Origin of the sequence: Commensalibacter sp. M0355 (assembly GCF_016101365.1) — a bacterium.
Lineage (GTDB): Bacteria > Pseudomonadota > Alphaproteobacteria > Acetobacterales > Acetobacteraceae > Commensalibacter > Commensalibacter melissae.
On the sequence record NZ_JACFQQ010000004.1, the window covers coordinates 1 to 57,671 of the forward strand.

The window sequence follows — 57,671 nt, forward strand, 5'->3', positions numbered from 1 at the left end:
TAAACCATGTCTCCGGCACGGATCTCTTCTATGGCCTTCAATCCGTCTCTTGTCTCTATCATCGTGCCACAAAGGTAACAGGGTTCTTCCTGAGCATTATCCCTGTAATCCAAAATATATTTACTATTACTTGATATCGTCGGATTAATTAGTTTTCCGTTACCCGCGACATGGATTTGGGTTGTACCACTGGCTACGGTAAATTGTGTATTGTTTGGAGGGTTATAGCTTTTGTCATTATAAACAACATTATTATTGCCATCAATATATCGACATTCATTATTTGCGATATTTACGAGACCTTTTACGGTTCCAGAACTCTCAAAGAATTTGTCGTCCTGTGAAGTGCCCTCTATTCGATGGTCGCCCAGATTGTCCCATTCGGAATACCAGAATTCCGGTGAATAATAAGTATTGTTTATTGACTGTCCACCTTGTTCAATGCCTACATAACCATCATAAAATTTTGAATTTTTTATGGTTCCGCCATTTTGGACAAGGAGTCTCGGGATATTGTTTCCCAAAATTTGCGCGCCGTCAAGAACTGCACCTTTGGTGACAATAACCTTGTATACATTGTAAAAATTAATTTTTTTATTACCACGGTAGATTTCATGTCCGGCACTATCCCGATAGACATTTACTGTTTGGGGTACACCTGATGAATCCAAAACAGGTTTTCCATTTTGGTCCAGAACGTTTTCTGTGTATACATAGACACAATTGTTACTGCTACCGTTATTTGGGCCAATAATGTTCAGGCTGTCGTTTTGAATAACGGTACTGGCGAGGTATTTATCAAGTTCTGGACCAGTAGGCACCCCCTTTGTTTCAAATTGTGCTGTATTTACCACATTTATAGTCATGGTATTACTTGAGTTGTTCAATGGAACATTCGGTATATGGGGATTTCTGACAATACTCCTGTCATTTACGTTTACATCAGCAGATCCATTATCACTGGATAGAAAGGTGTTGTCATGTTTGGTATCAAGATAGCTTCTATTTGTATAACTGATTCCCTTTAAATCATAATATCCTGTTTTAGAAGAAAAATTGACGAAAGAATCCCCATCGGATACGGTAGTTCCACTTATGTTGACGGGGCAGGAAATAAAAGTGTTGTTGTTGGAATGACTATTGCCAGTAAAAATTACGTTTTGATTGAAAATATTGGAATCTTGCAGTGTTCCACCATTATTGTATAATGTTCTTGAATTGTCACTGGCAAGGAAATTCAATCCAGAGACAACAGCCCCATTTTCAATGTAAAAATCGGAATTTATGATATTAACAGGACCTGAATAGGCTTTATTGGGATCATTGGTTAGGTGATCCTTGTCGTGTAAACTGAAATAGGGGCCATTTGTGCCGGTTCCCCGTTGATAGACCGTTTTACCATTGTCAAGTTTAACGGCATGCCATGGAATGGTTCCATCCAGGATCGGGTTATTGTTACGGACGGTATAATTTGCAAAATCGACATTGTTATCGAATTTCAATGGATTTTTACTGGTATCAGCAGATAAGTCAGGATCCACACCCGGATAATTATAGTTTGGCGAATTGTTTGGATCATTATTTTCCCCCCCGCCAAAATAATCCAGATAATAACTATTGTAGCTTGATATACTTGGATCAATGAATTGCCCTCCATAACCGATATGCAGTTGCATAAATCCATTGACAACCGAAAAGCGTTGGCTTTTGGATGGATTTTTAGTGGGATCGTTTACGGTAAAACCATTTTGATCGAAATAGACATTGGCATTATCACTAATGTCTAAAAGATTCTGGTAAGAGTGTGCAGATTCATAGAATTTATCATTTTTGGAGATCCCTTCCATGCGGCTGGTGACATTATTTCTGCTGTACCAGAATTCGGGTGAGTAATAGGTGTTATTGAGTGATTGACCCCCATTCTGAATCCCGATGTAGCTATCGAAAATATTGGAATTTTGAAGAATGCCTCCGTTTTCAACCAGGATACTGGGAATTGCTCCGCCAAAAATTTGCGCATGATCCAGTACCGCGCCTTTTCTGACAATTATTCTTGAGACATTATAGATATTGACAGGACCGTTTCCCCGATAGAGTACATTATTTTTTGAATCCCGGTATGTTGTTGCTGTTTGTGTCACTCCATTGGCGTCTGTAAATGTCTCGTTGGTGACATATACAACGTTATAATCACTGAAACTTCCGTCACCGATAATGGATTTATAATTATTTTTGATTATTATGTTGTTCAAATATTCATCAATGTTGTTTGCGGAATAAAAATCCTGTTTTCCGAATCTTGCTCCTTGATCAACATTGATCACCGTACTTTTCGTGTCGGCTGGAACCTGCGTATCGGCGGTGACAGTGGGATTGGTGACTATGGTAGAGTCTTTTATATTGATTGTTGTTGTTCCACCCTGACTAAAGAAAAAATTTCCTGATGAGGGGGTCTGCTGGGAGGCTATACCCGTTAAAGTCCAGCTACCCACTGATAGGATATAGGCATTGGTAAATGAATCGTTGTCTGACTGAGTGTTGCCGGCCATTGTGGTGGGGCAGCTATAGTAATTGTTATTACTGGAAAAACCATTGTTGATGTAGACATTTTGATTGAAAATATTGGAATTTTGCAATTTACCATTTTGATCAACGGTAAGCGTATATTGATTCCCGTCAGTGGAAAAGTAATTGAGTCCTGATACTACGGCTCCATTCTCGATATGCAAATTGCTGTTGATAATGTTTACAGGGCCAGAATAGGCATAGTTTGGATCAGTGGTTGTGTGATCAGCCGTATACAGGCTAAAGTATGAATTTGTACCGCCCTGATTATATCCGCCCTTACTATATATAGTTTTTTCATTATAGTTAACGGCGTACCAATCACCGGTATTCAGGATGGGATTGTTATTGTGTATGGAATATCCTATCGAATCAAAAGTGCTTATTTGGTCTTCGGTGACGTTACTTTTATTCGCCAAATTAACAGGATAATAAATATAGTTTACAAAATGATTTGTTTTAAATCCATTTTCATCTGTTAAATCTTTGCGTTTGTCGTCTTTTACATGTTTAACCATAAGTAATCTCTTATTTTTATTTTATTTTTTCGTTCCTGAAATATTATTATTAGTATAATATAACATAATATACAAACATGTTATTTATTAATAAGTAATTTTTACGTATAAAAAATGATATTTATAGTAATAACCATTAAATTTATTTAATATTATTTAATGAATTATTGATTTTTATAATTTTTTAAATTTTGGTAAAGCAGTGAATGTTTTTGGTTACTTTAAAAGTTTTGCAAGGTTTGTTTTTTATTGGAATTAATTTTTTTTATTAAAAAACTCTAAAAAAAATTTAAATAAATACAAGTTAAATAAACGATGTATAAGTAACCAGTTTCATAATTTTTTGTATAAAATTTAATTATAATGTGAATATTATGTATTTTAAATGAAAAAATCTTTGAAAAACACTTGCAATTTTTTTAATTTTTTTTAAAAACAAGATTGTCTTTTGGTGGTGTTATCTGCTAAGAGGAAATAAGCAAGCGAGAGTGACGGAACGGTAGACGTAGTCGACTCAAAATCGACCGCCGCAAGGCGTGGGGGTTCAAATCCCCCCTTTCGCACCAATTCACGTTATCTATTAACGTGCAATGAATGGTTATTAACGCTTATGTCAAGATTGTCCATATCTCCCAAACCCCAAAAAAAACCTGAAAATCCATGTTTTTCATCTGGTCCTTGCGCAAAACGTCCCGGATGGAATATCAATGTTTTGCAAAATGCCCTGGTAGGACGGTCACATCGTTCCAAGGAAGGGCGGGCCAGGTTACATGATGTCATCCACCGCTCTGCTGAAATACTTGATGTTCCTAAAGGATGGAAATTGGGTATTGTTCCCGCTTCAGATACCGGGGCTGTTGAAATGGTTTTGTGGGCCTTGCTAGGGTCTCGTCCTGTTGATGTGCTTTCTTATGACAGTTTTTCTGCGGAATGGGTTACCGATGTTGTTGAACAGTTAAAACTGCCCAATACCAATATTATTCATGCAGAGTATGGTGAATTGCCAAATCTGGATGAAATTCAGTGGGATAATGATGTTGTAATGGTGTGGAATGGAACGACTTCGGGTGTTAAAATTCCAAATGGGGATTTCATTCCTGACCATCATGATGGATTGGTTATTTGTGATGCGACCTCGGCTGTTTTTTCGATGGATCTGCCATGGTCGAAACTTGATGTGGTAACGTGGTCCTGGCAAAAGGTTTTGGGTGGGGAAGCCGCGCATGGAATGCTTGCTCTATCACCACGTGCAGTGAAACGTCTTGAGGAAACGGAACAGTTAAGACCCTTGCCTAAAATATTCCGTGTATTGAAACAGGGAAAATTGAACGAAAAAATTTTTGAGGGAGATACAATCAATACCCCGTCAATGCTTTGCGTTGAAGACGCGCTGGATGGTTTGAGATGGGCTCAATCTGTCGGGGGATTGGCAGGATTAAAACGTCTTAGTGAAAATAATCTGAGGATTGTCAGTCAATGGGTTGCTAAAACGGCATGGATTGAATTTCTTGCAAAAGATGAGAAGTATCGCTCACATACCTCTATTTGTTTAAAAATTGTGGATCCTTGGTTTGTCGCGTTGGATAATAAAAGTCAGAAAACGGTTTTATCGAAACTGACTGGGCTTTTGGCTGAGGAACAGGTCGCTTATGATATTGCCAGTTATCGTGATGCTCCTCTGGGATTGAGGTTATGGGGTGGGGCAACGGTGACTGCTGCATCTATGGAGGCCCTGTTACCTTGGCTTGATTGGGCGTTTGCGATGGTAAAGGCGGATAGCTGAATCATACGGGAAGATGATTAAAGGTAAAAAGCAACTATACATATGATTGATGATCTGGAAATAAGTAACGCATTGCTCCCCGTTGGTTTTTGCGATGTCTTGCCCTCTGATGCTGAGACAGAAGCGCATGGCTTGCAAAAAATGATGAATATTTTTGCTAATTACGGTTATGATCGGGTCAATCCACCTTTATTGGAATTCGAACAGAGTCTTCTTGCGCATGCGGGCAAAGGAATTGCAGAGCAAACTTTTCGGATAATGGATCCAGAAACACGTTATATGATGGGCTTGCGCGCAGACATTACACCTCAGATTGCCAGAATTGCTGCGACACGATTAATCAATTCACCACGTCCTTTGCGGTTGTCGTATGCCGGTCTCTGTATCTGGGTTAAAGGGGCAAGACATTCAGCAGCCCGTCAAATTTTACAGACTGGCATTGAATTAATTGGCATCGATAATGCACAGGCTGATGCCGAGGTGATTCTGGTGACTGCACAGGCATTACAGGCGCTTGGGATTCAGGCCTTCAGTTTTGATTTAATGATGCCGCAGCTGGTACAGGCAATTATTTGCCCGGAAAATTTTACCTCTGCACAATTGGGTGCGTTAATGCGTGCATTGGATCGTAAAGATGTTGCCGCCGTAAAATATTATGGTGGGGATTATTCGGATATTTTGACAGCTATGTTGCAGGCGGCAGGACCTGCGGATCAGGCTATTGGCGCATTGCGAAAATTAGATTTCCCAGCAGAGGCCCAACGGTTGTTTGAACGGTTGTTGGCTTCTGTAAAAGCGGTACGAAATCAAGATCCGGATATTGAATTAACTATTGATCCTGTTGAATTTAGAGGCTGGGATTATCATACAGGATTATGTATTTCCGTTTATGCTGATGGTATTAGTGGTGAAGTTGGTCGGGGTGGAAGATATCTTTCCAATAATCAGGAACCTGCTTGTGGTTTAACCCTTCGTCCAGATATTTTGTTGCAAAGAGCGGAAAGACCTTTGAGCAAATCAAGAGTTTTTGTTCCCTATGGTTGTCATAGAATTGAGGAGTTGAGCAAACTGCATGAAGAGGGATATGTTACATTAATGAGTTGTGCGGTTGAAGGCGATCCTGAAGAAGAGGCTCATCATTTAAATTGTCAATATATATACAAAAAAGGAAAGTTGTTTCCTTTGTAATTGGTGTAAGCGCTTTAATCATTTAATATTTGTGTAATTTTATAAATAAGGTTGTTTAGATAAGGAAGTCTATATGTCCAGTGTTACCATTGTCGGTTCCCAATGGGGAGATGAGGGAAAAGGAAAGATTGTTGATTGGCTGGCCAGTCAGGCAGATGTTGTAGTAAGATTTCAGGGCGGACATAACGCTGGACATACCCTGGTTATTGATGGAAAAAGTTATAAATTATCATTATTGCCATCCGGTGTAGTCAGGCAAAAAATTAGTATTATTGGCAATGGGGTTGTTGTTGATCCACAGGCCCTGTTAAATGAGATTGCCAGGTTTAAAGATCAGAATATCGAAATTACTCCAGATATTTTAAAAGTAGCCGAGAATTGCCCTTTGATTTTGCCTTCTCATGTGGCCTTGGATCAGGCTCGTGAAAAAGCACGTGGAGAACATAAAATTGGAACAACCGGTCGAGGTATCGGACCCGCTTATGAAGATAAGGTGGCGCGTCGTGCCATTCGCTTGTGTGATTTGACAGAACCGGAAACGCTAGATTGGCGTTTGGATGAGTTATTGGCTCATCATAATGCCTTATTGGTATCATTGGGTGAAAAAACATTTTCAAAAGATGAAATTCTATCCTATCTCAATACTATTGCTGTAAAGGTTTTACCTTTTATGGCACCCGTTTCAGAATTAATGGCAAGTTATATTAAGGATAATAAATTTGTGCTATTTGAAGGGGCACAGGCCATAATGTTGGATGTAGATCATGGAACCTATCCTTTTGTAACCAGTTCAAATACTGTGCCTGCTCAAACGGGGATTGGTAGCGGTACAGGTTCACGGACAGGCGGATACATACTTGGAATTGCCAAGGCCTATACGACAAGAGTTGGTGCAGGGCCATTTCCAACCGAGCTATTTGATGAAACTGGAAAATATTTAGGTGAAAAAGGTTACGAGTTCGGTACGGTAACAGGACGGCCAAGACGCTGTGGATGGTTCGATGCTGTACTGGTACGTCGTGCAGTTCAAGTTGGTGGATTGGATGGTTTGGCCTTGATGAAACTAGATGTTCTGGACGGCTTAAAAGAGGTCAAAATTTGTGTCGGGTATCAATTGGACGGTCAGAATATAGAGCGTTTTCCATATACTTTGGAAGCGCAAAAAAGATTGAAACCCATTTATGAAACGATGTCAGGATGGAATGAAAAGACCTCTGGTATTCGGTCAAAGGAAGAATTGCCGGCAGCAGCAAGAAATTATATTGAACGTATTGAAGCATTGACAGGGGTTAAGGTTGCTGTCATTTCAACCAGTCCTGAACGTGAAGATACAATATTATCCGAGAATTTTTTGCCAAACTAATTTTAAGATAATTTATTGTCTTTTAGTGACCCCTGACAAGGGGTCTTTTATAATTCTCATTTTACGTTTCTTAATTCGTTCTATAAATATTTATTTGTGAATAAAAGATTTTTATTAAGAAAATTTTAATGAATTTTATTCAAAAAAAGATTTGAAAATTAATATTTATATGAAAAAGAAACAAAAACCACCTTTTAATATATGTTCAAGAAATGATTTAAGGATATATTATAGATAATTTTATTTTATTGCTTAAATATAATGATCGAAAAGATAGATTGTAACTAAGAATCATTTGAAACAAATTTATCTGATCGTAAAATTAATAACAGTATGTTTTAAATTTTTTTGTCTTTTGAAATTTGTTGTAGATTTAATATATTCCAAAAGAAAAATTTTTAAAAAAACTGTTTTATTAACAGCTTAATAGATAATTATCAAATATTATTTTGACCAATTCAATGTGATGCACATGGTTATCCAAATATTCAATAAAAAAAATAACGGGTTAACATCTGATTCCAATAAAGAAAAACGCGTAGGATCAAATATACGCAGGGAAATTCTGAGAGCTTTAAAGACAGCTTTTCCTTTAATGTTAAGTGTCATTCCTTTCGGTTTGTTATTGGGGGCGCAGGCAAAGATACATGGATTGTCAACGCTTGAGCTCTGGTTAATGTGCAGTTTAAATTTTGCTGGCGGATCTGAATTTGTCGCGATTAATTTATGGCAAAAAACACCGCCATTATTATTGATTGTTGCGATGACCTTACTGGTGAATTGCCGTCATATTTTAATGGGCGCCACCATGATACAGTTTTGCAAGCATTTTTCATTAAAAAGGATTTTACCATCTTTTTTCTTTTTATGTGATGAATGTTGGGCATTGTCATTGCAGGACTGTTATCACAGGTTAAAAAAAGTCATTAGTCCATCTTTTAGCTATATATTTTATATGACTGTAGGAGTTTCTTTGTATCTTGTCTGGGTTACAAGTGCCGTGATAGGAATTTTATTGGGGCCTTTATTTGGTAATCTTTTGCATTATGGATTTGATATGGCGTTTGCAGCCATATTCATTGTTTTACTTCGTGGTATGTGGCTGGGATGGCGAAAAGGCATTATCTGGGCAAGTAGCCTTATAACTGCCTGTATAGTGTATATGTTTGTGCCTGGGGAATGGTATATTATTGCGGGTACTTTAACCGGAATAATATTTGTCTTTTTGGTTCCCAATCACATGCTGCAGGCATCAAAAAATGTTTAGTACCTATATTAATGAACACGCTTTTCTGACGATTATATTCATGGGGATGGTAACATATCTGACACGAATTGGTGGATACCTTGTTTTTAGTAAATATGATCATCCCCGATTAAAGAACATATTGGAAATTGTTCCTGGATGCGTAATGATTTCCTTGATCGCACCTTATTTTGTTACAGGACGGATGGCAGATATGATTGCATTAATCTTTACGGTAACGGCGGCTATTCGATGCTCTTTTTTGGTTACACTGATTATCGCGATAGGATCAGCTGGATTATTACGATATCTTCTAGGTTAAATACGCCATAATCCAGCTTGTTGTGTTTTATATTTTTAGGCAATAGCTACCTGGTTTATCGAGTTTTTAAATCCAATATCTGAACCATGTGCTTTTTGAATAATTTCTTGCAATTTTTCAAAAGCACGGGTTTCAATCTGACGGATACGTTCTCTGGAAATTTTATAGACTTTTGAAAGTTCTTCCAAGGTTGCAGGTTTATCTTTTAACCTACGCTCCGTTAATATTTCACGTTCTCTGGGTTTTAAGCCTTCCATCGCTTTTTGTAGAATATTATGACGTTGGGATAGTTCTTCACGTTCGGCATAGCTCTCTTCCTGGTTAATGGCGTCATCAACCAGCATATTCTGCCATTCGTTATAATCACTGTCGTTTCCCATAGGGGTATTTAGGCTGTGATCTTGAGCGCTTAACCGTTGATTCATGCTTTGAATCTCGGATGTAGTTACCCCAAGTTTCTCCGAGATTGTTTCCAATTGTTCCGGGGTTAGGTCAGTGTCACTAAAGGCCTTAATCTGGCTTTTAACGCGACGTAAATTGAAAAAAAGCTTTTTTTGAGCAGCGGTTGTCCCTATTTTAACCAAAGACCAGTTGTGAAGAATATATTCCTGAATGGCCGCTTTAATCCACCAAATTGCATAGGTTGTAAACCGGAACCCACGGTCTGGATTAAAACGTTGGATGGCTTGAAGCATACCTATATTTCCTTCACTTATCAATTCATTCAGGGGCAAGGCATAGCGTTTGTATGTTGTGGCTATTTTAACGACTAATCTTAAATGTGCGTTGATCAATTTATGTGCAGCCTGTATATTTCCCTCCTCTTTCCACTGTTTCGCATAGGTGAATTCCTCTTCAGCTGTTAAGAGGGGAAATTTGCGGATATTCTGGATATATTGTGTAATGTTGTTTTCTGGCGTGATATCTAACATTGAAGGAACCATTGATTTGTACCTTTATGATGTTATGGTCTGCGTAAAACAGAACACATGTCTTGTTGATCTTTATTGTATTTTTAATTAATGCAGTTGACCCACATTTATATTTTATGAAGTTTGTTTTGTTTACGAACATTGTTATATCAGACTAATTTAGTCCTGTCAAAAAAAATAACATAAAAATAAAGTATATTTTCATCGATAAATTCGATTATATGTAATAAAAACTGAATTGGTTAATATTTATAGAGTTTGAAACATGTATTTTACAAAATTTTAATTTTTATAATTAATAATTTATTAATAAATTTTTAACAAGTTATTTTTTTCTTTGCAAGAGTGTTTATTTCGAATCGAAAAATAAGGATTTATTATATCTTTATTTTTCCGTAGTTATTTTCTTTATTAAACGTTCCATATCCAGGGGCAATGATGTTTCAAACTCATGATATTTATTGCTTATGGGATGATTAAATCCTAAAAGTGTCGCATGCAGGGCTTGTCTGGGAAAATCAAGAAGTTCATTTCTTTGATTTATGGGTAAGATTTTTGCAATGGCGGGAATCCGCTTAAGATATACGGGATCACCTATTAAGGGGTGACCTTGTTTCGATAAATGCACACGAATCTGATGAGTGCGTCCTGTATCAAGTTTACACTGAATAAAGCTTACAGCTGGATTTATTATTTTTTGAATTTTATAATTTGTTTTGGCATATTTCCCACCTTTTTTGACAATTGTCATTTTTTTACGATCATAGGGATCACGACCGATATTTCCCTCAACAGACCCTGGACTGGGGTTTGGTATTCCCCAACAGATGGCATGATATAACCGGTTTATGGTTCGATCTGCAAAATCAGCGGATAGTTTGCTTAAGGCTTGTTCAGATTTTGCGACAACCATTACTCCAGAAGTGTCTTTGTCCAGTCGATGGATGATTCCGGGACGTTTTTCTCCTCCTATTCCTGACAGGCTGTCTCCACAATGCGCCAAAAGAGCATTGACCAAGGTACCATTTTCATTTCCCGGGGCTGGATGTACAACCAATCCAGCCGGTTTATTGATTACGATAATATGATTGTCTTCAAATAGAATTTCTAGGGGAATGTCCTGAGGTATTAATGAATACTCTTTTACTTCAGGGATTTGCAATTCAATTTTATCATTTGTTTTAATGGGAGTTGATGGATTTTTAATAGGGACATGATTGCGTTTACAATGTCCTTGTTCAATGAGTGCTTTAATTCTTGATCGTGAATAATTTTGATAGGTTTTGCTTAAAAATCGATCAAGTCTTAAATTATTGTATTTTTCTTGAACTGAAGTTACAAGCAAAGTTGAGTCGATCGTGTTTGAACCATTCATACAGAAAGTACCTTAATGTCAATGAATATATCCCTTGAAAACAAAGATTCTTTATCACGAAAAAATAAAGGATTGTTAGCTTTAGTTGTATTTTTGGGAATTCTGATAATAATAGCCACAACGATACTGGTTTTCGCAATTATCAGTCGTATAGCTCATAAAAAAAACGATTCTGTCATGATTTATGAAAATTCACTAAAAATTACACGTCCAATCAGTGTATTGCAAGAACCTAAAGGGACACGGATAGAAAATGTCACACGTCAGTCTGACAGGATGGTATTGATAACATTGAGAGGTGGAGGGCCTGATCGTTTGATTTTCTGGGACATTGATCAACAAAAAAAGGTGGCGGAAGTTAAAATTATCGATTCGGAGATTGATGATAAATAGTTTGTTAATTGAAAAAGAATTTTTATGAAACACCTTGCATATATTCGGATTTATAATATGAATAGTTATTTCAATTATCAAATAAAAAAACAAGAAATAATATATGTATGGATTTTTATACTTTGTTTTACTTTATAAAAAATATAATATTTTGATATTTTAATGACAATTGAGAAAAATAGTATATAATTGAATTATAACAATCATTTAAAGGAGAATTGTTATGAGTAAACATGAAGTATCAAAAAAAGAAGCTCACAAAGCTGCCGAAACGCTAAGGGATCCTAAAGCTAGTAAATGTGATAAATCCGAAGCAGGTTCTGAATTATCAAAGAAAAAAAATCAAGGTAAAAAATAGATAACTAGATAATTAATCCAATTTATTTTGATTTTTATATGCTAAACTCAAATAACGATTGTAGGTCTTTGAAAATGGACTATTTAACAGTCGTTATTTTTTTGTGATTAATTTGGATTTTTTGGTGAGTTTTAGTTGCTTTTTAGGGCAGGATGACGTAGATAAAAGAAAAATATAGAAGGTTTCTGGTCCCGTTCGTCTAGAGGCCTAGGACACTGCCCTCTCACGGCAGCAACACGGGTTCAAATCCCGTACGGGACACCAAAAGAGAATATCAATCTGGCAATATGTTAAAATAATTATTGTTGTAAGATTATATAGATATTAAAAAAAGTACTAGAAGATTTGCTTCAAAAATAATTGAAAATATTTTTAATACGAAATTATCTGTTTTGTTTAAATAAAATCTTTTTTCGCATTATAATATAAAAACAGTTTTTTCATATTGTGAAATGGAAAAATATTAGATTACTGAAAATAATTTTTGTAATAGATCCATATAATATTTTGGTAAAATTATGCAAAAAAAAATTATAAAGCCTAAAAGACCTTTTATAATCAAAATGGGGAAAAAACTTCGTCCTTATTTTAATAAAGTGCTTTCCCGTTATTCAGAAATTCCGGATCAACCTGTATATGATATTTCGGTTCTACCGTGGATATCTGTAATCGAAGCTAATGCAGATATAATTCGTAAAGAATGGGAACAGCTTGTTCAGAAGTATCAAAATGAATCTGTTAACGCCCCCTCATTACGAGATATATCTCCTGACCATGCTAGAATTGCCGCGGATAAACGTTGGAAATCCTTTTTTTTGCAGGGTTACGGGTTACGGGTGATTGAAAACTGTAAGTTAATGCCTAAAACAGCAGCTTTGATAGATAAGATTCCGAATTTAAATTCAGCGTTTTTTTCTATTCTTGAACCGGGTGCCGTTATCCCCCCGCATTATGGTGTGACCAAAGGTTTGCTTACGTGTCATCTTGGGGTCGCTGTGCCGATAGATCAAAAAAATTGCTGGATTGATGTTGATACGCAACGTTTATACTGGATCCAGGATAAATGCATTCTTTTCGATGATACCTATAGACATAGTGTTGAAAATGATACAAATCAAACTCGGGTTGTTTTATTATTTCAGGTTCTAAGGCCGGAAAGAGGATTTGGTAAGGTTGTTCAAGATCTGTTTATGATGGCGATCCGTCGTTCTGCCTTTGTAAAAGAAGCCTATGATAATTTTATGAAAATCAATAAACAACAAATATTACATTAGTTATTGATTGAGGCATTTGTTTTTTTATTAATGTTCAAATGATTTAATCAATGAAATGGGGTTGCAGAAAGGATTATTGAATAATAAGTGAATTGTTATAATTTTTAATTAGGTTATAAATTATTACTGTAAATATTCTGGAGAAAGTGTAGATTTGTGAGAATCGGTTTTTTAGACTGTTTTGCTGGTATGAGTAGCAGCCGATTTATAGGGGCTTTGGCAAGTGCCGGTGTTCCTGAACAAATTTTACAAGATGCAGTTGATGCTCTTGATATAGGCGCACGTCTAGAATTAATGCATGTCAAGCGAAGCAATATTGCAACGATCAAAGCCTATATTAGTTTTGATACTTCAGAAAATGGCTTGAATTTTTCTCATGATTTCTTGCGTTCTTTTCAAGATGAAAAAGTCAATAATAAACAGTTGCTGGGAACAATTCAGGCCTTGATTTCCAATGCGTCCCTACCTGTAAAAGCGAAAAAGCTTATTTTGGAAACTTTTCAGAATTTGGCTGAAGCACAAGCCAAAATCTCAGGTCTGCCAATCGAAGAAATCAGTTTTCATGAGATTAAAGCGCTGAACACGATTGTTGGAGTAACAGTTTGTTGCGTTGCATGTGTCTGGCTGAAGATAGATCAATGGTATGTTTCCCCCTTGAATGTAGGATCGGGAATCAAAAAAGATTCCAAGGGATTTTTACCTATTCCAACCCCTGTAACGCTTGAGCTTTTGGGAAATGAGGTTCTTATTTATGCCTTGGGGCCACAAAAGGAATTGTTAACCCCAACTTGTGCCGCATTGTTGAAAGCGTTAAAGGCTAGTTATCAGCCTTGCCCTCCAATCTTGATTTCTCGTATAGGGTATGGAGGGGGAAGAATGGAATATGATAATCTTCCAAATTTTTTAAGACTATGTGTGGGAACCACAACAAAAGGAAAAAATACACAATCAGTTATTGGGGAAATTGTTATTGTAGAGGCAGAATTTGCCAAATCATCGCAAGATGCATTAATTGAATTACAAACCCATCTTTATGCGAATGGGGCAAAATTTGTCTATACTGTGCCAATTTATTCAGTCTTTAATCAAATGACCGATAAGGTTGTTATTTTCTGTCTCCCGGAACATGCCGATGAGATGCGTCGTTTCTTATTTCAAAGATTAAAAACGGCATATGTGCATTGGCGTATTGAGAAATATGAAAATTTGATTCATTATGATGAAAACGTTAATACCCCATGGGGAAAAATAAAAGTTATTGTGGGACAACTGTTAAATAATCAAATTGTTTCGGTTGTTCCTGATAAAACAACATGCCGCTCTATTGCCAAAGCACATGATTTATCAACAGTTGAAATTGAGGAAACGGTTAAACGGTTGTTTTTTTCCGGGAAAAGTTGATTGAAATTATGAATAAAGATTTAAAAAACGTATAAAAATCTGTATAAGAAAACCTATTATTATTGTAATATTTCCGTTTTATTGATGTACAAAAGGCAAAATGCGAATAGGAATAAATTCACAAGCTGCCTTAATAATCATTGGAGAGGCTACATGACGAAGAATTTAATTGCTTCATTCTCTTTTTCCCGTTCTTTGGTAATGGTCAGTGCTTTAAGTCTGGGGCTTGTAGCTTGTTCCAGTCATAAAAAAGAACGGGATCTGATTTTGCCCGAAAACCATCTTGTTGGTGTGGATCGTTCAGCCACAGGTGGGGATGATAGTCTGGCAGGTGGTGTTAACGCTTATTTATGGCGTGCGGCATTGGATACGTTGGCTTTTATGCCCATGCTTTCAGCTGATGCTGTGGGGGGAAGCATTATAACGGATTGGTATCAGCCTGTTCCATCCAATTCTGAAAGATTTCAAGTTGTTTGCACTGTACTTGACCGACGGTTGAGATCGGATTCGATCAGTGTTGTTGTTCATCGTCAGATAAAGGAAAACGGACAGTGGGTCGATGCGCCTGTAACCTCTCATACAGCTTCAGATCTTACCAGTAAAATTCAGGTGCGCGCACGTCAGTTGCGTGCTGATAAACTTAAGTAAATTTAATATATTTGATAGACTAACATGAATAATTCCACTCCATCATCGTATGATTTTCAACGTGTAGAATTTTATTGGCAACAGCAATGGGCAAAACGTCATTTGTTTGATGTACCCAATGTACCTAATTCTGAATTGCCAAAATATTATGTCTTGGAAATGTTTCCATATCCATCCGGACAGTTGCATATGGGGCATGTAAGAAATTATACATTGGGGGATGTTGTCGCTCGATACAAGCGGGCAAGGGGCTATAGCGTATTACATCCTATGGGATGGGATGCTTTTGGTCTTCCAGCTGAAAATGCTGCCAAAAGTCATGGTGTTTCTCCTGTTAAATGGACTATGGAAAATATTGCCGCCATGCGGGAAGAACTCAAAAGATTGGGCTTTTCCCTAAACTGGGACAGAGAATTTGCTACGTGTCAGCCCGAATATTATGGTCAGCAACAAAAATTGTTTTTAAGCTTGCTGGAAGAAGGCCTGGTTGAGCGTCGCGAAAGTTGGGTGAATTGGGATCCTGTTGATCAAACTGTGTTGGCTAACGAACAGGTAATTGATGGCAAGGGATGGCGTTCTGGAGCTCCAATTGTAAAAAAACAGCTTTTCCAGTGGTTTTTGAAAATTACGGATTTTGCACAGCCTTTATTAGATGGATTGAATACACTAAATGACTGGCCTGATCGTGTGAAAGCGATGCAAGAGCGGTGGCTAGGAAGATCCGAAGGGGCAAAAGTGCGTTTTGAGGTTCTGAATTTGCCAGCAGATTTTGAATCTAGTTTGAACGTTTTGGAAATATTTACAACCCGTCCGGATACCCTGTTTGGTATGGCATTCGTTGCTATTTCACCTGATCACCCGATGGCGGCTAAATTGGCAAAGACAAATCGCGGAGTGGCTGATTTCATAGCCGAATGTCATCAGTTGGGCACTTCAGAAGAGGCAATTGAGAAAGCTGAAAAAAGAGGGGTCGATACTGGCCTGAAAATTCGGCACCCTTTTATGCCTGATCAGGAATTTCCAATCTGGATTGCCAATTTCGTATTGATGGACTATGGAACGGGTGCAATATTTGCCTGTCCCTGTGGTGATCAGCGGGATTTGGATTTTGCACGCAAATATAAAATTGATTTCAAGACAGTTGTTGTTCCGAAAGGAGAAACCTCTGAAACTTTTAAGGTTACCGAGACTGCATATACAGATCAGGGAATTGCTGTAAATTCTGGATTCTTAGATGGATTGCCAACAGTCAAAGCCAAGGATGTGGCAATAGCGGAATTGGAAAAATTGGGCATTGGTGAAAAAGTGGTAAACTGGCGTTTAAGGGATTGGGGAATTTCCCGTCAGCGTTATTGGGGTTGTCCAATACCTGTTATTCATTGTCCAAAATGCGGAATAGTCCCTGTTCCAGAAGACCAGTTGCCGGTTCAGTTACCAGAGGATGTTGATTTCTCTTTATCCGGAAATCCGTTGGATAATCATCCAAGCTGGAAACATGTTGAATGTCCCCATTGTCATGGAGCTGCCCAGAGAGAAACCGATACATGCGATACATTTGTAGATAGTTCCTGGTATTTTGCACGATTTACAGCGCCTTATGCCGAAACCCCGACAGAAAAGGAGGCTGTTCATCGTTGGATGCCGGTAGATCAGTATATTGGCGGAATTGAGCATGCGATATTACATTTGCTATATGCGCGTTTCTTTACACGAGCCATGAAACAAATGGAGTATGTAAGTGTTGATGAGCCTTTTAAAGCTTTATTTACTCAGGGTATGGTGATGCATGAAAGTTATCAAGATGCACAAGGCGAGTGGATTTTTCCTGACGAAGTAAAAAAAACAGGGAATAAAGCTGTTTTACGTGATACCGGCGAAACTGTTAAGATTGGTCGTGTTGAAAAAATGTCAAAGTCCAAGAAAAACACGATTCCACCATCTGCAATTATTGAACGTTTTGGTGCTGATACGGCACGTTGGTTCATATTGTCAGATAATCCTCCCGAAAGGGACATGGAATGGACAGAGGAAGGGGTAATGGCTACTTCCCGTTACCTGCAACGTTTATACCGTTTGGTTGTAACGGTATCACAACAGGTTCCAGTGCTGGTTGTTTTGCCTGATACATTTTCGGAAAATGCGGATCAATTGCGACGCTTGGCCCATCACACTATTGTTGCGGTAACAGAATCATTGGATAATTTTGCTATGAATGTTGCGATTGCAAGATTGCGCGAATTAACCAATGCTCTGGCTGATGCAGAAAAAAAATCGGGTGAACCGGGAATGGATTTTGCCCGTCGTGAAGCTGCCATGATGTTATGTCGACTTTCCAGTCCGTTAATTCCGCATATGGCGGAAGAAATGATGTCTCATCTTTTTGAAGATCACAAATTGTTGGCTGAAAGTGAATGGCCTAAAGCGGATGAAGCTTTGTTAACCGCGACAAAAGTGGTTATTGCTGTGCAAATAAAGGGCAAGTTACGGGGAACGATTGAGGTTGCTCCGGATATGGAAAAAGAAAAGATAATCCAATTGGCACAGCGGGAGAAAACAGTTTCTAAATTTTTGGAAGGAAAAACGGTTTTAAAGACAATTTATGTGCCTAATAAAATCGTTAATTTTGTGGTAAACTGATGAAATCATTAACTATATTCCTTAAAAAATCCAGTGTTCCCTTGTGGTTTGCAATTTTATTGGCAGGATGTGGTTTTCATCCTGTCTATAAAAAAACGGCTACATTGGATACCAATAAGGAATTGAAAAAAGTTTATATTCCTGTTTTGAATGATCGTTTTGGTCAGCAAATTCGGCAGTTTTTACAACAGAATATGGCAGGGGATGGGCCTGAAGATCCAAAAACATATGAGTTGGATGTAACCCCGTCTTTAAGTGAAGAAGCGATTGATATTCATTATGACAATTCTTCGGGTCGGGCAAGAATGACCGGGAATGCGCATTGGATATTGAAAACCATATCTGTTAATCCAGTCATTTTGGCACAGGGTGATGCGCAGACAATGGATGGTTATAATATTACTTTTGAACAATATTTTGCTCAGACGTTGAATGATGAAACCGCGCAAACTCGTGTTGCTCAGAATTTGGCGAATGAAGTTACGCAACAAGTTGCTGTCTGGTTCAGGCATAATGATTCTTTTCAAGAAACAAGTAAAGTTCCGAATACACCCAAGGCGCAGTATATGTTACCAAGCATGATGCCTGGAACAAGTGGAGCACAGACTCAATCAGCGGGAAGTGATGGAATGCCAGCAATGGCTACTGGTCGAAATACCATGATTCCTGTTGGAATGGATAATATGACAGAAGATGAAATGCCTTCAGATAAGTAATGGATAAAAGATGAAATAAGGGTATCAATATTTCATGAAAATCGATGCACGAAAAATTACAAGTATTTTTCAAGATATCAATCAATTTCGTGTATATCTGATTTATGGAGAAAATACAGGATTGGTACGAGAACGTGCCAGCCGCTTGGTAAAAAAAATTGCCAATAGTTTGAACGATCCTTTTCTTGTTGCTGTTTTGGATAAGGAAAATCATGACCGTTTGGTTGAAGAGGCGACAGCCTTATCTTTGATGGGTGGGCAACGTGCTGTATGGGTAAGAGATGCATCGGATAATTTAGCTAAAAAACTTGAAATTTTTTGCGCTTCTTATTTGAACAAAGAAAATTTATCTCATTTGGATTCAGTGATTGTTATTGAAGCGGGCAGTCTTTCCACTCGTTCTCCCTTGCGGATCTTGGCTGAAAAACATCCATTAATGGCGGCAATTGCGTGTTATGCAGAGACTGGACGCTCATTGGAAGAAACTGTTCATTCACTATTGGGGAAAAAGAAGATTTCCCCGGATGCATTCCGATATTTATTGGCAATGTTAGGTGGAGATCGAATTCTTATTCGTAATGAGATAGAAAAGCTATTACTTTTTGTTGGAGATGAGGCAGAAATTACAATTGAAGCTGTTGAACAGGTCTTGGGGGATAGTAATGAATATTCTGTAGAGGATATTTTATATGCGGTTATGACGGGGCAAACAATTGTTGCAGATCGTACGTTAAATCGGGGACTTAAGGAAGGGATTACCTTGATTGCGCTTATTCGTGGACTTTTATATTTAAATGATCGTATGATGCAGGTTAGAATCATGATGGAAGAAGATGGATTGTCCCTGAAATCTGCAATGGGAAAATTAAATCCACCAATTTTTTTCAAGCGTGCCAATGATTTTCAAAGGGCAATGACCTATTGGAATAAAGAACGATTATTGGATCTTGCCAGACAAGTTCAGTATCTGGAACTTTTAAACAAGCAAACTGCTGTGCCGGGTGAAACATTATGTCGACAGTTTATGTTGATGATTGCCCAGATGGTTAAGGATAAAAAAATGGTAATGAATTTAAAGGAACTCTTTTCAAATTTATAAAGACAGGGTAAAAGAGGCATAGTGTCTGCGTAGCTCAGCAGGATAGAGCACAGGATTCCTAAATATTGGGCATCTTATTTGGAAACAGTAAGATGAATCCACTCTAATTCGGGGAACGCTTCGATCAAGAACGATCATGCCAATCCCGAGCCAAGTCTGTTTTGAATTTAACAGAAAGGTGTAGAGACTGTACGGGTGGTACCTACGGAAATATTTCTATGGTAAAGAGACAGTCCAGCTTACAAACATTGATTGTAAATTTCACAATCAATGGCGATGAAAATCGTGGTGAGATGAATCCTGGGGCCGTGGGTTCGAATCCCGCCGCGGACACCATTTGAATATGCCAGATGTTGCCAATTCCTGACAAATCCCTTGTTTTTCCTAAAAAATACATATTTATCTATCATATTCTTGCCAGTTCATGACAGATTATGCGATAAAAAGTGGGTGCAAAAGTGGGTACAAATTATCTTAACCGATTCAGAACGTTCAGTTGGATAGAATGGGAATTTATATCCTTGAATATTTTTTGGTTAAATAAAATTGGCAAGATTAGTTTGGTGATAATAATTATTTGATTGCCTAATGACAGCTGGTTATTATATTTTTTAAAGGAATCTGTTCTTATCTGGATCAAAAAAGATTTTCTTAATATTTAAATGGAATTAACGTATAATGTAATAGTTTGAAATCAATAAATTTATATTATGCTGCTAAATTACAGAACGTTTTTAATAATCTTATTTTTTTACATAACTATAATAATAGCTATTGTTTTTTTGGGTAGTCGCAAAAAGATTGATAATGCTGATTTACTTGTGGTTTTTGGTACCAAAATTAATGAGGATGGTACTCCAAGTGCTGGATTGAAAGCACGTTTAGATGAGACGGTGTTTGTATATCGTAAACATGTGGCCTCTTTAATTTTTGTTAGCGGGGGATTGGGAAAAGAAGGATATAATGAGGCTAAGGTTATGGCCGATTACTTACTTACTCAGAATATACCCCGTGAAGCGGTTATTCTTGATGAAAAAGGGGTTAATACAAAAGCAACTGTCAGAAATGTGGTTGAATTATGCACCAAGCAACATTTTAAGTCAGTTATTGCAATATCTCAGTATTATCATCTACCCAGAATACAACTGGCTTTTAAACAGGCGGGCATGCCATTGAAAGGTCAATCGGCTCCGCGTTATAATTCATGGCGGGATATTTTTTCTTTGAATAGAGAGATAGTAGCCTATTTGTTTTACTGGTTAAAATTAAAATAATTTTTGAAAATTGCAGGTAGACAATAATGATCATCTGAAAATTTTTATAATAATTGCATTACATTTCTTCCAAACCGTTTTCGGAAGGGAAAAATTACAATAGAGCTTATATTGTCTTACCGTCCATGATAACGCATCCTCGTGAATTAACTCTCCAATAGTGTAAATCATTAATCCATTTTCATAGCCAATAAAAATGCAGACATCATGTTCTTTTACTGTTTTCCGTGGATGAACAACAATTACATCGCCAACACGGAATAGGGGATACATAGCATGATTGCCGATTATAATTCCAAATGCATCTTTCTCAAGGTTAACCAGATGGGGTCGTGGAATATATTCTACAGGTGTATTTGTAATTAAGAAATAATTGTCAAGTTCCTTGATGGTGGCGAATATAGGAATGTCACTGTTTATTTTTTTCAAATAATTTGATGTCGGTTTATGTTCATTTATGACATCATGAATATTTACCGTATTTATATCGCTATTGATATTTTCCTTGTGATTGTTGGAATGGGTCAATTCAAAGGCTCTTTTATTTTGATCTTTGTTAAGATCAGGATCCAAGTCAGCTATATTTACGCCCAATGCGCTGGCGATATATGGCAGATATTTGCTGCGTTTAATTCTGCCTTTTTCAATACTGTTAATTGTTTGCTGTTTACATCCTACAATATCAGCTAGGTTTTCTTGTGTATAGCTGTTTTTCAAACGATACCGTTCTACATTTTTACCTATAATATTTTTGTATCGTTTTTCATTATAATTGATCATAAAGATCAATTTATTTATTTTTCTCTAAAAATCTCTACTTTTTTTATTGTAAAAAACAATTTTATTTGTATTAATTACTATATTTACTATTTAATGTTTTGTAATAATGATAATTATAAATATATTAATAATTTAAAAGAAATATAATTATAAAAGGATATAAAATGACTGAAAAATTATTTTTAAAAAAAGTATGTATTGATTTTGACCCTTTCCAAAAAAATAACCGTTTGGCAATTGTTCCGTATATTGATGAGGATATTAACGAATTGCAAAAAGAGCTATGGATTGAATTAATGTTAGGATCCTCACCATTATATATTCATTTTAAAAATATATCTTTTTGTAATAATCAGGCTATTTATGAGGCTGATGCTTATACAAATAATCGTCCTAAGACACAGGTTTATTGCGCCTCAACGATTGGTGAATAAATTATAATATTCAACATTATTTGTATGTATAGCTGTTTTATATCAAAATCTTATACCATTCGTTGGTTGAAATAGTATATATAAAAGGTTTATTGAAAATTTATATATACTATTATTTTAATATAGTAATCTATTCTTTTTATTAAAGAATTATTAATTATAATAAACAAATAATTTATATTTTAATTTATTTTTTATTATTGATAATAATTATATTGAATATAATTTATTATTTATGTATTTCACTCTTATAATTATTACCTCAATTAGTTTATTTACTTTTGTTAAATAATAATTTAATGCCTGAAATTATTGAGTGAATATATTAATGAATAGACGATCGTTAGTTTTTAACACTATATTGATCTATTGCTTAAGCTTTTTATGTTTACATAACAAGGCTTACGGTTTTGGTAATAACCAGTATTATAATTCATTGCAATATCAAGGATATCGTCAAAGGCAGGAATTAATGGATATGGAATTGCCTTTATCCAACGATATTTCAGTTAATCAGGGCGAAAAATTCAAGCCTCAGATCAAGGGTTGTGTAAAAATCAATAATATTGATATTGAAAATCCGTACAGTCTTTCAAAAGAAAAAATAGACCATATCATTAAAAAATGGAATCATCATTGTTTAACTGTTTCGGATATAAATACAATTTTAAATATTTTAAATCAGGCTTATCTTAAAACCAATTTTTTGACGACAAGGGCATACCTGCCACAACAAGATTTATCTTCTGGTCATTTGCGTATTGTTATTATTGAAGGCAGGATTGAAAATTTCAATTTTACAGGAACTCCTGAACGATTTCATGAAATGACGGCTTTTCCATGGATTGCTGGTAATGTTTTGGATCTGAATGATTTGAAACAGGGATTGGATAACATGAATCGTTTACCTAATTGGAAAACCTCATTAAAAATCAATAAAGGTCATCAGGATAATACTTCTATTGTTGAGGTGAAAACTCCAAAAGCGGGTTTAATTCATGGCAAGATGAGTACGGATAACAATGGGCAAAGCATTTCAGCCAGAACAATAGGTCGATCGAATTTTATTGTTACTGATCTTTTTGGTGTATTAGATATGTGGTCATTTGAATATGATCATTCGTTGAATAATCGACAGAGGTTGGGACATAATTCGTTTTTTTCCATGGAGGGTTCCGTTCCAATGGGTCCGTGGTTATTATGGTGTGGATGGTGGCGTTCAGATGATATGTATCATGATGGACCAAAAATCGCGCTGCATCGTGAAGATGTAACACAGAAGGATTTTCATGTCGGAATTTCCAGGGTTTTAACCAGGGATTTAATTGGTGTAACTTCTTTAATTATTTCCTATCAAACGAAATCCTTCATTAATTATAGAAATCATATTCGTGAAAATTATAAAAGCGCACGTTTGTCAATGTTAAATATAACTTTAAGTGAATATACCAAATTGTGGGATCGGGTATGGTATATTAATCTGGGAACTAAAATTGGATTAAATGGATTAATGACCAAGACCTGGATAAATAATTCAGGAAAATATGCACCACATACGCGATTTGTTAAATTTATCCTGGATATACAGGGAGATCAGCCTATAACAAAATCGCTGACTTGGCATACTTTTGTGCATGGTGAATATAGCGACAAAAGTCAATATGATAACGAGCAGATGCAGATTGGGGGACCATATACAGTAAGGGGATTTATACGTCAGAATTTGGCTGGTAATGCCGGTGTTTATATTCGGAATGATCTTTCTTGGACTTTACCAACGAATGATATGCACTGTGGAGACTATCAGGCTTTTTGCGATTTTTTTCTGGATAAGTCAGAGCTCTACGGTTCTTTGGATGCAGGAATGACACGAGCCGTCTATGCTACCCCTTATCATGTTGACAAGCCAAAAGTTGGTAATATCGGGAGTGGAGGAATAGGGTTAAGAAAAAAAGATGGAATTTTTATGTGGGATGCATCGGTGACGCATGCCTTTACCCCTTCTATTCTTGCCCCAGAAGGATGGATTGCTGGTTTTGCGTTTGGTATAAGTCTTTAAATTTTTTTATAGATTAAGAATTTTCTTTAAAATATCATTATTTAACAATGAATTTAACAAGATAAATGGATAAAGGAAATATATGCCTGCAGCCTTGACCCAGACCGAATTGATTGCTGTGTTGGTATCAATTATAGATTATATGCCTTATGTTATGACAATTAATAAGGGATCAACGCTTCCATCTGGTTCTTTTGAACCGGGGCATCAAAGTTTACAAGCAGGATTACGTACTTGGATTCATCAACAAACACGTTATCCCGTCGGTTTTTTGGAACAACTTTATACTTTTGCCGATCAAGACCGCATATACAATCAACCTCAAGTTCGAAGCATTTCGATTAGCTATCTTGGACTTGTGCGTCATCAAGATTTCAGTCTAAACGAAACGGAATGGCATGATTGGTATGAATATTTTCCATGGGAAAATGAGTTAAAACCAGCTGTAAAAAATATACGAGAAACAATGGTCGGGGCTTTATATGAATGGCAGAGCCGGAAAACGGAAGATACGGAACAAACAAAACGTCGTATTGAATTCTTATTTGGTCTGAATGGATATGCCTGGAATGAAGATCTTATTTTACAGCGCTATGAATTGTTATATGAGGCAGGCATGGTTCCGGAAGCAGGGAATAGATATCTAGAAAGGAAAGATTTTGCTGGTCAGGGTATGTTTGCTGATCATCGACGGATTTTAGCTACAGCAATTGCGCGGTTAAGGGCACAAATCAAATACAAGGCCCTGGTATTTGAACTAATGCCGACAGAATTCACTTTGTTGCAATTGCAAAAAACCATTGAACGTATCATAGGGCGTTCTTTGCACAAGTCTAATTTTAGGCGAATGATTGAACAACAGAATTTGATTGAGGAGACTGGTCATATTACTGACCAGTATCGTGGCAGACCAGCAAAACTTTTTAGGTACCAAAAGTCAATTGTTGATGCCAGAGCAATGTCTGGATCAAAATTGCCATTGGTAAGGAATTGACATTCTTTGTATTTTAAGGATAAAATGGCATATATATACTCAAGTTGAGTATAAAAGGAGAGTGACATGCGGCAGGGACTACCTGATTATTTAGAAAATAAACTGGGCAGAATTGCTGCTGCCCCGGAACGAATGAGTTTAACAAAAAAAATTCAACGTGTTAACCAGCTAAAAAAAGAACGTAATGCGGTTATTCTGGCGCATAATTATCAAATTCCAAAAATTTTCCATACGGTTGCTGATATCGTTGGTGATAGTCTTGCTTTGGCACGGGAGGCTGAAAAAATTGACGCGGATGTCATTGTTGTGGCAGGCGTACATTTTATGGCAGAAACGACAAAATTACTCAACCCTGATAAAACAGTTCTTATTCCCGACTTGAAGGCTGGTTGTTCTTTGGCTGAATCTATTACGGCAGAGGACGTCATGGGATTACGTAAGAAATATCCAGGTATTCCTATTATTACGTATGTGAATACTTCAGCGGCGGTTAAAGCGGTTTCGGATATTTGTTGTACATCAGGGAACGCCAAAAAGGTTGTTGAAGCGCTTGGAGTTCCGAGGGTCATCATGATTCCTGATGAGTATCTGGCACAAAATGTTGCAAAACAAACCAACGTCGAGATTCTGACATGGAAGGGGCATTGTGAAGTTCATGAACGATTTACACCACAGGAAATCAAGCAGTTGAAAGCTGAATATCCAGAGGCTGCAATCCTGGTGCATCCTGAATCCCCTCCTAAGGTGACTGAAGCGGCTGATTTTTCTGGATCTACGGCCGAGATGTCAGATTTCATCAAGCAAAAAAGATCTGATGAAGTGATTTTGCTGACTGAATGTTCAATGAGTGACAATCTGGCAGTAGTACATCCAGATATCAAATTTATTCGTGTATGTAATCTATGTCCTCATATGCAGCGTATCACATTGGATAATATTTTGACGTCGTTGGAAGAAAATAAATATGAAATCACGATTGATCCATCTATTGCTGATAAGGCACGCCTTTCCATCAAAAGGATGTTGGAAATATGAAAAACATTATGCAGTCACCTGTTGTCGTGATTGGCAGTGGATTGGCTGGATTAATGACGGCATTACAACTTGCGCCATTGCCGGTTTTGCTTTTGACGCAGGGAAAGATAGGACAGGAGACATCCAGTATTTATGCGCAAGGTGGAATTGCGGCGGCCAGTCATGAAGAGAAAGACAGCTCCGCGCATATAGAGGATACTTTAAGGGCTGGAGCGGGATTATGTGATCAAAAAGCTGTCGCCACCATATTGGACGATGGAAGAATGGCAATTGAAGTATTGGAGAAATATGGTGTTATTTTTGATCATGATCGCCATGGCAGGCCTAGGCTCGGGTTAGAGGGTGCACATAGTCATCGGAGAATTTTTCATATTGATGGAGACGCTTCCGGGCGGGGTATTATCAAAGCGTTGACAGAGGCGGTCTTGCGAACCCCCTCAATAACTGTAATGGAAAACACCATTGCGGTTCGTCTTCTAAAGGATAAAAATAAAATAAGGGGAGTAATAACCCAAATAGAAGGTCAATTCAGGTCAATCGTGACATCCACTATTGTGTTGGCCACCGGTGGTATTGGCGGGTTATTTGAGGAAAGTACAAATCCTCTGCAAAATTATGGTCAAGGTCTGATTTTGGCGGCTGATATTGGTGCTGTATTAGCTGATCTGGAATTTATTCAGTTTCATCCAACCGCACTTGATGCAAATATTTTTCCAAAGACTTTAATCAGCGAAGCGGTTCGTGGGGAAGGAGCTGTTTTGGTTAATAGTGATAACCAACGTATTCTGGCCAATACAGAAGGACAGGAATTGGCACCCCGTGATGTTGTGGCAAGAGCAATTTATCATCAGACTATTCAGGGTAAAAAAGTTTATCTTGATGCCAGAAAGGCTTTAGGAAAAGGTTTCAAGACACGTTTTCCAACCATTGCACAGTTATGTCATCAAGTCGGTATTGACCCTTCAATGGATTTGATTCCTGTCAAACCCGTTGAACATTTTCATATGGGGGGCATTATGACAAATTTGAATGGAGAAACAACGGTAAAAGGTTTGTGGGCAGTGGGTGAGGTTGCTTCTACGGGTTTACATGGAGCAAATCGTTTGGCCAGTAATTCACTGCTGGAAGCTACAGTTATGGCCATGCGGGCAGCCAAGGCAATTTTGGATAATCATCCTTCCATTCAAAGTAATGATAATGAGATAGGTGAAACTGGGATTGTGATTTCTGACCGTTTACCTATTGTAAAAAAGATAATGCAGAAAGATTTAAATATCATTCGAGATGAGGATACTTTGAGATCGGCAATTCGGCAGTTTCTTACCCTGGTTAATGAATATGATGATCAATATGTCCTTAATCCAGAACAAATTGCCCTGATGATAGCAGTGAGTGCGTTCTTGCGGAAAGAATCTCGAGGGGCACACTATCGACAGGATTATCCTGCTACGCTTGAAAAAGCCAATCGATCTTTCATCAGTTTTGATCAGGCATATCAGTATGCCAAGACATTGTGATGTTATTATATGAAATTAGTTTGTATATTATAGATTTATCAGAATATAGAGGTGACTATGACGATTCCAGCTTTGCCCCATATCCTAATTGAACCCATTATTCGCAATGCGTTATTGGAAGATCTAGGGTTGGCTGGGGATATAACCACTAATGCAGTTATTGATGAAAATCACCACTCCAAAGTGGCGATGGTTTCAAGAGAGACTGGTATATTGTCAGGAGTGGATATCGCTTCAATGGCTTTTACCTTAATTGATCCATTAGTTAATGTAGATTTAAAGAAAAAGGATGGAGATATATTAAAGCCGGGAGATGTGATAGCAATTATTGAAGGGTCATCCCGTGCAATTCTGACAGGTGAGAGAACTGCCTTGAATTTCATGAGCCATCTATCTGGAATTGCCTCGGTAACTCATAAGATTGTCAAATCTATTGAAGGAACCAAAACACAGGTTGTTTGTACGAGAAAAACAACACCAAGCTTACGCCTGATGGAAAAATATGCCGTGCGGTGTGGTGGTGGAATGAACCATCGTTTTGCCTTATATGATGCAGTTTTGATTAAAGACAATCATATTGCAATCGCGGGTGGAATACGTAAGACGCTTGAACAGGCTAAAAAAAATGCAGGGCATATGGTTAAAATTGAAATAGAAGTGGATACGCTGGATCAATTAAAAGAAGTCATGGCATTGGGTGTTGATGCCGTTTTGCTAGATAATATGGATCCTGAAACTTTAAAAGAGGCGGTTGCGATTGTTAATCAACGTGCCATCACAGAAGCTTCGGGGCGTATCAATCCCGATACGGCTCGGACAATTGCTGAAAGCGGTGTTGACTTGATTTCTGTAGGTTGGATAACCCATAGTGCACCTATTCTCGATATAGGACTTGATTTTATTTCGTGATAGATGAACAAATAAAAGCTTTCCAGTAATGGAAAAGGATCATTTTATGCAAATGGAGGAATTCATTACATACTGTCAGGCTGGACATTCCATTTCCACTAATGAGAAAGAATTGATGCAGCTGTTATACCAATGTGCCTTTGAAGCGCAAAAAATAATAATGGAATTAAACAAATAGTTTTCATACGCAAAAAGAAATCGTTGATATATTCAATAGTCTGACAGGAAAAACTGTAGATTCATCTTTTGTTTGATTTTCTCCTTTTTATACTGATTTCGGTAAAAACATTCATATTGGTAAAAATATATTTTTTAATACAAATTGTTCTTTTCAGGATAGGGGAGGAATCCTTATTGGTGATCACAGTGCTATAGGCATGAATGTTACGATTGCTGCATTAAATCATGGTTTGTGGATATAAGAGATCGTGGTACGATATATCCATCTCCTGTTAAGATTGGAAAACATGTTTGGATAGGCTCCAATGTCACAATTTTGTCTGGTGTTACTATTCATGATTTTTCAATAATCGGTGCCGGTGCTGTTGTAACTAAAAATGTACCCTCTCTAAAAGTGTTTATGCAGGTGGGCCGGCAAAATGGATAAAAAATATATAGAAAGATATATATGATGCATCTACCGCCATTGACCATAAAATTATTGAACAAATTCAAAATAACTGAAAATTACAATTTTGTATTATTGAACAGGAACACAATTCATTCTTTTTACTTTTAGCAAATTACAAGCCTGTAAGGCTGTTGCATAGCTTAATCCTCCTAATTTGGCTCGGTATAATGTTTTTCCGTTTTTCTGAACGGTTTCAATATTTGGATACGCCAGGACCAGTAAACTGGCGGCTTTTTGTTTTGCGATTGCAATTGCGTGATTAGCTAAATCTGCGGATGTAAAAGCTCCAACCTGAATATTCCAGTTACCTTTTGTTGATATATAATAATGTCTACTGCTAGGAGAGGTTCGAATAATAGAAGGGGCTTTGGGTTTTGTTGAATAATAAGCATTGGATGAAGTTGAATTGTTATGGACATTTGCATCATATGCAGGATGATAATTGGATGGAACAATCATGATTGGAGGTTCATTGGCATTGTCTGATGCAATTGCATGTTCATTATCTTTGACAATGAATTTTTTAAGTTCGTTTTTACTTTCAGAAGGCATAACCTGTGCTGTTGTAACCATTTGAACGGGGCTATAGGTTTTCGGTGAATAATAAGCCTCGAGTGGTAATGGGGTACGAGTATTTTTTTTGGCGTAAGGTCCGCCAAAAATTGCAAAAGGTCCACTCATAGGTACTGAATTCCCCAGATTGGGAGTGACGGAAATCATGTAGTTTTTGGTTGCCTTTGGCAATGCGGTTCCTCTTTTTAGATAGGCATCCAAAGTTCCAGGTCCACCATGGTAAGCTGCAACAAAGCCGGGAGCACCGTATTTATTATACAAGGTGCGGATATATCCCGTACCAGCCATGATATTATCATGCGGATCATATACGTCATTTCCCAAATTATAGCGTTTTGCTAAATCTTTATAAGTTGTTGACTTGATTTGCATCAATCCCTTTGCTCCATGAGGTGAAGTGACTGGCCGTTTGTTATAATATTGATATCCTCTCGTTTCCTGTAAAATGATGGCCCGTATCCATTGATCAGGAACATTGAAACGTTGTGAGGATTGATTGATATATGGACCCCACGGATCAAGAGGGGGACCCGGAGGGTTCCATTTTTTAGGATAGCCAGGCATGTAATTGCTATATCGTGAAGAAATGCCTCCTTTTCCATTATAAGAATGCTTTTCTCCACCACAGGCAGAGAGGCAAAGCAGGGAAAACAAAAGTAAAAATTGCATTGGAACATAAAAATTTTTGCAAATTGTTTCCTGCATGGTTTTTTGATTTCTTTGAAAAATACCGACTATAAAATTTAAGTTTCAGATGGTAACAGATATAATCATTTTTGTTAAAAACTATTCTATGATATTTGGTCAGAAATTGGAGATTATACAGTTTATTTTGAGTATTTCAGGTCGACATTGGAAAGGATATTTGTTTGGATAGCTGAATAAAAGCATCGAGATAATTAGTTAATTGGTCGGCCTTGCGTATTCCAATAAATAACTGTTTTGGAATCCCTTTTTTTCCCAGTTTGACAGGAAAGATTTCAAAGCGTTCTTTGTTTTCCTGTACCAACCAATGTGGTAGAGCCGTTACGCCTCGATTATTTTCAACCATTTGTAAAATTATATCCGTTGTTTCAATTGTTTTATGGCGACGTGGCATTATACCCTTTGGTGCCATAAAGAGACTATATATGTCCAGTCGAGTTGGTTCTACAGGATAAGTTAAAAGAGTTTCTGAGGACATTTGTTCTGGAGTGATATACGGTAAATTTCGGAAGGGATGTGAAGGTCCAACAATTAAGATCTGTTCATAATTAAAGACAGGTTCAAAATGGAGGTCAGACTTAATAATCGGGTCAGGGGTTATTAAGATGTCTATTTCATAATTCAGTAGCGCCCCTAAACCACCGAATTTAAATTTTTGTTTGACATCGAGTTCAACCTGAGGCCATTGTTTCAAGTAGGGTGAGGTAACTTTAAGCAGCCATTGATAACAGGGATGACATTCCATGCCAATCTTTAGACTGCCAATACTCCCCTGCGCATATTGTTTCAATTTTGATTCATTATGTTCGATCTGAGGTAATATGCGATGGGCCAGCGTCAATAATTCCTGCCCCGCCTGAGTTAGCTGCATGTATTTTCCCTCCCGTCGCCATAGGCTGACCTGCAAATTTTGTTCGAGTTTCCGGATGGCGTGGCTTAAGGCGGATTGTGTCAAACACAAATTGACAGCCGCGGCAGTCATTGATTTTTGCGTTTCGATTTCCTGAATGATTTTTAAATGAATGATTTCAATCATGAATGCAAGATTATATCCTATGAATAAAGTTAATGGATCGATGAAATAATATCATTTTATTTTATGCTGTTATCTGAATAGGGTGTTTAGAGCAAAATCTGATGTTGAATAGGCAAGTAAGGAATAAAAAATGGTAACAGTACATAATCTAGGATTTCCTCGAATTGGTGTAAAGCGTGAATTGAAATTTGCGCTTGAAGCGTACTGGCAAGGAAATATTTCCTCAGGTGAATTGGAACAAACAGCCCAAAATTTACGGCAGTGTCATTGGCAGAATCAAAGTAAACTCGATCTTGTTCCTGTTGGGGATTTTTCCTATTATGACCATGTTCTGGATACAAGTTTTCTTTTTGGTAATATTCCATCACGTATTCAACAACAGCAAGGGGAGAAATTAGATCATTATTTTCAGGTTGCACGTGGACGTTCCGGTGGAAAAAATTCTTGCCTTTGTCACGTTGCGGCAGGTGAGATGACTAAATGGTTTGATACAAATTATCATTACATTGTACCGGAATTCACCAAGGATACACGGTTTGTTTTAAATAGCCAGATTTTACTAGATCAATTGAAGGAAGCGAAAAAGAAAGGTTTAAAAACAAAAATTGTATTGTTAGGGCCAGTAACCTATTTATGGTTGGGAAAAGAACAGGATAAAAGCGACAAACTAGCTTTGTTGCCTGCACTTTTGGAACAATATCAAGCATTATTGCAAGAGTTGGCAGAACAGGGGGAAAGCTGGGTTCAACTTGATGAACCAATTTTGGTGACAGAGCTTGCAGAAGAGTGGAAAAAGGCACTTGTTTCTGCCTACAGGGTTTTGAAACAGGCACCAATCTATATTTTGTTGGCAACCTATTTTGGAAAGTTAAAAGAAAATATAGCTTTATTGCCAGAATTGGGGGTGCAGGGGTTTCATATTGATGCCATAAATGCGCGTGATGAAATTCCTGCCATAATTAAACAGCTAAAAGATAAACAAGTCCTTTCATTGGGAGTTGTTAATGGGCGTAATATCTGGAAGACGGATTTGAATGCTACGCTTGAATGGCTAGAGCCTATCTATGCTATATTAAAAAAACGATTGTGGTTGGCCCCCTCATGTTCATTATTACATGTTCCTGTTGATCTGGAACGTGAAAGTAAAATGGATGCGGAAATTCGTTCATGGCTTTCTTTTGCAATACAAAAGCTTGATGAAATTACTGTTTTGGCTAAAGCTCTAAATGAAGGAAGAGAGTCAGTAAAAGAGGCATTATCTAGTAACCAGGCTTGTCTGAATAACAGGCGTCAGTCAAATAGAGTTCATAATGATAAAATTAAAAAACTATGTCAATCGATAACATCGGAATTGGGAAACCGGAAAGGTGCCTATGCCGATCGTATGGAATTACAGCAAAGAATCTTGAATTTGCCATTGTTGCCAACAACCACAATTGGTTCATTCCCGCAAACTCAGCATATACGCCAGATCAGAAGTCAATTTCGTAAGGGTGAACTTTCCTTGAATGATTATGGCAATCGTATGAAAGAGGCGATTGCTTATTGTGTCGAACAGCAGGAATCACTGGGATTGGATGTTTTGGTTCATGGCGAGCCAGAACGGAATGATATGGTGGAATATTTTGGTGAATTGTTACAAGGATATGTTTTTAGCCAACAAGGTTGGGTTCAATCTTACGGTTCCAGATGTGTAAAACCCCCGATTATCTTTGGAGACATTAGTCGTCCTGAACCAATGACGGTTGAATGGATTACTTACGCCCAATCTTTAACGGCACAACCGATGAAGGGCATGTTGACGGGACCTGTAACCATGTTGAACTGGTCATTTGTAAGAGATGACCAGCCACGTTCGGAAACCTGTTATCAATTGGCTATGGCGATACGTCAAGAAGTGTTGGATTTGGAAAAGGCAGGTATTCGCATTATTCAAATTGATGAGGCGGCTTTACGGGAAGGATTACCCCTGCGTCGTTCAGAATGGCAAAGATATCTGGACTGGGCAATTCGGTCTTTCAGAATAACAGCGAATGGTGTAAAGGATCAAACGCAGATTCATACCCATATGTGTTACTCGGAATTCAATGATATTATTGCTGCTATTGCCCAGATGGATGCTGATGTCATTACAATTGAAACCTCACGTTCTCACATGGAGCTGTTAAAAGCGTTTGAGGAATTTGAATATCCAAACAGCATCGGCCCAGGTGTTTATGATATTCATTCTCCCAATATTCCAACAGTAGAATCAATTGTTCATTTAATTCATCAGGCTGAAAAATATATTCCTGTTCAAAGGTTATGGATTAATCCAGATTGTGGCTTGAAAACACGTCAATGGTCAGAGGTTATTCCTTCATTGAAAAATATGGTGCAGGCAGCGCAGATCTTGAGAGAGGAATATAAAAAAAAATACATTAAATAGTATCGAAAAGGACTGATCAATAAAAGATCAGTCCTTGATTGTTATTTAATATATTTCTAAAGTATATATCGGAAGGATTGAAAGTAATTTTTTTGGCGAATTGAATAATAATAGATTTTGTTTTATGATTAACTATATTTAATGGTTCAATGTTATTTTCCTTTTTTAAGGAGGGGAGTAATTATGACTAAATTAACATCAAAACAACGTAAATCTTTACCAGATCAGGAATTTGCATTGCCTGATGAGCGTAAATATCCCTTGGATACAAAAAACAGAGCAAGGAACGCCAAAGCAAGGGCGTCTGAGGAATATCATAAAGGTAATTTAACAAAAGAACAGGAAGAAACCGTTGATCGTGAAGCTGATCAGGTTTTGAAAGAGAAATAATATACAGAAGAATAAACCATATAGGGTTATAGATATTGGTTAATTATCGATTTCCTATCTAATAGGATCAATTAATCCTAGAGTTTCCAACTCTTTTCTCAGCTTTTTAGGTAATTCTGCTGATATATTTGTATGGCTTAATGGCAAATCCTTAGGCGCATCAGTGTTTTTAAGATATCGCCATCCCTGGAAAGGGCGAATTGGAATGGAAAAGGTACGAATTATTTCTGAATCAAGAATAATTTGAATGCAGGGATTTCCGTTTTCCCGTTGACCTGGCAGAAAATCAACGATTTTCTGTCGGCAACATAAAGTTCCGTTAATAACCCGGTATAGGGAACCATTTTTTAAGATTTCGTCGGCCTGCTTCGGCATAAAACGTGTTAAAGTGTATGAATTTCCATTGTTATTCACGGCCATTTGTTCATTAATAATTTTCAAATGCGCAATATCTTGGATACCAACTGCAACTTTCATCATGTGTAACAAAATAATATTCCTATTTTACCAAGATGTCTAAAATAGCATTTAATCGCATGCTTCCTGTCGGGGTTGTTTTCAACCGTTTTTGGTCCCACAAGATATAATCTTCTTCTACAAGCGCTTCTAAGATTTTCATATCGATTGCATTGGTTAAAGTCATATTGCATTTTTTTTGAAAGGCAATAGAATCAACACCCTCTTTCAAACGTAATCCCATTAATATCATTTCACGGGCTTTGTCGATTGAATTCAAGGCTTCCTTGATAATTAGGGCGTTACCATTTTTTTGCACTAATTCAAGCCAAATTTTAGGATTTTTCTTACGTTCTGTAGCATATAAAACAGCATTTTCTGTAATTCTGCCGTGTGCTCCTGGCCCAATACCAATATAATCTTGATAACGCCAATAGGCAAGATTGTGCCTGCTTTCCGCACCAATTTTAGCATAATTAGAAATTTCGTAATTATACATACCATATTGATGTGTCATTTCTTCCGTGGCAATTAATAATTCACTACTTAATTTTTCATCAGGGAGAGATAATTTTCCCTGTTTTTCATATTTGGCAAAAACTGTTCCTGGTTCTATTGTTAACTGGTAGAGTGATAAATGATCATGAGCCAAATCCAGTGCCATTTTTAATTCTTTCTGCCATTCGGAAAGGGTTTGTTCCTCACGTGCATAGATAAGATCAAAGGAAATTCTCGGAAATAGGCGTTTGGCAAGTGTTAAGGCGTCAATTGCCTGCTTTGCATCATGTTGACGACCTAACTTTTGTAGTGCTTGTTGGTTAAGACTTTGGATACCAAGGGAAATGCGGTTAACACCTGCCTGTTGAAAATCTTTTAACTTTTGGATTTCAACACTGGTTGGATTGGCTTCAAGGGTGATTTCAAGGTCCTCAGTAACAGGTAAATGCTTGATGGCATAATCAATCAATTTATGCACTGTTATAGGATCCATTAAAGAGGGGGTGCCACCACCAAAAAAAATTGAGGTTAACTTATAATTTTCAATTTTTGAAATAGCATGACGTAATTCCTTAAGCAAAGCATGTGCATAGGTTTCCTGTGGAATGATTTGGGCAACATGGCTATTGAAATCGCAATAGGGACATTTGGACAGGCAAAAAGGCCAATGGATATAAAGAGCCAAGGGATCAGGCTTATGTTTTCTTGTCTTTTTTTCCAAATTTAATAATTTTATTTCATTCATCAAACAGCAATACGGACTGAAAGTTCAACAACCCGATCCACGGGAATTCTTAAGAAATCGGTAATCGGGCTGGCATTGCGTAACATGAACATGAATATATTCATTCGCCATTTACTCATTTTAGAAATAGGGGCTCTTACAATTTGTTCCCTTGTTGTAAAATATGAAGCTTGTAAAGTATCAAAGAATTTCAGGTTGGGTTGAGTTTTCATCAGTTCAAGAGCACGGGGCAAATTAGGCATTTCCATAAATCCGTATCGAATTATCACTTGATAAATATTGGGTGCGAGTTGTCGCATTGCAATACGGTGCCCACGTTCCGCCTCTGGTTGTTTCAGATTTTCAATAGTTACAAAAAATACATGTTCATGTAAAACTTTGTTGTGCCGAATGTTATGTAATAGGGAACTTGGAACAGAAAGAGGGTCTGGTGTCATGAAAATGGCAATACCAGGAACCCTTGTTAAATGGGATTGAGGTAGGCGGTTTAAAAATGAGGCGATTGGTAAAGCACTTTGTGCCCGTTTATTATAAACCAGGGTGCGTCCTTTATTCCATGTTGTCATGAGGATGGTCAAACAAATTCCCAATAATAATGGGACCCACCCGCCTTGTGGAATCTTCAGGGCATTTGCCGAAAAGAAAGTGATATCAATGATAAAGAAAATTCCAAATGTACATGCGACTTTGTATATCGACCATTTGTAAGAACGGTTAAAAACCACAGAGGAAAGAATAGAGGTACAAGTAAAGGTTCCCGTAACTGCAATTCCGTATGCAGCGGCCAATGCATCAGAGGATTGGAAACTTAAAATCAATAAGAGGGACCCTATCATTAAGGCATTATTGACTTCAGGAATATAAATTTGTCCCTCTTCTCGTGCATTGGTATGTCGAATACGCAGCCTTGGAAAATATCCAAGTTGGGTTAATTGGCGTGCAAGTGAAAATCCTCCTGAAATTCCGGCCTGACTGGCGATAACAGTTGCAAATGTGGAAAGGATAACTAGAGGAATATTAAACCAATGAGGAGCCAAATAGAAAAACGGGTTTTCTAGAAATTTGGCATTGGAAAGAATGAGGGCACCTTGTCCAAGGTAATTTAAAGTCAGACAAGGAAGGACAAAACAGATCCAGCTGTAACGAATTGGATTTCTTCCAAAATGTCCCATATCAGCATATAAAGCTTCAGCACCTGTTACTGCCAAAACGACAGACCCAAGGGCAATAAACGCCATCCAACCGTGATGGATGATAAATAAAATCGCATGATGCGGAGAAAGAGCCAAAAGGATATAGGGATATTTCAGAACCTCATAGGCACCCAGAAAACCTATAGTCGCAAACCATATAAGCATGATTGGACCGAAAATTTTACCTATATGTTCAGTTCCCTTGCTTTGAAAACTGAATAATGCAACCAGGATTATAAGGGCAAGGGGGATGATGAAATTTTTTGTCTCTGGAAGAGAAACTTCCAGACCTTCAATTGCTGACAAAACTGAAATTGCCGGGGTAATCATTCCATCTCCAAAAAAAAGACAGGTTCCTGCAATACCGACAATTCCCAGAAATATTTTTCCTCTGGTTGTTTTTGATACACGTTGAGCCAAGGACATCAAGGCAAGGATTCCACCCTCTCCATTATGATCAGCGCGCATAACCAGCGTTACATATTTAATTGTGACGATTAATATTAATGCCCAGAAAATTAAGCTGACAACACCGAAAACCTCCCAGGATTTAATATTGCTGTGATGATTGGATACAACTAAAATTGTGGAACGTAGGGCGTAAATAGGGCTTGTCCCGATATCACCATAGACAACGCCCAGAACAGTCAACAAAATAGCCAAACTTAATGGTCTGATTTTATGTTCTGGTTGATCGGTTCCGAATTCTGTAACTTGGTTTTCCTGATCCAGAGATGGTAATACCGCAATCGTGTCTTGTTTATAAAGTGTATCTGATGGAGTTTCATCCTCATTTTCTATTTTTGAAGGGGTTTTTCCCTCGATGATATTGATATCATCCGTACTTACACTATCATTCTCTTCTTGGTTTGCTTCATTATCAGGGTTGATGTTTTCCTCATGAGAAGAAAGCATGATATATTACTCCACCTAGGTTGCGATTGCGGTAAATATTAAATTTGCAGCTGTTCATTATTGGAATGAATTATTTTTAGGATTTAAAGGGCGTGTTCCAAATACTCCAGTTCCCACCCTAACATACGTTGCTCCACATGCAATGGCTGTTTCAAAATCATTTGACATTCCCATTGATATTTCATTCAGACCAAATTTTCTGGCAAGATTGGCAAGTTTTCTAAAATGAGGAACAGGGTCTTCATGAACGGGGGGAATACCCATTACACCCTGAATTGAGGATCCAAACCGTTTCCAGCACAATGAAATAAAATGATCCGCATCTTCGGGAAAAATTCCTGCCTTTTGCGGTTCTCTTCCTGTATTGATTTGGATGAAAAGGGTGGGGGACCGTCCTGTTTTCTGAATGGCTTTTTCAAGCGGGTCGAGAATTGACAAACGGTCAACAGTTTCAATTGTATCCGCGATTTTAACGGCATCCAATAATTTATTGCTCTGGATGGAACCTATAATGTGCAGCTTAATATCTGGCTGTTCCGATAAAATGGGTGCAAATTTTTTTTTTGCCTCTTGAATACGGTTTTCACCAAATATCAACTGTTTATCTTTTAAAGCTGCATATATTGATTCCACGGGATGAAATTTTGAAACGGCAACAAGTCGAATATCATTTGGTTTACGTCCAGCTTTACAAGCGGCCTGTTGAATTTTATCCCGTATAGAATTTAAATTTCGGCTTATAGTTTTTTGGATTGAATCATGCATTTAATAAATTTTATATAATTAGAAACACATTTTATCATACAGTATCGGTAATTTATTTCAAATAGGATTATTTTCACTGAAGTATTCAAATTAATCCTCACGAATTAGGTTTTATTCCCATTCCCGTTGTCTAAGCTGAAGAATGGAAGTGTTTTTCTTAATATACCTGTTTTTTAAGAAAGAATAAAAGTACCAATCCTTGAGAAAAAAAGGGGTGTATTCATATAGAAACTTTTCCATGCGGCTCCAGCGAATATTTTTATGTTTTGTGCGTCTTTCCGATGGAATACACCAATGTTTTGGAGAGTAATAAACTTTACTAATTTTTAAAAGTCTATGAATAACCTCATGATCTTCAAAGACATAAGGCCATAATTTTTGATCAAATCCCCCAATCTGCTTTAAACTTTTAGTACGAAAAGTCTGTGCATATCCTCCAGCATGACATTGCTTGGGCATTAATTTTGATTTCAAATATATTTTCCGACATCGTTTTTGACTTTTGCGATTTTTAAAGGGCTGATAAATATCACACGCCATCACGGCAGAATATTCTGGGTGACTTTCAAAGATCTGATTACAAAATTCCAAATAATGTTGAGGATAGTAAGTATCAGCATCCATGGTTGCCACAAAAGGAGTGGTGACATGATTTAATCCAGTATGTAAGGCATTTGTTTTGCCAGGAAGTTTTTCATTAATAAACTGCACCTCAATTGCAGGATAAAAATTCATAAATTTTCTGGCTATCTTTTCAGAATTATCTGTGGAATGATTATTGATTAGAATAAGTTTAAATTTTTGATAATTTTGTAATGCTATGCTTTCAAGAGTACCTGGAAGAAAGGTTGCTTCATTATAATACGGTAAAAGAATAGTCCAATTTTTCATTTAAATATAATTTCTAGGTTTATGTTGATAAAGTTTTTAAATATGAATTTAAATTCATTCGGGATTAAATTCTTTTATATTGGATTTATTTCTTTGGATAATTTATAATATTTTACTGTTAGAGTCTAAAGATAAATAATTAGTTAAGGTGAAATCTCGCAATTCTGGTAAAAATTGATTATCAGAAAAATGGAGCAGACAATGTAGTAATTTTATTTATTGAAAGTGAATATATTTACTATTTAATTCATTTAAAACTATAATGATTTTAAGTAAGAAAAGTTATAATTTTTTGAAAAAAGATATATCAATTAAGAATCATCTGTCATCGAAAGAAAATATCCGATCTGACAGAAATAATGATCCTACTCGACAAATTGCTTTTGATACTGTTTGTCAGATATTTGACTGGAAACATCTTCCGTTAGAAACAGCATTAAAAAATGCTTTACCTGTTGATGTTGATCAAAGGGATAAGGCAGCAGCATATCGATTAATTGTCTGTATCTTGAGAAAAAAAGGAACATTAGAGGCGCTTGTAGAACCTTTTTTGAAACGATCGCCACCACAGCAAGTATCATGGATTATTTTGCTAGGGGTGGCTCAAATTCTTTTTTTGGAAACACCTGTACATGCCGCTATCTATACATCTGTAGAACTTGCGCGTCATAATGGATTTGCGAAGTTTACGGGTCTAGTCAATGCTGTTCTCAGGAGGATTTCTGAAAATGGACCAAGCATACTGAAGGATCTTGATCAAAATCGCTTGAATATCCCTGCATGGCTATGGAAGTCATGGAATCAGGCAGGATTTAATCCTCGTCAGTTGGCAACCCTGTTGGATAGTGAACCCCCTTTGGATATGCATTTTAAAACGAATGCCACTGTTCCAGAAGGAGGTGTGCAATTAATGAATAATCATTGGCGTTATTCTTGTCATGTAAAGGTTGAACAGCTTGACGGTTATCAGGAGGGGCAGTTCTGGATTCAGGATATGGCGGCATCTCTACCTGCCTATCTTTTGAATGTGAAGGAAAATGAAAAAGTTGCTGATTTATGTGCGGCACCCGGTGGTAAGACAGCACAATTAATTCAAGCAGGGGGAAATGTTGTTGCGGTTGAAAAAAAATCAATACGGTTAAAACGGTTGAAAGAAAATCTGAACCGGTTACAGATGGATGCAGTGTTGGTTCTTGGTGATGCTGGAAGTTTAAATTATCAAAATGAATTTGATGCGATATTACTGGATGCCCCCTGTTCTGCCACGGGTATTTTTAGACGACATCCAGATGTTTTGCATTTAAAAAAAGAAAATGAAATTCAAAGTCTTGTTAAGATTCAACGAAAGTTGATTGGTGCAGCGATCGGTTATCTAAAAAAAGGAGGACGATTAGTTTACAGCGTTTGCTCTCTACAGCGCTCCGAGGCAGAAGAACAGGCAGAATTTTTTAGAAATTTACCTGGTGTTAGGGCTCTACCATTTACACAAAAAGAAATTCCATTTTTAACTGAAGCATTAACAGAAGAGGGATGGATTAGGACGCTTCCTTCTATGTGGCAAGAAAAAGGCGGAATGGATGGTTTTTTTATCGCACGTTTTGTAAAAGAAGACTAATTAAACATTATTTCAAGTGAAATATATCTTTGTATTGGTGGACACGATAAAATCAAATCGTGTTTTTTCTGTTCAATTCATAAATTTTATCATAAACTGCAGTTAATAGTTTGACATAGTATTTGAAAATTTTAGAAAGGCTGTAAATTGGATATAAGGGTTCCCTTGATTGCTCCCAGTGTTCTTTCGGCAGATTTCGCATGTTTGGGAGAGGAAATTAGGGCGGTTGACAAACATGGTGCTGACTGGATACATCTTGATGTTATGGATGGTCATTTTGTTCCCAATATGACTTTTGGCCCAGTAGTTCTTAAATCTTTGCGATCTTATAGCAAGCTGTTTTTTGATGTGCATTTTATGATTGAACCTGTTGATCCTTTTATCGAACCGTTTGTTCAGGCGGGTGCCGATCAAATTTCTTTTCATATCGAGGCGGGGCCTCATGCGCATCGTTCCTTGCAACATATCAAATCGTTTGGAATAAAAGCCGGGATAGTATTATGTCCGGCCACACCTGCCAATGCAATTTCCGAGGTTATAGACCTTGTAGATAATATTCTAATTATGACTGTAAATCCTGGTTTTGGTGGACAGAAATTTTTATCCAGTCAATTGGCGAAAATTCGTGCAATACATGAAATGGTTCAAAAGTCGGGTCGTTCCATTCATATCAGTGTTGATGGCGGGATTAATGTTCAAACTGCACCCCTGGTGATAGAAGCGGGAGCCAATGTTTTGATAGCTGGAACTTCAATTTATGGTCAACCTGATTATGGTCAGGCAATAGATGCATTGCGGGGAACTAAAAAGTAAAAAATTTGCTAAATTATGACTTTCACCCATTAGGAGAAATGATTCAGAGAAATAGGGAGGCTTAGGATGGCTTTTCAAGAAATGGTAAAAAAAATCCGACTTTCTCTGGTACGATTACCTGCCATTGGTTATGGACAGATTCCCGAAGTCCCAGCATATATTTTGCGAGATTTATGGACCGGAAATTCTGTTTATGGTATGCATCTTGTAAAAGGGGAATTTATTTACCAGGATTATGTTATTTCCCTATATCCCGGTCAATGGGGTGATAAAAACCTCTCCTGTGAAATTATTGGCAAACTGCATGGTTTTTCGTGGTTACGGGATATGCGAGAGCTAGGGACAGAAAATGCGCGTCTTGTAGCAAGAAATTTGGTGACGGATTGGATTGGCAATTCACCTTCATCTTATGATTCTGTTGTTTACAGACCGATTACCCTTGCAGATCGTATAGTGAATTGGTTGGGGTTCTATGATTTTTTTGCGGCATCAGCAGAAAAATATTTTCATCAACAATTTATGCGTCGAATTATGAAAGAAGGAAGATATGTTGTTGCCATGCTTCCTTTGGACAATCATACACATGAAAATTTTACGTTATTAAAGGCCGCTCTGGCTCTTGCATTATGTATGCCGGAACAATTTGATTTAATACCAAAAATCAGTAAATTCCTGCAAAGTGAACTGGCTGAACAGATTCTTGAAGATGGAATACATATTGAACGAAACCCTGAAATACAACTGTATGTATTGAGAGATCTGACCGAAATTCGTTTGATGTACCAGTTGATCAATATGCGTCCCCCTTCCGAACTTATTCTAGTGCTTGATAATGTCAGTCGTGCTTTAAGGGCATTGAGACATGGTGATGGCAGGCTTGCACTATTTAATGGTTCCAGTGAGAATGAGGCACATTTTATTGATCGTGTTCTGAGTAATTCCACACAAAAACGTGTCGCCATGACGGATATGAAAGCGGGTGGATATATTCGTTGTTTTGCCAATCGTTCAACTCTGTTAATTGACAGTGGTGTTCCACCGAAAAAGGTAGATATAAAATATCTTGGTGCTTTATCCTTTGAATTTTCTGCTGGTAAACAGAGATTAATTGTTAATTGTGGCGCTGGAGGATCATCAGCCTGGCGATCTGCATTGGCGGGAACCGCGGCTCATTCTGTTCTAAAATTATCCAATACAGAAAGTGTTTTACTGGAGGATAATCAATTAAAAGATTTAAATTTTAAAGTTGAATCAAGTCATGAAATGACTGAGGGTGCCCATTGGGTGGAATTAAGTCATAATGGCTGGCAAAAAGCATATGGTGCAATTTATCATCGTAAATTTTATCTTTCAGCGGATGGTCAGGATTTAAGAGGGGAGGAAACGCTCGATTTTGATCAGTCTTATCCTTTTACTATTCGTTTTCATCTACATCCTTCGGTTAAAGTTGAAGAAAAATTGGTTGAAATTCGGAAAAATGAGAAGGAAAAAATTTTTGTTTTATCGTTTCAACATCCTCAAGAAGGTAAACAAATTTGGTGGTTCCGTTTTTCCGATGCAGAGGGAAAAGTTGAAAATAGCGTCTACTTTGGTGAAAAAGTTCGACTTGCGACTAAACAGATTGTTTTATATAATCTGCATCAATCAAAAAAAAATGATGTTGAAGAGAATAGAGCTTCTATAACTACTAAATTTGAGAAACAAGACAAACAATCGGTTTTAAACGAAGAGCAAAAAGAAGAAGGGTCTGATTATGTGGCTATTTTCCATAATCAAAACGATGATGCAAAAATATGGCAAAGAAACACTGCGGATCATGTTTCTGTTGGAATGCCTGAAGATTTGCCGGAAAAAACTTCAGAAATTCAGAGGCAATCAGAAATAAATAGTTCTCTAAATCATTCAAATATTAAGAATATTCAAAATGATAAAGAAAAAATAACTAAAATTCGATGGGCTCTGCGTCGTAAGGCATAAATGAATTTATGAAAATTTTGGAAATTGCACATGTTGATTTTGCCTTATATCAATTTCTACTTCCCTTAATGCGTAGGTTGCGTTCCTGTCACCATCAAGTCATTGGTGTTTGTGCAGAAGGAAGGTTATTGGAGAAAGTGAGACAAGAGGGATTTCAGATCCGAACCGTTCCTTTTGTCCGTTCTTTTTCGATCATAGGTCAGTTAAAAGCTTTTTGGATCCTTTACCGTATAATCAAGCTTGAAAAACCAGACATCGTTCATGCCCATATGCCCATAAGTGGCGTATTGGCGCGTATAGCCGCTTTTTTATGTGGAACGCCTGTAATTATTTATACTTGTCACGGATATCTTTTTAATCAACCCGGGAAAGGTATAAAATCATGGATAAGACGTCTGTTATCCTTTGTTCTTGAATGGTGTTGTGGAAAAATTACGAATTTTTACATGACTGTCTCTCAGGAAGAGGCTCGGGATGCTAAAAGGTTGGGCATTCATTCCAATCCTATTTTTGTAGGTAACGGTCGGGATCCAGCAAAATTCTTTTCTGATATTGCCCTGAAACAGAAATTTAGACAGGCAAACAAGATTCCACAGAATCATATAGTTTTTATGATAGTTTCCCGTCTTGTTCAACATAAAGGTTATCCAGAGTTAATCGTCGCTTTTTCTGCAATTGCAGAAAAGCTTCCAGAAGTTGAATTATGGATTGTAGGCGAAAGATTGCCTTCTGATTATGGTTTGGTATTGGATAAACTTTTTAATAAAGCACAAAAAAAATTGGGTAATCAAATACGTTTTTGGGGATATCGTCAAGACATAGATCGGTTGATGAAAGCTGCTGATGTTTTTGTTTTACCCAGTCATTTTGAAGGGTTACCAATGTCCATTATCGAGGCAATGTTAAGTGGTTTACCTGTTATAGGCACTTCAATACGGGGTCCCCGAGAACAAGTGCAGCATTCAGAAACAGGGCTATTGATCCCGCCAGGTTCTATATCTTTGCTATCCAGGGCAATGGCCTGGCTTGCCTTTCATCCAGAACAAAGAAAAAAAATGGGAGAAAATGGGCGGGCCAGGGCTTTATCAATGTATACCGAAGCTATCTGTCTGGATCGTGTTATGAATGTTTTTTCACAGATTGATGGGTTTGATAATCCTTTTTTATCCAAGCCTTGATCAAATCGAGGATAAAATCTTTTTCTGTCTGTGTTAAGGCCTGTCCCTTTTGAATCTTATACCATTTTTCAAGGCAGCTGCGACAACAAGTTGCTGTGGCATGTTGGGCAATAAAAACAGGATGTCCTTTCCATGGCGTTTGTTTTCCATCATTTTTTGGAAAAGCAGGAGCCAGACGTTGATTGATGAAATCTGTAGCATGTTCAATTATTTTATCAAGGCCTTTATCAATTAGATATTTTCGTTCTTTTTCATGTAATGTAAATCTAGACCGGAATTTTGAACGATTAAGCCGATCCAAGATTAATTCTGTGGAAGAAGGAACCATTCTTGTGACTTTTTAATAAATAATTATTTCTGTGATTATCATAAATCAAGCAAAATGAATATTATAATATTTGACAAAACTGTAAAATACGCATGATGTCATGACAATCAAAAAAAATACACGCAAAAAACGTGAACTCTTGTAAATAACCAAGGATGCACCAATCTGTCCGCCTATAAAAGAACCAATACCCATTATAAATGCACTAAAATAGATGATTTGTCCGCCTGATATGAAGATACTGAGCGCCGTAATATTTCCAGCGATATTTAACGGTTTTGCAATCATTGTTGCAGTGTTAATACGTAATTTGTAAATCTGCATTAATGAAATTGTCCAGATCGCTCCTGTTCCAGGTCCAAAAAAGCCATTATAAAATCCAATTACAGCCCCCATCCATGGCAGTATTTTCGGTTTTATGGGCAACTGTCTTTTTTCGAGATTGAAATGTAGGTTTGGAAATAAATAATAATAAAGCAATATTGCCAATAAAAGCCATGGGACTATTTTGTTCAGGGTCTGATCAGCGCTGTATTGTAATGTAATTGTACCTATGGCAGATCCGATTACAGTGAAAAACAGAGGGATGGCAAGCCCATGAAAACTTAGTTGTCCGCTTTTCCAAAATCGTAATGTGGCCGATAATTCACAAATTGCTGATTGCAATTTATTTGTACCTAATGCAGGAATTATATTAATACCGGTAAAAAGTAGAGCGGGTACGGTTATTAAACCTCCACCACCTGCAAGGGTATCAATTGTCCCGGCTATTAAACCGATGAAAAATAGAAAACAATCATAAAAATAAAAATGCATTTAGAGATGTCTGTTTAATTGATTATAAAAAATCAATAAACTCATGGGGAATATCAAGATAGAGTGAATCAGCGTTATCAGGATCAGGATTAGTGATCAAATAGTCATCCAAGGTTCCTGTGCCAATTTTTGATCTCTGCGATTTTAGAAACCTGATTAGAACATTGTCGGATATTAAATGTGAGGTTCCCAATCCATTTTTAATATCTTCTGGGTTTCTTGGAATTCTGCGTCTGAGTTTTGAACGTTCTAGGAGGTGGTGCTGATCAGCATATTTCAAATGAAACAGCCATAAATCGTGCGCAAACAGGGTTTCATTTTGACATCGATGAAAACCGGGTTCCCATTGTGTCGGAACTGATGAAACTGAGGGTTTGCATGACCAACTTTTAATGGTGCCCTTGGAACGTTGTTTTAAAATGGGTCTTGACCAATCAACAGGTTTTCCAATCAAAGGATCAATGATTTCCACACCAACACATCGACATGTTTTGGCAGAACATTGTGCAAGATATTCATGTAAGGAAGTCCAACGAGATGGACGGGGAATTATAAATTCGTCTGTGTCAATACAAAGAACCCAGTCATAAAGTTTTAAAAGTTTATGCTGCCATTCGCTCATTATATTGACGCTATCTTGTTCATCCAAATACTTGCGACGTGGAATGTGCTCAACATAAATGTATTGTTCAGCTTTGACAGGCGGATCGCTGCCATCATCAAGTATGAATAAGTTATCTTTTCCTACTAGTCTGGCATAATGCCTGATCCATATGGGAAGCATGGTTGTTTCTTGATAGCATTTTGTAATGGCGGCAATGCGAAGAGGTGATGGAAAATTCATAATAAAATCATATTTAAAAAAACTATTTTTTTAAAATATCATTTTTCTTTTGAATTGGACAGAATTGAATGTTTGCGTCCGTAATAATAATAGCCAAAGACACCGATTACACTATAAATAAACATTAAGAGCAGTGGAAGTGGATTGTGATTAATTAGGGAATAAATCATATCAATGATCAAGGGAAAAATCATGGTCAGGCAACATAGGATGCCGCAAACGGGAATATAGCCAATCCAGATATTTCTAATCTTGAATCCACCAAAGGGTACTTGAAATGGTCGATGAATATTGGGATGAACATTCCGCTGCCATATAACCGTGAAACAGACAATACCAAATGCCAGAGAGGTTCCAAGGCTGATTAGGTCACTTATGATATCAATAGGTAAAAAAGCTGTTGTAATGGCGATGCTGAGGCTGAGGATAATGGTTCCTATCCAAGGTGTACAATGTTTAGGATGAAGTTTGCTAAAAATTGGTGGAAGCAATCCGTCCTGTGCCATGATGTAGAAAATGCGGCTTTGAGCATATAGCAAAACGAGCATTACTGAGCAAAGTCCGATAACTGCGCTAGATTTCAAAATCCAGGCCAGATTTGGCATGTTCATATAATCAATTGCCAGGGCCAGTGGATCAGAAATGTTTAATTTTCTATAAGGAACAACCCCGACTAAAATTAGCGCTACACCAATATAGATCATGGTTGAAACAAACAAGGAAGCTATGATTCCAAAGGGGACGTCCTTTTTAGGATTTTTGGCTTCTGATGCGGCTGTGGAAACAGCTTCAAAGCCTATATAGGCAAAAAAAATTGTTGAGGCTGCCCGAAAAATGCCCCTGATTCCAAAATTCATCGGACCTGTTGAGGAGGGGATAAAAGGTGTCAGGTTTTCCAGTTTAATATAGTGAAATCCCAAAATTATAAAAAGAATTAATACTCCGATTTTTAAACTGACGATTATTGCATTAATTGTTGTTGATTCGGAAACCCCATATAAGAGGAAGATGGCTGCGATCAGAACAGATCCTGCTCCAATAAGGTCAAGGGACTTAACAAATACAATTCCTTTTCCATATCCACCAATTGCAGGTTGAATCATGGGATTATGTAGCCATGAAGCGATATGAATATGAAAATCTTTTAGTAGGGATACACTATAACTCGAAAATCCTGATGCAACTGATACAGCCGATATTCCATATTCCAACAACAGTAACCATCCAACAATCCAAGCGAATTTTTCACCAAGTGATGTATAGGCATAACTGTAGGCCGATCCTGCAGTCGGCATAGTGGATGCCAGTTCACCATAGGAAAGGGCAGTAAATAAACATGCTATTGAAGCAATAATGAAGGATAAAAGAATTGCTGGTCCAGCAAAATTAGCCGCAGCTGTTCCTGTCATGACAAAAATGCCTGCGCCAATGGTAGAGCCGACCCCAATCATTGTTAAACGCCATGGACCCAAACATTGTTTTAGACCATGTTTTTTTGAATCAAGTGTAAGTTGTTCCAGTGATTTGCGTTTAGAGAAAAAGGCCATATTTTTTGTGTAAAGGGTTAGGTAATAAACCAAAAGAAAGACAACATTTTATGATAAAATAAAATTCAGATATTTTACCTAACATAAAATGTATCTAATTCGGGAAAATTAAAGAGATATAAAAAGAACAATGTTAATCTAAGGTTGATCAGATCTGTTCTTTAAAATTTTCTTAACGTAATTGGTAATTGTTTTTTCGATCTGCTCAGTTTGATCGGCAAAAATATGATCGGCATTAGGAATTGTATTATAGGCAACTTTGATGCCTTTTTGAGTGTTAAGTTTTTCAACAAGTTTGTCAATTTCCTGCAATGGGACAATGCTGTCGGATTCTCCTGCGATCATCAAACCGCTGCATGGACAAGGTGCAAGAAAATTAAAATCATAGTGGTTTGCCAATGGCGCGATGCTGATCCATCCTTGTATTTCAGGACGACGCATCAAGAGCTGCATTCCAATAAAGGCTCCAAACGAATACCCCGCGATCCATAATTCCCTGGAATTTGTATTCGCCATCTGTAACCAGTCCAGGGCCGCTGCCGCATCGGATATTTCACCAATACCACCATCATATTGTCCCTGAGACCGTCCAACACCACGAGAATTATAACGTAGTACAGAAAAATTCATTTTTTGGAATGCACAATACATTGTATAGGCAATTCGGTTATTCATTGTCCCACCTTGCAGAGGATGGGGATGTAGGATTAAGGCAAGGGGGGCGTTAGGTTGACTGGAATGGTGATAGCGTCCTTCAAGACGACCTGCTGGGCCTGCAAACATTACCTCTGGCATAGAACGATCCGTTTATCTATTAAAACTGGCACAATTTGTAAGATTTAACAATAATATAAGTGAGTGTAGGAAAACAATAAAAACAGTTTATCTCTATAAAGATATTTCTTATAAAGTGAAAGTGTTTTTGTCTTATCTATAAAATATAAATGAAAAATCAATAGCGATATGGTGATCGGACAAGGTTAACATATCCTTTATCTTTGCTTATTTACCAGTAAATCTGTGAAAATATTTCTATTATAAGGTAACAGGGTTCATATTTGTATTTATATATTGTAAATTAAATACAGATTTAATTAAATTATTGTTGTAATGCAATAAATTATGCAGGTTATTTTTGGAATTCATGGTTTAATATAATAAATTGGATTATAAATGAAATGATACGACAATCTATATATCTAGATGCGAATGCCAGTGAGCCCATGCGCTCTTCAGTTATATCTGCAATGGTGGATATCATGCAGCAGACTGGTAATCCAACGTCTGTTCATCAAATGGGACGCAAGATTTATAATCAAATGGAAGATGCAAGAGAAACCTTGGTCGAATTATTCGGGGGGAGCGTTCAAAATTGTATTTTTACCTCTGGTGGGACAGAGGCAGATGTACTGGCTGTGCATGGTCAGATTGGTGAAGGCAATCAACAACGTCCTCTTTGGGTGGGAGCTACGGAACATCCTGCAATCATGCAAATTGACCTTTCAAAAAAAATTTTACCTGTAACACGGCAGGGCATTGTCGATCTTAACTTTTTAGAAGATGCACTAAAAAAAACGTCAATACCTCCCTTAGTGTGTTTAATGCTGGCCAATAATGAGACAGGTGTATTACATCCCATTCAACAGGCAGCAAAAATTTGTCATGATTATGGTGCAATTCTTCATGTAGACGCAGCTCAGGCTGCTGGACGTATAATGTTCAATTTGGAAGATATCGGAGCGGACAGCCTGATTCTTTCAGCTCACAAAATGGGAGGTCCAAAAGGGGTAGGCGCATTGTTATTGGCTGGTCATGAAAGAAATGCGAAAAAGATAAATCCTCTTTTTAGTGGAGGAGGACAGGAACAGGGAAGAAGGGGAGGAACTCTGGCTGTTCCGGCAATTATAGGGTTGATGACTGCCGCAAAAGAGGCCTGTAAAGAAGATCGTTCCAATATTTTAAAATTACGTAATTATTTGGAAAAAGAAGTGAAAAAATATGGAGCCGTCATTTGTGGCGAGGAAGCTGAACGTTTAGATAATACATCCTCTATAGCTTATGCTGGAGTTTCAGCGCAAAAATTATTTATGGCTTTGGATATGGCTGGTTTCTGTGTCTCAACGGGATCGGCATGTTTTTCAGGAAAATTATCGCGTTCACCTGTTTTATCAGCAATGGGATTGGAAGAATTGGCTGATTGTACGATCCGTGTATCTTTACCATGGAATATCCAGCAAAAAGATGTTGAAACTTTTATTCATGTTTATGGCCAGTTGATTCAAAAGTTAAAGGATTCATAATCTATAGAAAATGGATTTTTCAGGAAAAAACAAGATAAAAGAAAAGGTGATTTACCTTGATTATCAATCGACCACACCGTGTGACGAACGTGTTGTTGAAGCGATGCTACCCTATTTTGTGCATAATTTTGCAAATGCTAATTCAGAGCATATATTGGGTAAATATGTTGCTGAAACCATTGATAAGATTCGTGCCGACATTGCCGAAATGCTCGGGGTGGTTTCTCAAGAAATTATTTTTACCTCTGGTGCGACTGAATCCAATAATATTGCCTTGCAGGGTAGTGTGCGTTATCTAATTGATCATTATCCCAAGACCAAACGGGTTATCACGATTGCGACTGAACATAAATCTGTTCTTGAAACAGTCCAGAATTTACAGTCCATTGGTGCTGATCCTTTTATTTTGCCAGTTCAATCCGATGGATTGATTGATCCTGATAGTTTGAAAGCGGCATTGCAGGTTCCAACAATATTAGTCAGTGTCATGGCCGCTAATAATGAAACAGGAGTTATCCAGAACATTCCTTATTTGTCGGCATTGTCTCATGAATATGGCGCTCTTTTTCATTGTGATTTGTCTCAGGCTTGTGGAAAAGTATCTGAAAAAATCCAGTTGCGTTCCTGGGGAATTGATCTTGCCTCAATTTCCGGGCATAAAATTTATGGGCCCAAAGGAATTGGCATTTTATATGTAAAACGTAAACCTCGGGTAAGGGTGGAACCTTTATTTTATGGAGGATATCAGGAACGAGGAATTCGATCAGGAACTTTGCCAGTTCCCTTGATTGTTGGTTTGGGTAAGGCATTTTCGCTATTCCAGAATGAGGGAAATGAAGAGATCAGGCGTTTGGCGTCTTATAAACATTTTTTGATAAATGAATTGCAGGCAAGAATTCCACAACTTAAAATTAATGGATCAATCGAATATGCCTTGTCAAATTGTGTTAATCTACAATTTCCAGAGGTTAAGGCCCTTGATCTTTTGGCAAGAATTCCTCATTTATGTTTATCAACAGGTTCAGCATGCAATCATGTTTCTATGCCATCCTATGTTTTACAATCCATGGGATTGTCAGAACAAGAAGTTTTATCTAGTATCCGTTTTTCTTTTGGTCGGATGACAACAAAACAAGAAGTCGTTGAAACCGTTCATGACCTTTATTCAGCATGGTATGATGTAAGAAAAGGGACATGAGTTAAAATCAGAATATTAATTGGTTTTTAAATAAGGAATTCTATAAAATGCCACATATAGTTTTTATTGAACAAGATGGAACACGTCGTGAGGTGGATGCTCCTGTAGGGCTTTCAGTATTGGAAATAGCGCATAAGCATGGAATTGATCTTGAAGGTGCTTGTGAGGGATCATTGGCTTGTGCGACCTGTCATGTAATTGTTGATGAATCATGGTGGGATAAATTAAAGCCCGCCGCAGAAGAGGAGGAAGAGATGCTGGATATGGCTTTTGGGTTGGAAAGAACCTCTCGATTGGGTTGTCAGATTATTATGACAGAAGAATTGGATGGCTTAGTTGTTCGCTTGCCAAAGTTATCCTGAACCAATGCGTATTATGATTGCAATGTCGGGCGGTGTGGACAGTTCCGTTACGGCGGCTCTTTTAAAAGAACAAGGACATGAGGTTTTTGGTGCCACCTTGCAGCTTTATGATGCGCGAGGTGTGGTTAAAAAAGGTGCCTGTTGTGCAGGTCAGGACATCAGGGATGCACGTAGGGTATCAGAAAAGCTGGGTATCCCGCATTACGTTATCGATGCGGAAGACCGTTTTCAAACAACGGTAATTGAACGTTTCGCACAATCTTACCAAAAGGGAGAAACGCCTGTTCCATGTATTGCCTGTAATCAGGGAGTCAAATTTACGGATTTATTGACAATGGCGCGAGAGCTTGGGGCAGAAGCGATGGCAACAGGTCATTATGTGCGTCGAATTGTGGGAAAAAATGGTCCAGAGTTGCATCGTCCAGTTGATTTAAGTCGAGACCAATCATGGTTTTTATTCGCCACCACACTTGAACAGCTTGAATATTTGCGTTTTCCTTTAGGGGACATGCCAAATAAAGATAAAGTTCGGGAAGAAGCTGAACGTTTTCATTTGGCTGTTGCTCAGAAGTCGGATAGCCAGGACATATGTTTCGTTACAGATAATTCTTATATAAAAATTGTTGAGAAATTGGCGCCAGAAGGTGTTATGCCAGGCGAGATAGTTGACGAGCAGGGCGTTGTGATTGGTCATCATGAAGGTATTGCTAAATATACCATTGGTCAAACAAAACGGTTGGGTAATCTTGCCATGCGGGATGGGCAGCGACAAATGGTGTTACGAATTGAATCCGAAAAAAGAAGAATCGTTATTGGTCCAAAACAAAACAATATTTGTCAAACATTCTATTTACGCGATTTGAACTGGCTTATTCCTGTGCCTACTGAATTTTTATATTGTAATGTTCAGATTCGTGCGCGGGATCAGGAACGACCTGCTAAAGTTATAATTGAAAAAAAGGATAGGGTAAGAGTAGAATTGGAAACGGCTGCTAACCCAGCACCTGGTCAGGCATGTGTTTTTTATCAAGGGACACGTGTTTTAGGAGGTGGATTTATTCTGTAAAAATTTAATTTGATATTACTTTAGGTTAAACTTTACTTTTAAAGTGAATTTCAGTTATTAAATCAGATATTATTTTAGTAAGTTAATAAATTATTTAACGTAGCGAGATTTTCCGTTGATGCACTGTTTTTATGTAGGTTCCAAACGATTTTCTTTGATTGTATGGCTGATAGCAATTTTTGCTTTGATATGTTTTTTCAACTTACGAAGTGCTAATGCGGAATTTCGAATTGGATGGAAAAATCAAGCTGATATCGCCAATTTTATTCAATTGGATAAAAAACATCAAAAAGTTGCCAGGGAAACAATAGCCTGGAAAAAATATGACGATGATTTTAAAGCCTTGCATAATTTGTCTATTGGTCAGGTTGATGCCGTTCCAGTAGATATGGTTACTTTTTTGTCAGTTATAACGGTTGGTTTGCAGGGACGTGTAATCGCAATTGATCGGCAATATGGTAAAGAAAGCGCCTTAATCGTAAAAAGCCAGAAACATATAGATACTCCTCAAGATCTGGTTGGTAAAAATATTGCGGTACCTTTCATGACAAGCAGTTATTATAGTCTGTTACGTTATTTGCAGCATAATGATATTCCTGTTGAAAAAATTCATCTAGTAAATATGAATTATAATGAAATTACACAAGCTTGGCAGAAAAATGAAATTGATGGGGCCTATGCTGACGGAACTACAGTTTTACCGTTCGTCAAGGATGGACATGTATTAGTAGATTCATCACAGTTGGCAAAATGGGGGTATCCAACATATCAGGTATGGGTTGTGATGGATGAGATTATTTCAGATCAACCTTTTTGGATGGAAAGTTTTGTAAGAAAAATATTGAAAAATATCGATGATAATAGGCGAAATATAGCCTATTTCACTCCTCAGTCTCCGGAGGTTGGCCAGCTTGCCCAATTATTAGATAAATCACCGGAAGTAGTTTGCAGCTTGTTAAAACAGCAGACTTATCTTGATAAAACTCAGCAATCTTTAATATTGTCACGTTATTTGTCGAAGGAGTTTGATGAAATTGGTTTGTTTATGAAGGCTCAGAAAATTATGCCTGATATTTTACCTGATTACCTGATTTATGTTTATGACAGTTTTATAAAAAATAACAAAAATAATTAATTGATTTTATATTTTTTTTTACATTAAATTGAAAAATATAAAGAAATTAATGTAGGATTAAAAAATTTATTAACTGTTCCAAGTGTAATATTTTAATAATAATTATCTTATTTTTGTTTTTTATCTGAATAAAATTAATAGATTACTAATTTGAATTTCATGTTTAAAAAAGAATATGTTGAGATTTAATGTTTTAAATAATATGAAATCTTTTATTATTGATGTATTTGATTTACGTTGTGATTTCCAGACTGTTATTTCATTGCGTAATGTTTTCTAATTAATTCCTGTTCTTAAACCGGAGAGCCTTTGGGTTATGGAATCTGTCCGTAAGTTTCTCAATAAGTCGACACTGTTCGCTGTTTTAATTTTGCCTGTTTTTTTAACGCACTTACGGGGTATAGCGGATGGGTTAATCAGTTATATAGCAATATGTTTTGTAATTTACTCTTTTATCAACAAACAATGGGACTGGGGAAAACAAAATTGGGTGATTATTGCATTTCTCTGGTGGGGGTGGATTTTATTGTGTACTATTCCCTTTGGATTGTTTCAATATAACATAATGATGATCCAGGCTTTAGTGTTAATTCGTTTTATTTTTTTTGCTGCGGCACTTCAGGTCTGGGTTTTAACTGATGAGAAATACAGGCGATGGCTATCTTATGTTTTGATTGCCTGTGCGATTTATATTATTTTGAATATGCTTTGCCAGCTTATTACAGGATATAATATTTTAGGAGCGCCACGTTATTTCGATGGTACACTGACAGGTCCATATCATCATCCTAGAGCGGCAGGGCCATTGGCCAGGTTACTGTTGCCAATTACTTTAAGTTTGAGTATTTATTGCACTTATCGTTTAAAAGGATGGCGGGGAAATCTGGTCGCTTTATTCATTATCTTGTTTGCTACACTGATGATGGCTTTTGCCGGTCAAAGAATGCCATTTATTCTTTTTGTTTTCGGAATAGTTGTATCCTTGTATTGGTTACGTCCCTTACGGACAATCGTTTTGTCAATGTTAATTTGTATTCCATTGATACTGGGTGCAACATCATTTTTATCGCCTAAGAGCTATCATCATTTGGTGACTTTATTTATCCATCAAATGGCACATTTTTCCTCTGATAATTATGGATTGATCTATACACGGGCGATGATTATGGGATTGTCAAATCCCTGGACGGGTTTGGGATATGATGCCTATCGTCATTTTTGTGCCAATCCGATTTATTTTCATGGATTATCCTTTTGGGGAATTGCAATTGGACATGGGGATGGAAAAGGAGCAGAGATTTGTTTGCCCCATCCTCATAATCATTATATTGAAATGTTTGTAAATGCAGGAATTCCCGGATTAATCTTGTTTTGTTACATGGTATTTTTATGGTGGGTTAATTTGGTAAAGGGATTAACGTCCAAATTGCTATCATTGAAAGATGCGGTTGAAAATTCCTGGCGTGTTGGATTATTTGCTGCGGTTTTAGTTCACGAATGGCCATTTGCGGCTGGAGGAAGTTTCGGAAATTTACCCTTGGGAGGATGGTTTTTTCTACTCTTGGGGCTAGGTTTATCTTATAGTTGGGATTATGGTAATCATAAGGCAGCATTGAAGGTTGATAATGGAATTGGATCATAAAGAAAAAAATAAAATACCTGTAACTGTTCTGACGGGTTATTTAGGAGCGGGGAAGACAACTTTACTAAACCGTATTCTAACGGAACAGCAAGATAAAAAATATGCCGTTATTGTTAATGAATATGGTGAATTAGGTATTGATAATGATTTAATAGTCGATGCGGATGAAGAAATATTTGAGATGAGCAACGGATGTGTCTGTTGTACAATTCGAGGCGATTTGGTTCGTATTCTCAACAAGCTTATTCAAAGACAAAGAAGTTTTGATGGAATAATTATTGAAACCACAGGGTTGGCTGATCCTGCGCCCGTAGCACAGACTTTTTTTGTTGATGAGGATATTCGTAACAAAACTCGTCTTGACGCGGTGATTGCCGTAATTGATGCGTTTCATGTGATGAAGACATTGGATGAAAGTAAGGAGGCAGTTAATCAAATTGCTTTTGCGGATGTAATCTTGTTGAATAAAGTTGATCTGGTTGATAGGGGATCATTAATTGCTATAAAAAAAAGAATTCGTACAATCAATCCGATGGTTGCTTTATATGAAATGGAAAAAGGGAATATTTCCCTTATGAAAATTCTGGATCTTGGGGGGTTTGATTTAAATAGAGCCTTGACGTTAGAGCCCAAATTCTTATCATCCCATGACCATGACCATGACCATGACCATGACCATGACCATGACCATGACCATGACCATGACCATGACCATGACCATGACCATGACCATGTACAACATTCTCATGGTGATGGTGTGACGAGTATTTCACTTATGGAAGATAAACCATTAGATGGAAAACG

52 protein-coding genes and 2 tRNA genes (1 of these 54 running past the window's edge) are annotated in these 57,671 nt (G+C 37.2%); 38 read left to right on the top strand and 16 right to left on the bottom strand.

Annotated features, from left to right (window positions below):
* A partial coding sequence (locus tag H3T44_RS07495) for a hypothetical protein (RefSeq protein WP_198196786.1) occupies window positions 1–3,083 on the bottom strand: 3,083 nt, incomplete at its 3' end.
* A gap of 482 nt (window positions 3,084–3,565) precedes the next feature.
* Between H3T44_RS07495 and H3T44_RS07500 the strand changes: the two genes are divergently transcribed.
* The 6 genes from H3T44_RS07500 to H3T44_RS07525 all read left to right on the top strand — a co-directional run bounded on the left by H3T44_RS07500 (window position 3,566) and on the right by H3T44_RS07525 (window position 8,985).
* Window positions 3,566–3,649 (top strand) — tRNA-Leu (locus tag H3T44_RS07500).
* 44 nt (window positions 3,650–3,693) lie between these two features.
* Entirely contained in the window at window positions 3,694–4,866 is a 1,173-nt protein-coding gene (locus H3T44_RS07505; RefSeq protein ID WP_198196787.1) for a phosphoserine transaminase, read from the top strand.
* 42 nt (window positions 4,867–4,908) lie between these two features.
* The gene (locus tag H3T44_RS07510) at window positions 4,909–6,054 is read left to right on the top strand and encodes an ATP phosphoribosyltransferase regulatory subunit (RefSeq protein ID WP_198196788.1); all 1,146 of its coding nucleotides are present in this window, start codon (window positions 4,909–4,911) and stop codon (window positions 6,052–6,054) included.
* A gap of 73 nt (window positions 6,055–6,127) precedes the next feature.
* Entirely contained in the window at window positions 6,128–7,417 is a 1,290-nt protein-coding gene (locus H3T44_RS07515; RefSeq protein ID WP_155566350.1) for an adenylosuccinate synthase, read from the top strand.
* 472 nt (window positions 7,418–7,889) lie between these two features.
* On the top strand, window positions 7,890–8,684 hold the full coding sequence (locus tag H3T44_RS07520) for an AzlC family ABC transporter permease (RefSeq protein WP_155564977.1): 795 nt from the start codon (window positions 7,890–7,892) through the stop codon (window positions 8,682–8,684).
* Window positions 8,677–8,985, top strand: coding sequence for an AzlD family protein (locus H3T44_RS07525; protein WP_110439386.1), 309 nt, complete (start codon window positions 8,677–8,679; stop codon window positions 8,983–8,985). The genes H3T44_RS07520 and H3T44_RS07525 overlap by 8 nt, the downstream gene beginning before the upstream one ends.
* 35 nt (window positions 8,986–9,020) lie before the next feature.
* On the opposite strand, the gene rpoH is transcribed toward H3T44_RS07525, so the two are convergent.
* Together rpoH and H3T44_RS07535 are read right to left on the bottom strand one after the other, a co-directional pair.
* Complete coding sequence (gene rpoH, locus H3T44_RS07530; RefSeq protein ID WP_122122994.1) at window positions 9,021–9,929, bottom strand: RNA polymerase sigma factor RpoH; 909 nt, start codon at window positions 9,927–9,929, stop codon at window positions 9,021–9,023.
* 373 nt (window positions 9,930–10,302) lie between these two features.
* Window positions 10,303–11,292, bottom strand: a complete 990-nt coding sequence (locus tag H3T44_RS07535; RefSeq protein WP_198196789.1) for an RluA family pseudouridine synthase — start codon at window positions 11,290–11,292, stop codon at window positions 10,303–10,305.
* Window positions 11,293–11,313: 21 nt separating this feature from the next.
* Here H3T44_RS07535 and H3T44_RS07540 point away from each other — a divergent pair, with 21 nt between their 5' ends.
* The 11 genes from H3T44_RS07540 to H3T44_RS07580 all read left to right on the top strand — a co-directional run bounded on the left by H3T44_RS07540 (window position 11,314) and on the right by H3T44_RS07580 (window position 21,092).
* A complete protein-coding gene (locus H3T44_RS07540) occupies window positions 11,314–11,685 on the top strand; it encodes a hypothetical protein (protein ID WP_155566354.1) in 372 nt (123 codons plus the stop codon).
* A gap of 223 nt (window positions 11,686–11,908) precedes the next feature.
* Complete coding sequence (locus tag H3T44_RS09150) at window positions 11,909–12,043, top strand: hypothetical protein (protein ID WP_255412382.1); 135 nt, start codon at window positions 11,909–11,911, stop codon at window positions 12,041–12,043.
* A 188-nt stretch (window positions 12,044–12,231) separates the two neighbouring features.
* Window positions 12,232–12,307, top strand: a tRNA-Glu gene (locus H3T44_RS07545).
* Window positions 12,308–12,561: 254 nt separating this feature from the next.
* The gene (locus H3T44_RS07550; protein WP_155566355.1) at window positions 12,562–13,317 is read left to right on the top strand and encodes an aspartyl/asparaginyl beta-hydroxylase domain-containing protein; all 756 of its coding nucleotides are present in this window, start codon (window positions 12,562–12,564) and stop codon (window positions 13,315–13,317) included.
* 156 nt (window positions 13,318–13,473) lie between these two features.
* Window positions 13,474–14,718 carry a LarC family nickel insertion protein gene (locus tag H3T44_RS07555; protein WP_198185411.1) on the top strand — a complete coding sequence of 415 codons (1,245 nt, stop codon included), beginning with the start codon at window positions 13,474–13,476 and terminating at the stop codon, window positions 14,716–14,718.
* A 153-nt stretch (window positions 14,719–14,871) separates the two neighbouring features.
* Complete coding sequence (locus tag H3T44_RS07560) at window positions 14,872–15,366, top strand: DUF3576 domain-containing protein (RefSeq protein WP_198185412.1); 495 nt, start codon at window positions 14,872–14,874, stop codon at window positions 15,364–15,366.
* 24 nt (window positions 15,367–15,390) lie between these two features.
* On the top strand, window positions 15,391–18,003 hold the full coding sequence (gene leuS / locus H3T44_RS07565) for a leucine--tRNA ligase (RefSeq protein ID WP_198196790.1): 2,613 nt from the start codon (window positions 15,391–15,393) through the stop codon (window positions 18,001–18,003).
* Window positions 18,003–18,719: a hypothetical protein gene (locus H3T44_RS07570; protein WP_155580044.1), complete on the top strand. Its 717-nt coding sequence runs from the start codon at window positions 18,003–18,005 to the stop codon at window positions 18,717–18,719. The genes leuS and H3T44_RS07570 overlap by 1 nt, the downstream gene beginning before the upstream one ends.
* Window positions 18,720–18,753: 34 nt before the next feature.
* Window positions 18,754–19,818, top strand: coding sequence for a DNA polymerase III subunit delta (gene holA / locus H3T44_RS07575; RefSeq protein WP_198185414.1), 1,065 nt, complete (start codon window positions 18,754–18,756; stop codon window positions 19,816–19,818).
* 218 nt (window positions 19,819–20,036) lie between these two features.
* Window positions 20,037–20,159, top strand: coding sequence for a hypothetical protein (locus tag H3T44_RS09155; protein ID WP_255412383.1), 123 nt, complete (start codon window positions 20,037–20,039; stop codon window positions 20,157–20,159).
* A 441-nt stretch (window positions 20,160–20,600) separates the two neighbouring features.
* A complete protein-coding gene (locus tag H3T44_RS07580; protein ID WP_198196791.1) occupies window positions 20,601–21,092 on the top strand; it encodes a YdcF family protein in 492 nt (163 codons plus the stop codon).
* Window positions 21,093–21,122: 30 nt separating this feature from the next.
* Here H3T44_RS07580 and H3T44_RS07585 read toward each other — a convergent pair whose 3' ends face one another.
* The gene (locus tag H3T44_RS07585) at window positions 21,123–21,872 is read right to left on the bottom strand and encodes a helix-turn-helix transcriptional regulator (protein WP_155567678.1); all 750 of its coding nucleotides are present in this window, start codon (window positions 21,870–21,872) and stop codon (window positions 21,123–21,125) included.
* A gap of 164 nt (window positions 21,873–22,036) precedes the next feature.
* On the opposite strand from H3T44_RS07585, the gene H3T44_RS07590 reads away from it, so the two are divergent.
* The 8 genes from H3T44_RS07590 to H3T44_RS09240 all read left to right on the top strand — a co-directional run bounded on the left by H3T44_RS07590 (window position 22,037) and on the right by H3T44_RS09240 (window position 29,427).
* On the top strand, window positions 22,037–22,306 hold the full coding sequence (locus tag H3T44_RS07590) for a hypothetical protein (protein ID WP_110439398.1): 270 nt from the start codon (window positions 22,037–22,039) through the stop codon (window positions 22,304–22,306).
* A gap of 328 nt (window positions 22,307–22,634) precedes the next feature.
* Window positions 22,635–24,365 carry a ShlB/FhaC/HecB family hemolysin secretion/activation protein gene (locus H3T44_RS07595; RefSeq protein ID WP_198196792.1) on the top strand — a complete coding sequence of 577 codons (1,731 nt, stop codon included), beginning with the start codon at window positions 22,635–22,637 and terminating at the stop codon, window positions 24,363–24,365.
* A gap of 82 nt (window positions 24,366–24,447) precedes the next feature.
* Window positions 24,448–25,359 carry an NrtR DNA-binding winged helix domain-containing protein gene (locus H3T44_RS07600; RefSeq protein WP_198196793.1) on the top strand — a complete coding sequence of 304 codons (912 nt, stop codon included), beginning with the start codon at window positions 24,448–24,450 and terminating at the stop codon, window positions 25,357–25,359.
* 66 nt (window positions 25,360–25,425) lie between these two features.
* The gene (gene nadA, locus H3T44_RS07605) at window positions 25,426–26,394 is read left to right on the top strand and encodes a quinolinate synthase NadA (protein ID WP_198196794.1); all 969 of its coding nucleotides are present in this window, start codon (window positions 25,426–25,428) and stop codon (window positions 26,392–26,394) included.
* Window positions 26,391–27,911: an L-aspartate oxidase gene (locus H3T44_RS07610; protein WP_198196795.1), complete on the top strand. Its 1,521-nt coding sequence runs from the start codon at window positions 26,391–26,393 to the stop codon at window positions 27,909–27,911. Before nadA ends, H3T44_RS07610 begins: the two co-directional genes overlap by 4 nt.
* A gap of 57 nt (window positions 27,912–27,968) precedes the next feature.
* Complete coding sequence (gene nadC / locus H3T44_RS07615; RefSeq protein WP_198196796.1) at window positions 27,969–28,820, top strand: carboxylating nicotinate-nucleotide diphosphorylase; 852 nt, start codon at window positions 27,969–27,971, stop codon at window positions 28,818–28,820.
* A 46-nt stretch (window positions 28,821–28,866) separates the two neighbouring features.
* Entirely contained in the window at window positions 28,867–28,998 is a 132-nt protein-coding gene (locus H3T44_RS09160) for a hypothetical protein (RefSeq protein ID WP_255552124.1), read from the top strand.
* 234 nt (window positions 28,999–29,232) lie between these two features.
* Window positions 29,233–29,427 carry a DapH/DapD/GlmU-related protein gene (locus H3T44_RS09240; protein WP_198196797.1) on the top strand — a complete coding sequence of 65 codons (195 nt, stop codon included), beginning with the start codon at window positions 29,233–29,235 and terminating at the stop codon, window positions 29,425–29,427.
* 93 nt (window positions 29,428–29,520) lie between these two features.
* Here H3T44_RS09240 and H3T44_RS07625 read toward each other — a convergent pair whose 3' ends face one another.
* Window positions 29,521–30,729, bottom strand: coding sequence for a lytic transglycosylase domain-containing protein (locus H3T44_RS07625; RefSeq protein ID WP_198196798.1), 1,209 nt, complete (start codon window positions 30,727–30,729; stop codon window positions 29,521–29,523).
* Between the two features lie 136 nt (window positions 30,730–30,865).
* Complete coding sequence (locus H3T44_RS07630; protein ID WP_122123070.1) at window positions 30,866–31,765, bottom strand: LysR family transcriptional regulator; 900 nt, start codon at window positions 31,763–31,765, stop codon at window positions 30,866–30,868.
* A gap of 130 nt (window positions 31,766–31,895) precedes the next feature.
* On the opposite strand from H3T44_RS07630, the gene metE reads away from it, so the two are divergent.
* Together metE and H3T44_RS07640 are read left to right on the top strand one after the other, a co-directional pair.
* Window positions 31,896–34,193 carry a 5-methyltetrahydropteroyltriglutamate--homocysteine S-methyltransferase gene (gene metE / locus H3T44_RS07635; RefSeq protein ID WP_198196799.1) on the top strand — a complete coding sequence of 766 codons (2,298 nt, stop codon included), beginning with the start codon at window positions 31,896–31,898 and terminating at the stop codon, window positions 34,191–34,193.
* Window positions 34,194–34,376: 183 nt separating this feature from the next.
* Window positions 34,377–34,583, top strand: coding sequence for a hypothetical protein (locus H3T44_RS07640; protein ID WP_198196800.1), 207 nt, complete (start codon window positions 34,377–34,379; stop codon window positions 34,581–34,583).
* 54 nt (window positions 34,584–34,637) lie between these two features.
* Here H3T44_RS07640 and H3T44_RS07645 read toward each other — a convergent pair whose 3' ends face one another.
* The 5 genes from H3T44_RS07645 to H3T44_RS07665 form a co-directional block, all read right to left on the bottom strand.
* Window positions 34,638–35,063 carry a DUF1489 family protein gene (locus tag H3T44_RS07645; RefSeq protein WP_155566371.1) on the bottom strand — a complete coding sequence of 142 codons (426 nt, stop codon included), beginning with the start codon at window positions 35,061–35,063 and terminating at the stop codon, window positions 34,638–34,640.
* Window positions 35,064–35,082: 19 nt separating this feature from the next.
* Window positions 35,083–36,282 carry a radical SAM family heme chaperone HemW gene (gene hemW / locus H3T44_RS07650; RefSeq protein ID WP_198196801.1) on the bottom strand — a complete coding sequence of 400 codons (1,200 nt, stop codon included), beginning with the start codon at window positions 36,280–36,282 and terminating at the stop codon, window positions 35,083–35,085.
* Entirely contained in the window at window positions 36,282–38,390 is a 2,109-nt protein-coding gene (locus tag H3T44_RS07655; protein ID WP_198196802.1) for a potassium transporter Kup, read from the bottom strand. Before H3T44_RS07655 ends, hemW begins: the two co-directional genes overlap by 1 nt.
* A 57-nt stretch (window positions 38,391–38,447) precedes the next feature.
* Window positions 38,448–39,155 (bottom strand): YggS family pyridoxal phosphate-dependent enzyme, encoded by a 708-nt coding sequence (locus H3T44_RS07660; RefSeq protein ID WP_198196803.1) that lies wholly within the window; start codon window positions 39,153–39,155, stop codon window positions 38,448–38,450.
* Window positions 39,156–39,266: 111 nt separating this feature from the next.
* On the bottom strand, window positions 39,267–40,046 hold the full coding sequence (locus H3T44_RS07665) for a glycosyltransferase family A protein (protein ID WP_198196804.1): 780 nt from the start codon (window positions 40,044–40,046) through the stop codon (window positions 39,267–39,269).
* 292 nt (window positions 40,047–40,338) lie between these two features.
* Here H3T44_RS07665 and H3T44_RS07670 point away from each other — a divergent pair, with 292 nt between their 5' ends.
* From H3T44_RS07670 to H3T44_RS07685, 4 genes are all read left to right on the top strand, one after another.
* Window positions 40,339–41,661 carry an RsmB/NOP family class I SAM-dependent RNA methyltransferase gene (locus H3T44_RS07670; protein WP_232347572.1) on the top strand — a complete coding sequence of 441 codons (1,323 nt, stop codon included), beginning with the start codon at window positions 40,339–40,341 and terminating at the stop codon, window positions 41,659–41,661.
* Window positions 41,662–41,808: 147 nt separating this feature from the next.
* Window positions 41,809–42,474, top strand: coding sequence for a ribulose-phosphate 3-epimerase (gene rpe / locus H3T44_RS07675; RefSeq protein WP_110439414.1), 666 nt, complete (start codon window positions 41,809–41,811; stop codon window positions 42,472–42,474).
* A gap of 66 nt (window positions 42,475–42,540) precedes the next feature.
* Window positions 42,541–44,451, top strand: a complete 1,911-nt coding sequence (locus tag H3T44_RS07680) for a heparinase II/III family protein (protein ID WP_198196806.1) — start codon at window positions 42,541–42,543, stop codon at window positions 44,449–44,451.
* 8 nt (window positions 44,452–44,459) lie between these two features.
* Window positions 44,460–45,629, top strand: coding sequence for a glycosyltransferase family 4 protein (locus H3T44_RS07685; protein ID WP_198196807.1), 1,170 nt, complete (start codon window positions 44,460–44,462; stop codon window positions 45,627–45,629).
* On the opposite strand, the gene H3T44_RS07690 is transcribed toward H3T44_RS07685, so the two are convergent.
* The 5 genes from H3T44_RS07690 to H3T44_RS07710 form a co-directional block, all read right to left on the bottom strand.
* Entirely contained in the window at window positions 45,571–45,957 is a 387-nt protein-coding gene (locus H3T44_RS07690; RefSeq protein WP_198196808.1) for a DUF4186 domain-containing protein, read from the bottom strand. The genes H3T44_RS07685 and H3T44_RS07690 overlap by 59 nt on opposite strands.
* 45 nt (window positions 45,958–46,002) lie before the next feature.
* The gene (locus H3T44_RS07695; RefSeq protein WP_198196809.1) at window positions 46,003–46,773 is read right to left on the bottom strand and encodes a TSUP family transporter; all 771 of its coding nucleotides are present in this window, start codon (window positions 46,771–46,773) and stop codon (window positions 46,003–46,005) included.
* A gap of 22 nt (window positions 46,774–46,795) precedes the next feature.
* Window positions 46,796–47,617, bottom strand: coding sequence for a glycosyltransferase family 2 protein (locus tag H3T44_RS07700; protein WP_198196810.1), 822 nt, complete (start codon window positions 47,615–47,617; stop codon window positions 46,796–46,798).
* A gap of 38 nt (window positions 47,618–47,655) precedes the next feature.
* Window positions 47,656–49,164, bottom strand: coding sequence for an APC family permease (locus tag H3T44_RS07705; RefSeq protein ID WP_110439420.1), 1,509 nt, complete (start codon window positions 49,162–49,164; stop codon window positions 47,656–47,658).
* Window positions 49,165–49,302: 138 nt separating this feature from the next.
* A complete protein-coding gene (locus H3T44_RS07710; protein ID WP_110439421.1) occupies window positions 49,303–49,959 on the bottom strand; it encodes an alpha/beta hydrolase in 657 nt (218 codons plus the stop codon).
* A 383-nt stretch (window positions 49,960–50,342) separates the two neighbouring features.
* Here H3T44_RS07710 and H3T44_RS07715 point away from each other — a divergent pair, with 383 nt between their 5' ends.
* The 7 genes from H3T44_RS07715 to H3T44_RS07745 all read left to right on the top strand — a co-directional run.
* Window positions 50,343–51,464: a cysteine desulfurase family protein gene (locus H3T44_RS07715; RefSeq protein WP_110439422.1), complete on the top strand. Its 1,122-nt coding sequence runs from the start codon at window positions 50,343–50,345 to the stop codon at window positions 51,462–51,464.
* Window positions 51,465–51,510: 46 nt separating this feature from the next.
* On the top strand, window positions 51,511–52,662 hold the full coding sequence (locus H3T44_RS07720) for a cysteine desulfurase family protein (protein ID WP_370552743.1): 1,152 nt from the start codon (window positions 51,511–51,513) through the stop codon (window positions 52,660–52,662).
* A gap of 47 nt (window positions 52,663–52,709) precedes the next feature.
* Complete coding sequence (locus tag H3T44_RS07725; protein WP_110439424.1) at window positions 52,710–53,024, top strand: ferredoxin family 2Fe-2S iron-sulfur cluster binding protein; 315 nt, start codon at window positions 52,710–52,712, stop codon at window positions 53,022–53,024.
* Window positions 53,025–53,028: 4 nt separating this feature from the next.
* Window positions 53,029–54,090, top strand: coding sequence for a tRNA 2-thiouridine(34) synthase MnmA (gene mnmA, locus H3T44_RS07730; protein WP_155566385.1), 1,062 nt, complete (start codon window positions 53,029–53,031; stop codon window positions 54,088–54,090).
* 118 nt (window positions 54,091–54,208) lie between these two features.
* Window positions 54,209–55,225 (top strand): ABC transporter substrate-binding protein, encoded by a 1,017-nt coding sequence (locus H3T44_RS07735; RefSeq protein ID WP_198196812.1) that lies wholly within the window; start codon window positions 54,209–54,211, stop codon window positions 55,223–55,225.
* A 316-nt stretch (window positions 55,226–55,541) separates the two neighbouring features.
* Window positions 55,542–56,867 carry an O-antigen ligase gene (locus H3T44_RS07740; RefSeq protein WP_198196813.1) on the top strand — a complete coding sequence of 442 codons (1,326 nt, stop codon included), beginning with the start codon at window positions 55,542–55,544 and terminating at the stop codon, window positions 56,865–56,867.
* Window positions 56,851–57,671 carry the 5' portion of a GTP-binding protein gene (locus H3T44_RS07745; protein WP_198185463.1) on the top strand. The gene runs 244 nt beyond the window's last position, so the window shows 821 of its 1,065 coding nt (coding positions 1–821); the start codon lies at window positions 56,851–56,853; the stop codon falls past the right edge of the window. Before H3T44_RS07740 ends, H3T44_RS07745 begins: the two co-directional genes overlap by 17 nt.

Bases quoted from the DNA above. Each gene is read 5' to 3' on its own strand.
- H3T44_RS07690 (WP_198196808.1), bottom strand. From the start codon at position 45,957: ATGGTTCCTTCTTCCACAGAATTAATCTTGGATCGGCTTAATCGTTCA.
- H3T44_RS07685 (WP_198196807.1), top strand. From the start codon at position 44,460: ATGAAAATTTTGGAAATTGCACATGTTGATTTTGCCTTATATCAATTT.
- H3T44_RS07550 (WP_155566355.1), top strand. From the start codon at position 12,562: ATGCAAAAAAAAATTATAAAGCCTAAAAGACCTTTTATAATCAAAATG.
- leuS (WP_198196790.1), top strand. From the start codon at position 15,391: ATGAATAATTCCACTCCATCATCGTATGATTTTCAACGTGTAGAATTT.
- H3T44_RS07725 (WP_110439424.1), top strand. From the start codon at position 52,710: ATGCCACATATAGTTTTTATTGAACAAGATGGAACACGTCGTGAGGTG.
- H3T44_RS07735 (WP_198196812.1), top strand. From the start codon at position 54,209: ATGCACTGTTTTTATGTAGGTTCCAAACGATTTTCTTTGATTGTATGG.
- H3T44_RS07600 (WP_198196793.1), top strand. From the start codon at position 24,448: ATGCCTGCAGCCTTGACCCAGACCGAATTGATTGCTGTGTTGGTATCA.
- metE (WP_198196799.1), top strand. From the start codon at position 31,896: ATGGTAACAGTACATAATCTAGGATTTCCTCGAATTGGTGTAAAGCGT.
- H3T44_RS07625 (WP_198196798.1), bottom strand. From the start codon at position 30,729: ATGCAGGAAACAATTTGCAAAAATTTTTATGTTCCAATGCAATTTTTA.
- rpoH (WP_122122994.1), bottom strand. From the start codon at position 9,929: ATGGTTCCTTCAATGTTAGATATCACGCCAGAAAACAACATTACACAA.
- H3T44_RS07585 (WP_155567678.1), bottom strand. From the start codon at position 21,872: ATGATCAATTATAATGAAAAACGATACAAAAATATTATAGGTAAAAAT.
- H3T44_RS07680 (WP_198196806.1), top strand. From the start codon at position 42,541: ATGGCTTTTCAAGAAATGGTAAAAAAAATCCGACTTTCTCTGGTACGA.
- H3T44_RS07695 (WP_198196809.1), bottom strand. From the start codon at position 46,773: ATGCATTTTTATTTTTATGATTGTTTTCTATTTTTCATCGGTTTAATA.
- H3T44_RS07520 (WP_155564977.1), top strand. From the start codon at position 7,890: ATGGTTATCCAAATATTCAATAAAAAAAATAACGGGTTAACATCTGAT.
- H3T44_RS09160 (WP_255552124.1), top strand. From the start codon at position 28,867: ATGCAAATGGAGGAATTCATTACATACTGTCAGGCTGGACATTCCATT.
- H3T44_RS07655 (WP_198196802.1), bottom strand. From the start codon at position 38,390: ATGCTTTCTTCTCATGAGGAAAACATCAACCCTGATAATGAAGCAAAC.
- H3T44_RS07700 (WP_198196810.1), bottom strand. From the start codon at position 47,617: ATGAATTTTCCATCACCTCTTCGCATTGCCGCCATTACAAAATGCTAT.
- H3T44_RS07540 (WP_155566354.1), top strand. From the start codon at position 11,314: ATGAATATATCCCTTGAAAACAAAGATTCTTTATCACGAAAAAATAAA.
- H3T44_RS07740 (WP_198196813.1), top strand. From the start codon at position 55,542: ATGGAATCTGTCCGTAAGTTTCTCAATAAGTCGACACTGTTCGCTGTT.
- H3T44_RS07590 (WP_110439398.1), top strand. From the start codon at position 22,037: ATGACTGAAAAATTATTTTTAAAAAAAGTATGTATTGATTTTGACCCT.
- H3T44_RS07645 (WP_155566371.1), bottom strand. From the start codon at position 35,063: ATGATGAAAGTTGCAGTTGGTATCCAAGATATTGCGCATTTGAAAATT.
- holA (WP_198185414.1), top strand. From the start codon at position 18,754: ATGAAAATCGATGCACGAAAAATTACAAGTATTTTTCAAGATATCAAT.
- H3T44_RS07510 (WP_198196788.1), top strand. From the start codon at position 4,909: ATGATTGATGATCTGGAAATAAGTAACGCATTGCTCCCCGTTGGTTTT.
- H3T44_RS07630 (WP_122123070.1), bottom strand. From the start codon at position 31,765: ATGATTGAAATCATTCATTTAAAAATCATTCAGGAAATCGAAACGCAA.
- H3T44_RS07515 (WP_155566350.1), top strand. From the start codon at position 6,128: ATGTCCAGTGTTACCATTGTCGGTTCCCAATGGGGAGATGAGGGAAAA.
- mnmA (WP_155566385.1), top strand. From the start codon at position 53,029: ATGCGTATTATGATTGCAATGTCGGGCGGTGTGGACAGTTCCGTTACG.
- H3T44_RS07665 (WP_198196804.1), bottom strand. From the start codon at position 40,046: ATGAAAAATTGGACTATTCTTTTACCGTATTATAATGAAGCAACCTTT.
- H3T44_RS07560 (WP_198185412.1), top strand. From the start codon at position 14,872: ATGACGAAGAATTTAATTGCTTCATTCTCTTTTTCCCGTTCTTTGGTA.
- H3T44_RS07610 (WP_198196795.1), top strand. From the start codon at position 26,391: ATGAAAAACATTATGCAGTCACCTGTTGTCGTGATTGGCAGTGGATTG.
- H3T44_RS07660 (WP_198196803.1), bottom strand. From the start codon at position 39,155: ATGCATGATTCAATCCAAAAAACTATAAGCCGAAATTTAAATTCTATA.
- H3T44_RS07705 (WP_110439420.1), bottom strand. From the start codon at position 49,164: ATGGCCTTTTTCTCTAAACGCAAATCACTGGAACAACTTACACTTGAT.
- hemW (WP_198196801.1), bottom strand. From the start codon at position 36,282: ATGAATGAAATAAAATTATTAAATTTGGAAAAAAAGACAAGAAAACAT.
- H3T44_RS07535 (WP_198196789.1), bottom strand. From the start codon at position 11,292: ATGAATGGTTCAAACACGATCGACTCAACTTTGCTTGTAACTTCAGTT.
- H3T44_RS09155 (WP_255412383.1), top strand. From the start codon at position 20,037: ATGGTAAAGAGACAGTCCAGCTTACAAACATTGATTGTAAATTTCACA.
- H3T44_RS07710 (WP_110439421.1), bottom strand. From the start codon at position 49,959: ATGCCAGAGGTAATGTTTGCAGGCCCAGCAGGTCGTCTTGAAGGACGC.
- H3T44_RS07505 (WP_198196787.1), top strand. From the start codon at position 3,694: ATGTCAAGATTGTCCATATCTCCCAAACCCCAAAAAAAACCTGAAAAT.
- nadA (WP_198196794.1), top strand. From the start codon at position 25,426: ATGCGGCAGGGACTACCTGATTATTTAGAAAATAAACTGGGCAGAATT.
- H3T44_RS07525 (WP_110439386.1), top strand. From the start codon at position 8,677: ATGTTTAGTACCTATATTAATGAACACGCTTTTCTGACGATTATATTC.
- H3T44_RS07715 (WP_110439422.1), top strand. From the start codon at position 50,343: ATGATACGACAATCTATATATCTAGATGCGAATGCCAGTGAGCCCATG.
- H3T44_RS07595 (WP_198196792.1), top strand. From the start codon at position 22,635: ATGAATAGACGATCGTTAGTTTTTAACACTATATTGATCTATTGCTTA.
- H3T44_RS09150 (WP_255412382.1), top strand. From the start codon at position 11,909: ATGAGTAAACATGAAGTATCAAAAAAAGAAGCTCACAAAGCTGCCGAA.
- H3T44_RS07570 (WP_155580044.1), top strand. From the start codon at position 18,003: ATGAAATCATTAACTATATTCCTTAAAAAATCCAGTGTTCCCTTGTGG.
- H3T44_RS07640 (WP_198196800.1), top strand. From the start codon at position 34,377: ATGACTAAATTAACATCAAAACAACGTAAATCTTTACCAGATCAGGAA.
- nadC (WP_198196796.1), top strand. From the start codon at position 27,969: ATGACGATTCCAGCTTTGCCCCATATCCTAATTGAACCCATTATTCGC.